The sequence below is a fragment of the Rhodopila sp. genome (assembly GCF_965277165.1).
GTDB lineage: Bacteria > Pseudomonadota > Alphaproteobacteria > Acetobacterales > Acetobacteraceae > Rhodopila.
In genome coordinates this window covers 1,473,400-1,527,914 of record NZ_CBDICE010000006.1, presented here as the reverse complement: position 1 = coordinate 1,527,914, position 54,515 = coordinate 1,473,400, and the positions used below count along the sequence as shown (strand labels likewise).

At 65.7% G+C, this 54,515-nt stretch carries 56 protein-coding genes, 1 tRNA gene and 2 pseudogenes (1 of these 59 running past the window's edge); 19 read left to right on the top strand and 40 right to left on the bottom strand.

All coding sequences use genetic code 11. The features are described from left to right. The 6 genes from gpW to ACQY4Y_RS18985 all read right to left on the bottom strand — a co-directional run. Positions 1 to 239: the 5' portion of a gpW family head-tail joining protein gene (gpW, locus tag ACQY4Y_RS19010; RefSeq protein ID WP_428492152.1), read on the bottom strand. The gene continues 28 nt to the left of window position 1, outside the view; the window shows 239 of its 267 coding nt (coding positions 1-239); it begins with the start codon at positions 237 to 239; its stop codon lies off the left edge, out of view. Positions 240 to 257: 18 nt separating this feature from the next. After that, positions 258 to 2,270, bottom strand: coding sequence for a phage terminase large subunit family protein (locus ACQY4Y_RS19005; RefSeq protein WP_428492151.1), 2,013 nt, complete (start codon positions 2,268 to 2,270; stop codon positions 258 to 260). After that, positions 2,248 to 2,850 carry a hypothetical protein gene (locus ACQY4Y_RS19000; protein ID WP_428492150.1) on the bottom strand — a complete coding sequence of 201 codons (603 nt, stop codon included), beginning with the start codon at positions 2,848 to 2,850 and terminating at the stop codon, positions 2,248 to 2,250. Before ACQY4Y_RS19000 ends, ACQY4Y_RS19005 begins: the two co-directional genes overlap by 23 nt. Positions 2,851 to 2,982: 132 nt before the next feature. After that, a complete protein-coding gene (locus tag ACQY4Y_RS18995; RefSeq protein WP_428492149.1) occupies positions 2,983 to 3,630 on the bottom strand; it encodes a hypothetical protein in 648 nt (215 codons plus the stop codon). A 372-nt stretch (positions 3,631 to 4,002) separates the two neighbouring features. Beyond that, positions 4,003 to 4,668: a hypothetical protein gene (locus ACQY4Y_RS18990; protein WP_428492148.1), complete on the bottom strand. Its 666-nt coding sequence runs from the start codon at positions 4,666 to 4,668 to the stop codon at positions 4,003 to 4,005. Beyond that, complete coding sequence (locus tag ACQY4Y_RS18985) at positions 4,658 to 5,143, bottom strand: hypothetical protein (protein WP_428492147.1); 486 nt, start codon at positions 5,141 to 5,143, stop codon at positions 4,658 to 4,660. The genes ACQY4Y_RS18990 and ACQY4Y_RS18985 overlap by 11 nt, the downstream gene beginning before the upstream one ends. Before the next feature lie 832 nt (positions 5,144 to 5,975). On the opposite strand from ACQY4Y_RS18985, the gene ACQY4Y_RS18980 reads away from it, so the two are divergent. The 3 genes and pseudogenes from ACQY4Y_RS18980 to ACQY4Y_RS18970 all read left to right on the top strand — a co-directional run bounded on the left by ACQY4Y_RS18980 (position 5,976) and on the right by ACQY4Y_RS18970 (position 9,614). Next, complete coding sequence (locus ACQY4Y_RS18980; protein WP_428492146.1) at positions 5,976 to 6,194, top strand: hypothetical protein; 219 nt, start codon at positions 5,976 to 5,978, stop codon at positions 6,192 to 6,194. A 128-nt stretch (positions 6,195 to 6,322) separates the two neighbouring features. Next, positions 6,323 to 9,027: pseudogene (locus tag ACQY4Y_RS18975) on the top strand (AAA family ATPase). Between the two features lie 2 nt (positions 9,028 to 9,029). After that, positions 9,030 to 9,614: a hypothetical protein gene (locus ACQY4Y_RS18970; RefSeq protein WP_428492145.1), complete on the top strand. Its 585-nt coding sequence runs from the start codon at positions 9,030 to 9,032 to the stop codon at positions 9,612 to 9,614. 98 nt (positions 9,615 to 9,712) lie between these two features. Here the strand turns inward: ACQY4Y_RS18970 and ACQY4Y_RS18965 are convergent, their stop codons facing one another. Further along, a complete protein-coding gene (locus ACQY4Y_RS18965; protein ID WP_428492144.1) occupies positions 9,713 to 10,075 on the bottom strand; it encodes a hypothetical protein in 363 nt (120 codons plus the stop codon). A gap of 710 nt (positions 10,076 to 10,785) precedes the next feature. On the opposite strand from ACQY4Y_RS18965, the gene ACQY4Y_RS18960 reads away from it, so the two are divergent. Then, positions 10,786 to 11,055 carry a hypothetical protein gene (locus ACQY4Y_RS18960; RefSeq protein ID WP_428492143.1) on the top strand — a complete coding sequence of 90 codons (270 nt, stop codon included), beginning with the start codon at positions 10,786 to 10,788 and terminating at the stop codon, positions 11,053 to 11,055. 226 nt (positions 11,056 to 11,281) lie between these two features. Beyond that, a complete protein-coding gene (locus ACQY4Y_RS18955) occupies positions 11,282 to 11,644 on the top strand; it encodes a helix-turn-helix domain-containing protein (protein ID WP_428492142.1) in 363 nt (120 codons plus the stop codon). Here the strand turns inward: ACQY4Y_RS18955 and ACQY4Y_RS18950 are convergent. The 3 genes from ACQY4Y_RS18950 to ACQY4Y_RS18940 form a co-directional block, all read right to left on the bottom strand. Then, on the bottom strand, positions 11,636 to 11,794 hold the full coding sequence (locus ACQY4Y_RS18950; RefSeq protein ID WP_428492141.1) for a hypothetical protein: 159 nt from the start codon (positions 11,792 to 11,794) through the stop codon (positions 11,636 to 11,638). The genes ACQY4Y_RS18955 and ACQY4Y_RS18950 overlap by 9 nt on opposite strands. Positions 11,795 to 12,081: 287 nt before the next feature. Next, on the bottom strand, positions 12,082 to 12,489 hold the full coding sequence (locus ACQY4Y_RS18945; RefSeq protein WP_428492140.1) for a hypothetical protein: 408 nt from the start codon (positions 12,487 to 12,489) through the stop codon (positions 12,082 to 12,084). Beyond that, positions 12,486 to 12,671, bottom strand: coding sequence for a hypothetical protein (locus ACQY4Y_RS18940; protein ID WP_428492139.1), 186 nt, complete (start codon positions 12,669 to 12,671; stop codon positions 12,486 to 12,488). The genes ACQY4Y_RS18945 and ACQY4Y_RS18940 overlap by 4 nt, the downstream gene beginning before the upstream one ends. A gap of 864 nt (positions 12,672 to 13,535) precedes the next feature. Between ACQY4Y_RS18940 and ACQY4Y_RS18935 the strand changes: the two genes are divergently transcribed. The 3 genes from ACQY4Y_RS18935 (at position 13,536) to ACQY4Y_RS18925 (ending at position 15,056) form a co-directional block, all read left to right on the top strand. Further along, the gene (locus ACQY4Y_RS18935) at positions 13,536 to 13,685 is read left to right on the top strand and encodes a hypothetical protein (protein ID WP_428492138.1); all 150 of its coding nucleotides are present in this window, start codon (positions 13,536 to 13,538) and stop codon (positions 13,683 to 13,685) included. A gap of 133 nt (positions 13,686 to 13,818) precedes the next feature. Beyond that, positions 13,819 to 14,151: a helix-turn-helix domain-containing protein gene (locus ACQY4Y_RS18930; RefSeq protein WP_428492137.1), complete on the top strand. Its 333-nt coding sequence runs from the start codon at positions 13,819 to 13,821 to the stop codon at positions 14,149 to 14,151. A 74-nt stretch (positions 14,152 to 14,225) separates the two neighbouring features. Then, positions 14,226 to 15,056 (top strand): tyrosine-type recombinase/integrase, encoded by an 831-nt coding sequence (locus ACQY4Y_RS18925; protein ID WP_428492136.1) that lies wholly within the window; start codon positions 14,226 to 14,228, stop codon positions 15,054 to 15,056. Between the two features lie 78 nt (positions 15,057 to 15,134). Here the strand turns inward: ACQY4Y_RS18925 and ACQY4Y_RS18920 are convergent. Together ACQY4Y_RS18920 and ACQY4Y_RS18915 are read right to left on the bottom strand one after the other, a co-directional pair. After that, positions 15,135 to 15,206, bottom strand: a tRNA-Thr gene (locus ACQY4Y_RS18920). A 97-nt stretch (positions 15,207 to 15,303) separates the two neighbouring features. After that, entirely contained in the window at positions 15,304 to 15,450 is a 147-nt protein-coding gene (locus tag ACQY4Y_RS18915) for a hypothetical protein (protein WP_428492135.1), read from the bottom strand. A 93-nt stretch (positions 15,451 to 15,543) separates the two neighbouring features. Here ACQY4Y_RS18915 and ACQY4Y_RS18910 point away from each other — a divergent pair, with 93 nt between their 5' ends. Together ACQY4Y_RS18910 and ACQY4Y_RS18905 are read left to right on the top strand one after the other, a co-directional pair. Then, positions 15,544 to 16,344, top strand: a complete 801-nt coding sequence (locus ACQY4Y_RS18910) for an HpcH/HpaI aldolase family protein (protein WP_428492134.1) — start codon at positions 15,544 to 15,546, stop codon at positions 16,342 to 16,344. Between the two features lie 98 nt (positions 16,345 to 16,442). After that, positions 16,443 to 16,934, top strand: a complete 492-nt coding sequence (locus ACQY4Y_RS18905) for a ferritin-like domain-containing protein (RefSeq protein ID WP_428492133.1) — start codon at positions 16,443 to 16,445, stop codon at positions 16,932 to 16,934. A 46-nt stretch (positions 16,935 to 16,980) separates the two neighbouring features. Here ACQY4Y_RS18905 and ACQY4Y_RS18900 read toward each other — a convergent pair whose 3' ends face one another. From ACQY4Y_RS18900 to ACQY4Y_RS18885, 4 genes are all read right to left on the bottom strand, one after another. Continuing rightward, positions 16,981 to 18,147: an acyl-CoA dehydrogenase family protein gene (locus ACQY4Y_RS18900; RefSeq protein WP_428492132.1), complete on the bottom strand. Its 1,167-nt coding sequence runs from the start codon at positions 18,145 to 18,147 to the stop codon at positions 16,981 to 16,983. Positions 18,148 to 18,193: 46 nt separating this feature from the next. Continuing rightward, positions 18,194 to 19,081: an IclR family transcriptional regulator gene (locus ACQY4Y_RS18895; protein ID WP_428492131.1), complete on the bottom strand. Its 888-nt coding sequence runs from the start codon at positions 19,079 to 19,081 to the stop codon at positions 18,194 to 18,196. Positions 19,082 to 19,214: 133 nt separating this feature from the next. Beyond that, positions 19,215 to 20,351 carry an FAS1-like dehydratase domain-containing protein gene (locus tag ACQY4Y_RS18890; RefSeq protein ID WP_428492130.1) on the bottom strand — a complete coding sequence of 379 codons (1,137 nt, stop codon included), beginning with the start codon at positions 20,349 to 20,351 and terminating at the stop codon, positions 19,215 to 19,217. Then, positions 20,348 to 21,934 (bottom strand): acyl-CoA synthetase, encoded by a 1,587-nt coding sequence (locus ACQY4Y_RS18885; protein WP_428492129.1) that lies wholly within the window; start codon positions 21,932 to 21,934, stop codon positions 20,348 to 20,350. The genes ACQY4Y_RS18890 and ACQY4Y_RS18885 overlap by 4 nt, the downstream gene beginning before the upstream one ends. Before the next feature lie 243 nt (positions 21,935 to 22,177). Between ACQY4Y_RS18885 and ACQY4Y_RS18880 the strand changes: the two genes are divergently transcribed. Continuing rightward, positions 22,178 to 22,372, top strand: a complete 195-nt coding sequence (locus ACQY4Y_RS18880; protein ID WP_428492128.1) for a hypothetical protein — start codon at positions 22,178 to 22,180, stop codon at positions 22,370 to 22,372. A 154-nt stretch (positions 22,373 to 22,526) separates the two neighbouring features. On the opposite strand, the gene ACQY4Y_RS18875 is transcribed toward ACQY4Y_RS18880, so the two are convergent. The 3 genes from ACQY4Y_RS18875 to ACQY4Y_RS18865 are packed head-to-tail and all read right to left on the bottom strand — an operon-like array spanning position 22,527 to position 25,435. Continuing rightward, positions 22,527 to 23,819, bottom strand: coding sequence for a homoserine dehydrogenase (locus ACQY4Y_RS18875; RefSeq protein WP_428492127.1), 1,293 nt, complete (start codon positions 23,817 to 23,819; stop codon positions 22,527 to 22,529). After that, positions 23,816 to 25,048 (bottom strand): LL-diaminopimelate aminotransferase, encoded by a 1,233-nt coding sequence (locus ACQY4Y_RS18870; RefSeq protein WP_428492126.1) that lies wholly within the window; start codon positions 25,046 to 25,048, stop codon positions 23,816 to 23,818. Before ACQY4Y_RS18870 ends, ACQY4Y_RS18875 begins: the two co-directional genes overlap by 4 nt. A gap of 54 nt (positions 25,049 to 25,102) precedes the next feature. Next, positions 25,103 to 25,435 (bottom strand): OmpA family protein, encoded by a 333-nt coding sequence (locus ACQY4Y_RS18865; RefSeq protein WP_428492125.1) that lies wholly within the window; start codon positions 25,433 to 25,435, stop codon positions 25,103 to 25,105. Between the two features lie 67 nt (positions 25,436 to 25,502). Here ACQY4Y_RS18865 and ACQY4Y_RS18860 point away from each other — a divergent pair, with 67 nt between their 5' ends. Together ACQY4Y_RS18860 and ACQY4Y_RS18855 are read left to right on the top strand one after the other, a co-directional pair. Continuing rightward, positions 25,503 to 26,075, top strand: a complete 573-nt coding sequence (locus tag ACQY4Y_RS18860) for a hypothetical protein (protein ID WP_428492124.1) — start codon at positions 25,503 to 25,505, stop codon at positions 26,073 to 26,075. 625 nt (positions 26,076 to 26,700) lie between these two features. Further along, a complete protein-coding gene (locus ACQY4Y_RS18855) occupies positions 26,701 to 28,461 on the top strand; it encodes a PHA/PHB synthase family protein (RefSeq protein ID WP_428493676.1) in 1,761 nt (586 codons plus the stop codon). A gap of 332 nt (positions 28,462 to 28,793) precedes the next feature. Here the strand turns inward: ACQY4Y_RS18855 and mnmE are convergent, their stop codons facing one another. From mnmE to ACQY4Y_RS18835, 4 genes are all read right to left on the bottom strand, one after another. Continuing rightward, entirely contained in the window at positions 28,794 to 30,239 is a 1,446-nt protein-coding gene (gene mnmE / locus ACQY4Y_RS18850; RefSeq protein ID WP_428492123.1) for a tRNA uridine-5-carboxymethylaminomethyl(34) synthesis GTPase MnmE, read from the bottom strand. Between the two features lie 263 nt (positions 30,240 to 30,502). Then, the gene (locus tag ACQY4Y_RS18845; RefSeq protein WP_428492122.1) at positions 30,503 to 30,967 is read right to left on the bottom strand and encodes a DUF2000 family protein; all 465 of its coding nucleotides are present in this window, start codon (positions 30,965 to 30,967) and stop codon (positions 30,503 to 30,505) included. After that, positions 30,957 to 31,631, bottom strand: coding sequence for a 3-oxoacid CoA-transferase subunit B (locus tag ACQY4Y_RS18840; RefSeq protein ID WP_428492121.1), 675 nt, complete (start codon positions 31,629 to 31,631; stop codon positions 30,957 to 30,959). Before ACQY4Y_RS18840 ends, ACQY4Y_RS18845 begins: the two co-directional genes overlap by 11 nt. Then, positions 31,628 to 32,380, bottom strand: coding sequence for a CoA transferase subunit A (locus ACQY4Y_RS18835; protein WP_428492120.1), 753 nt, complete (start codon positions 32,378 to 32,380; stop codon positions 31,628 to 31,630). The genes ACQY4Y_RS18840 and ACQY4Y_RS18835 overlap by 4 nt, the downstream gene beginning before the upstream one ends. Before the next feature lie 393 nt (positions 32,381 to 32,773). Between ACQY4Y_RS18835 and tsaA the strand changes: the two genes are divergently transcribed. Continuing rightward, positions 32,774 to 33,268: a tRNA (N6-threonylcarbamoyladenosine(37)-N6)-methyltransferase TrmO gene (gene tsaA / locus ACQY4Y_RS18830; RefSeq protein WP_428492119.1), complete on the top strand. Its 495-nt coding sequence runs from the start codon at positions 32,774 to 32,776 to the stop codon at positions 33,266 to 33,268. A gap of 7 nt (positions 33,269 to 33,275) precedes the next feature. Here tsaA and ACQY4Y_RS18825 read toward each other — a convergent pair whose 3' ends face one another. The 11 genes from ACQY4Y_RS18825 to ACQY4Y_RS18775 all read right to left on the bottom strand — a co-directional run bounded on the left by ACQY4Y_RS18825 (position 33,276) and on the right by ACQY4Y_RS18775 (position 46,436). After that, complete coding sequence (locus tag ACQY4Y_RS18825; RefSeq protein WP_428492118.1) at positions 33,276 to 34,874, bottom strand: OFA family MFS transporter; 1,599 nt, start codon at positions 34,872 to 34,874, stop codon at positions 33,276 to 33,278. A gap of 343 nt (positions 34,875 to 35,217) precedes the next feature. Continuing rightward, entirely contained in the window at positions 35,218 to 35,430 is a 213-nt protein-coding gene (locus ACQY4Y_RS18820) for a formate dehydrogenase subunit delta (RefSeq protein ID WP_428492117.1), read from the bottom strand. Continuing rightward, positions 35,420 to 36,253: a formate dehydrogenase accessory sulfurtransferase FdhD gene (gene fdhD, locus ACQY4Y_RS18815; protein ID WP_428492116.1), complete on the bottom strand. Its 834-nt coding sequence runs from the start codon at positions 36,251 to 36,253 to the stop codon at positions 35,420 to 35,422. Before fdhD ends, ACQY4Y_RS18820 begins: the two co-directional genes overlap by 11 nt. 32 nt (positions 36,254 to 36,285) lie before the next feature. Beyond that, on the bottom strand, positions 36,286 to 39,231 hold the full coding sequence (gene fdhF, locus ACQY4Y_RS18810) for a formate dehydrogenase subunit alpha (RefSeq protein ID WP_428492115.1): 2,946 nt from the start codon (positions 39,229 to 39,231) through the stop codon (positions 36,286 to 36,288). A gap of 14 nt (positions 39,232 to 39,245) precedes the next feature. Beyond that, positions 39,246 to 40,778, bottom strand: a complete 1,533-nt coding sequence (locus ACQY4Y_RS18805; protein ID WP_428492114.1) for an NADH-ubiquinone oxidoreductase-F iron-sulfur binding region domain-containing protein — start codon at positions 40,776 to 40,778, stop codon at positions 39,246 to 39,248. Further along, entirely contained in the window at positions 40,775 to 41,245 is a 471-nt protein-coding gene (locus tag ACQY4Y_RS18800) for a formate dehydrogenase subunit gamma (protein ID WP_428492113.1), read from the bottom strand. Before ACQY4Y_RS18800 ends, ACQY4Y_RS18805 begins: the two co-directional genes overlap by 4 nt. A gap of 119 nt (positions 41,246 to 41,364) precedes the next feature. Then, positions 41,365 to 41,712 carry a hypothetical protein gene (locus ACQY4Y_RS18795; RefSeq protein ID WP_428492112.1) on the bottom strand — a complete coding sequence of 116 codons (348 nt, stop codon included), beginning with the start codon at positions 41,710 to 41,712 and terminating at the stop codon, positions 41,365 to 41,367. A gap of 67 nt (positions 41,713 to 41,779) precedes the next feature. Then, on the bottom strand, positions 41,780 to 42,790 hold the full coding sequence (locus ACQY4Y_RS18790) for a hypothetical protein (RefSeq protein WP_428492111.1): 1,011 nt from the start codon (positions 42,788 to 42,790) through the stop codon (positions 41,780 to 41,782). Positions 42,791 to 43,426: 636 nt separating this feature from the next. Further along, positions 43,427 to 44,509, bottom strand: coding sequence for a zinc-binding dehydrogenase (locus tag ACQY4Y_RS18785; protein ID WP_428492110.1), 1,083 nt, complete (start codon positions 44,507 to 44,509; stop codon positions 43,427 to 43,429). Between the two features lie 263 nt (positions 44,510 to 44,772). Then, entirely contained in the window at positions 44,773 to 45,570 is a 798-nt protein-coding gene (locus ACQY4Y_RS18780; protein WP_428492109.1) for a S49 family peptidase, read from the bottom strand. Further along, entirely contained in the window at positions 45,567 to 46,436 is an 870-nt protein-coding gene (locus ACQY4Y_RS18775; protein ID WP_428492108.1) for a GNAT family N-acetyltransferase, read from the bottom strand. The genes ACQY4Y_RS18780 and ACQY4Y_RS18775 overlap by 4 nt, the downstream gene beginning before the upstream one ends. A 112-nt stretch (positions 46,437 to 46,548) precedes the next feature. Here ACQY4Y_RS18775 and ACQY4Y_RS18770 point away from each other — a divergent pair, with 112 nt between their 5' ends. Next, on the top strand, positions 46,549 to 47,076 hold the full coding sequence (locus ACQY4Y_RS18770; protein WP_428492107.1) for a CHRD domain-containing protein: 528 nt from the start codon (positions 46,549 to 46,551) through the stop codon (positions 47,074 to 47,076). 63 nt (positions 47,077 to 47,139) lie between these two features. Beyond that, a pseudogene (locus ACQY4Y_RS18765) lies at positions 47,140 to 47,511 on the top strand (transposase); the annotation flags it as partial. On the opposite strand, the gene ACQY4Y_RS18760 reads toward ACQY4Y_RS18765, so the two are convergent. After that, a complete protein-coding gene (locus tag ACQY4Y_RS18760) occupies positions 47,499 to 47,894 on the bottom strand; it encodes a nuclear transport factor 2 family protein (protein ID WP_428492106.1) in 396 nt (131 codons plus the stop codon). The pseudogene ACQY4Y_RS18765 and the gene ACQY4Y_RS18760 overlap by 13 nt on opposite strands. Before the next feature lie 94 nt (positions 47,895 to 47,988). Between ACQY4Y_RS18760 and ACQY4Y_RS18755 the strand changes: the two genes are divergently transcribed. After that, positions 47,989 to 48,456, top strand: coding sequence for a MarR family winged helix-turn-helix transcriptional regulator (locus tag ACQY4Y_RS18755; RefSeq protein ID WP_428492105.1), 468 nt, complete (start codon positions 47,989 to 47,991; stop codon positions 48,454 to 48,456). Positions 48,457 to 48,713: 257 nt separating this feature from the next. On the opposite strand, the gene flgH is transcribed toward ACQY4Y_RS18755, so the two are convergent. Genes flgH through ACQY4Y_RS18735 form a run of 4 tightly spaced genes read right to left on the bottom strand, consistent with a single transcriptional unit; the run spans position 48,714 to position 52,019 of the window. After that, positions 48,714 to 49,445, bottom strand: coding sequence for a flagellar basal body L-ring protein FlgH (flgH, locus tag ACQY4Y_RS18750; protein WP_428492104.1), 732 nt, complete (start codon positions 49,443 to 49,445; stop codon positions 48,714 to 48,716). Between the two features lie 24 nt (positions 49,446 to 49,469). Next, positions 49,470 to 50,435, bottom strand: coding sequence for a flagellar basal body P-ring formation chaperone FlgA (gene flgA, locus ACQY4Y_RS18745; RefSeq protein WP_428492103.1), 966 nt, complete (start codon positions 50,433 to 50,435; stop codon positions 49,470 to 49,472). A 4-nt stretch (positions 50,436 to 50,439) separates the two neighbouring features. Further along, positions 50,440 to 51,225, bottom strand: coding sequence for a flagellar basal-body rod protein FlgG (gene flgG / locus ACQY4Y_RS18740; RefSeq protein WP_428492102.1), 786 nt, complete (start codon positions 51,223 to 51,225; stop codon positions 50,440 to 50,442). Positions 51,226 to 51,272: 47 nt separating this feature from the next. Beyond that, positions 51,273 to 52,019, bottom strand: a complete 747-nt coding sequence (locus tag ACQY4Y_RS18735) for a flagellar hook-basal body complex protein (protein WP_428492101.1) — start codon at positions 52,017 to 52,019, stop codon at positions 51,273 to 51,275. Between the two features lie 322 nt (positions 52,020 to 52,341). Between ACQY4Y_RS18735 and ACQY4Y_RS18730 the strand changes: the two genes are divergently transcribed. Together ACQY4Y_RS18730 and ACQY4Y_RS18725 are read left to right on the top strand one after the other, a co-directional pair. Further along, positions 52,342 to 53,061, top strand: coding sequence for a hypothetical protein (locus ACQY4Y_RS18730; RefSeq protein ID WP_428492100.1), 720 nt, complete (start codon positions 52,342 to 52,344; stop codon positions 53,059 to 53,061). Next, on the top strand, positions 53,058 to 53,225 hold the full coding sequence (locus tag ACQY4Y_RS18725; protein ID WP_428492099.1) for a hypothetical protein: 168 nt from the start codon (positions 53,058 to 53,060) through the stop codon (positions 53,223 to 53,225). The genes ACQY4Y_RS18730 and ACQY4Y_RS18725 overlap by 4 nt, the downstream gene beginning before the upstream one ends. A 69-nt stretch (positions 53,226 to 53,294) precedes the next feature. Here ACQY4Y_RS18725 and ACQY4Y_RS18720 read toward each other — a convergent pair whose 3' ends face one another. After that, positions 53,295 to 54,296, bottom strand: a complete 1,002-nt coding sequence (locus ACQY4Y_RS18720) for an LLM class flavin-dependent oxidoreductase (RefSeq protein ID WP_428492098.1) — start codon at positions 54,294 to 54,296, stop codon at positions 53,295 to 53,297. Positions 54,297 to 54,515: the final 219 nt, after the last annotated feature.

Below are 54,515 nucleotides of genomic sequence, written 5' to 3'. Positions count from 1 at the left end.
CGGGCGCGGCGGATGATACCAAGCTGGGCCTGGAGTTCTTTGATCAGCATCACGATGTTGGAGATCGAGGCGGCGGTATAGGTGACAGATTTCGATCCATCGCCTTGGGCATACGCCACAGTGACTACCTTGGCACCGCTCGACAGATCGAGGTACGCCTGTTGCGCATTCGCAAGGGCGGTCTGCAGCTGCGGGTTGCTCATGCCCGCGAAGATTGATGTCCGCGGGTTGAAGCGCATGCTGATGGAGTCCTTGGTTTAGGCGCCGGCGAGGCGGCCGGAGAAGGTGCGGCGCGCTGGCGTGGAAGCCTGCTGCGCCCTGTGTATGGTTGGCCCGCGCATCTGCACCGGGGTCGGCGTGGACGGTGGTGGCGATGCGGCGGGTGTCGTAGCAGCGTGGTAGCCTGTTTCGGCGGCAACCTTGTCCGCCGCCTTGTTCAGTTGCAGCCCGAAATGCTGAAGGGCACACAAAGCCGCATAGCTATAGACCGCGAGGTCCAATGCTTCGTTCGCTCGACCAGGTGCCAATTCCCAAACCCGGAACCGCTGGCCGTTGATCGTTTTTGTGACCAGGCGCTCAGACACGAGCTGGGCGAAGAAGTTGATGTCGCGCTCGGTTGGGTAGTGGAAATATCCAGGGCACGGCTCGCCGGCTTTCGGCGGGTCAAGCGCCAGGCGTGAGCGGATGATGTCTTTCGCCGCGTTGACGCCGATGATGATTGGCCTGAACGATTGCTTGTTCCTGGCGCTCGGGCGCTTGGTCGGCCACACCGGCGACCGGGCACCGCCGCGTGCGCTTTCGCCTTTGACGGCCCAGATGCGCCGGCCGAGCCTGGCCTTTGAGAACTCGTATACTTTTTCGGTGTGGTGCCCGCCCGAGTCGATGCAGGCCGCCATCACCTCGAAACTACGGCCATCGGCACGGCGCCAGGTACGTTTCAGGAAGGCGTCTACCTCGGCCCATAGGGTTGGCCCGTCCGGATCGCCTTCGATGATTTCGTGCGCGATGCTCCAGCGCTCTTCGTTGTGGCCCCAGCCGACGATCTCGACTTCAACACGGTCGTCTTGGGTGTCGAGCCCGGCGGTCAGGATTGCGACGCCGTGAGGGACTTCGCCGGCCCAGACTTCGGTGCGGGAGACCAGCAAGCGCTCGTTCAGCGCCTTGTCGCCACGCTCTTCGTACGGTTCGCCGAGCACCAGGTTGACGAATGTTTGACGTGCGAGCGGATCGTTTTTGACCCGGAGCCATTCGGCTACCAGCTTCGACCAGGCGGCGTTGACGAATAATGAGTAACCGGCCCAGATGTGGAAGCCGGCATGGCCTTTGAAGGGCCGCGAAGCGATCCACTCGCCGGCGGCGACCATCTCCGGCTTGTCGACTTCCTCGATGATGCAGCCGTTGTGGCGACACAGGTAATACGCGGTCTCGGGCAGGTGCTGGCCGTTCGCGTCCTTCGACCATTTTATGCCGTAGACGGTTTCCTCGCCGCCCCACTCCAGGATCTGCTTTTCGCCGCAGTGTGGGCAGGGCACGTGGTAGCGCCGTTGATCGCTTTCGAGGAAGGACTTCTCGATGCGGGATATTCCCTTGATCGTCGGCGTCGAGCCCAGAACTATCTTGCGGTTCCAGAAGGTCTCGGACCGTTTCGTCCCAAGGGCGATCTGGTCACCTTCCGACCCCGCGCCGCCGGCTGGGTAGCCGTCCACCTCGTCGAAAAGGACAATGCGCGCTGTGATGCGCCGGAAGCCACCAGGGCTGTTCGCGCCCACCATGGACAGGCTTGACCCGTTCAGCATGGTCTTCTTCAGGATCGTCTGATTGCCGTCGCGCGCCTTCGGGTCGCCTGCGATCTCTGCCAGGATTGGCGTGTCGCGCAACATCGGGGCGATTTCGGTTTTGGAATAGTCCTCTGCGTCCTCAACTCGTGGCTGGACCAGGAGCACCGGGCTCGGGTCCGCCTGCAGGAAGTAGCCGACAATGTGGTCGAGGATCTTGGTGAAACCGACTCTGGCCGATTTCTGCACCGATATCTCGGTCACCGTCGGGTCGGTGACGGCATCCATAATGCCCGTCTGATAGCCGAACGCCCTGAACCGACCGGTCTGCGCTGATGTCTCACGCGATAGCACCGCATACCGCTCGGCCCATTGGCTCAAGGTCAGCTTCGGCGGAGGCTGCAGGTTTGCTTTGCGGCACTCGATCAATGCGGCGCGAAGGCTTTCCCGGCCCCGCGCGTAACAGTCATCGTCAGTGGACGGTGACAGGTTCACGAGACAGGCCCTCCAACGCCTCCACGATGATCGACATCAACGCATCCTGCATCTCGGCCACGCTCTTCAACCGGTGCAGACGCGGGGCGCACTCGGCCGGTATCGCGGTAAGTCGGGTGCGGACTTGGGCGAACTGCGCGCCGACCTCTTTAGCTACGTCGGACACCGGTACAACGGCTCCGCTTTTGACGTCGTATTCGAGCTGCCGAAGCAGGGCCAGGTAGTTCTCTTTCGTCCGCTCGGCTTCCACCATCGACATCGTTGGGCCAGATGCCCGCACGATCCGTTCGGCCGCGGCTTCGGGGGTCTCGCCGATTTCAAGCAGGGGATTGGCTACAGGCACGGCCTTCGGTCGCGCCGCCGGGCCAGTGGAAAGTTTGGAGGCTGTGGTGACAGCGGAAACAGCGGGGTTTCCATTGCGCCGGTTCTCTTCGCGCCAGCCTGTTCCAACTAGCTGCGGGTCGAGACTTCCGTCTTGTAACAGGGCCAGGTGGCCGGATTTTATTTTGCGATTGACCAGCGTGTGAGTGCAGCCGTCACGGCGCGCAAACTCTCTGGCGCTGATGCCGGCTAGGATCACGGAAACACCTAACGATATATCTTAGCTAGTTACGCATAGCGAGTTCGCACTGCCCGCAAAACGGATGGTTGCGGGAGGGACCCAAACCTGGGGTTGTATTCATGGATGGTTTCAACCATCGGTAGCGTGGCATCACTTCGCCGTCCGCAACGCCTTGATCAGTGCAGCGCCGAATGCAGCGGTGAAATCGGCAGCTACGACCTTGGCACCCAACACGCCGAAGCCTAATCGCTTCGTCACCGGCAACGCATCACCGAACCGGATCAGCAACTTCAGGTGGTGGACGACCTTCTGCCCTACTCGCGCAGTACGACTGCGTACGGTCTTCGTAACGGGAAGGCGTTGCCAGAAACCAGAGACGCCATTGACCTTGCCGACAAAGACATCGGGACGCGCGGCCAGTTGGTTCAGCTTGTTCTTCGTGAGCTGGCCGTACTGATCCAGCCCAACATTCTTCGGGTTCAGCAATGTAGCGCCCTTGCCGGGCAGCACATGCAAGCCACCGACCTCGAACGGTTCGAGATATTTGGCAACTTCGGGTCGGATGAAGACGGTAGCGGTCTGCGTTGCCTTGGTCGCCTTCTGGACCTGGACGCTGTTCGCGGTGAACGGCCGAGGGTGCGCCAACGTCGATTGGATGTTGAACCGTTCCGCTTTTTGGACAGAGAAGGCGAGCGAGTTGAGCGCCTGCGATGTCGCGAACGGAATTTGCCGCTTCGCTATTTCGTTCAGTTGCGCGGTGGCTTTTTTGATGTCCGCGGTCACATTGATGCTGATCATTCACGGCACCTGCGGAAGAAACGACTCGGGTATTTGGGGGCTCGATCAGCGCCAGGCGCAAGATCCAGAGATAATCAATCCGCTACTATAGCATGTCACACTCTGTCAACGATAATTTTGCAATAATGTTTGCGATGCGGTGTTCGATGCCGAGATCGCGGACGGTGGCGTTGATGCCGCTCGTTGGCGCGAAGGTTCAATATGAGCCCTGGCCGGCGCCTGGTTTAAGTGGCGCAAGTTGCGCCACTAAGTTTTTGTCGGCAGTGGGCACAAGTTGAGCACCCATTTTGAGCCGATTAATGAACCGGCTCGAAGCCACATTCGTATAGGTTCGTGGGCGGACCTATACGCCTTGAGATCGATCGGCAATAGTTATTTTGAAAACGCAGCTGTCCGGATGCGGTTGGCGCGGCCATCTGCGGGCTCGGGCCAATAAAACGACACCAGTTTTGTCATACCGGCCGAGATCCAGGCTGCGGCCTCGATCGGTGTGAGCCCAGCTTCGGGCGCCCAGACCGCGGTCGGTATGCAGTCTAGCACCACGCGTGCCACACCGCTGGCGCAGGCACCAAGTGACGTCAGGGCGCCTTCGAGACGTCGCCTGGTGTCTAGTTGCGCCAGCATGGCAGCGAAGCCGCCCAGCCCATCTCCGCGCCCGCCACCGACGGCACCATAATCGATAGCTGGAGCGTTCAATCCGTTCCCGACGTCGCTGAAGTCCGCCTGCAGCCTGGCGGCCGCCATTTTGTGCTGGGTGGGGGTGTTGTTCGGTAGGCCGCTCGATCGAATCGGCAGCCCGTTGACAATCTGAACCCGGGCTCCGCTGATCATGTTGCCCGCGTGGTCGAGAACCGAATTTCTCATTGCGGCGGGTGCCAGCCATTCGTGCTGATTTTCCATGGCAACCGCGAGCGCTGCAGCGGTCACAGCGGCCCGGGCGCGGGCGCGCTCCCTGCTTAGCGCCTTGCGCAGCCTGGCGGCCTCCCTGCGGCCTGCGCGGGCGCTGGCGGGGGTGTCGTTGGCGGCTTCATCGATCATTGTTTTTCTCCTGCAGTGGTTTTGGCGCTACCGGCAAATAGTCGCCGCCTGCCAAGCCGAAAAGCCGCATGATTGCCGGCAGGCTCGAAACCGGGACAACACGCTGGCCGTTATCGAGCAGGACGCTGTGCGACATGATTTTGTAATATACCGCAGGCCGCCGGTAGGGGCGTAGCCCGGCGGCGAGCATCTTTTTGACCATCGCGCGGGCCAGCACATCAATGGAAACACGTGGATCGCCGCTGAGGATCATTTCGGCCGGCGAGGCCACGGGTGGCACAGGCGGCGGGAATGTCTGGAGGCCGAGGTCGGTGTTCGGCGGTAGGCCCGCCACACGACGGGCGATGCCGAGGTCGTCGGCATCGACAACGTGATGGTAGCCTATCCGACGCTGCGGCAGTACCCGGTGCAGGCGGTTTCGCAAAGTAACGTTGTCAATCGGCGGCAACCCGGCAGTCGCCTGCGCCTCGTGCAAGGCGGCTACCATCCTGCAGAACCAGACCAGGCGTGTGGGGTTGAACGGTTCGACCTGTTTCGGCTTGCGTGGTCGCCGCGGTTTACGTGCCGGGGTCTGCGCTGAGGGTGATGACACTGGACAGCCCGGGAATGCGAACCCGGCGGTTACGGTGTCGGGCCGAGTCGCTCAAACAACGACCTGTGCGCGCCCGGAGCTTTTGGGAATTTGAATTTCAATCCCAAATCCAATTTCCGTAATTGAGGCTGGCTGAAATGGTTGATTGCCTGCTTCGGCAATGTCGGCCCAGACGGTTTCTATGCCGATTTTTGCTGTGGTGGGACACCAATAAAACCCCGCATTTCCAGGGGGACATGGGTAAACGGCCCACCGTTTAACCCCAGGATGTCCCCCTGTCAAGTCTTTATGCCGCTTAAGCCCCGTCCAGACGATGTCCCCCTGATGTCCCCCTCCGAGGTGAGGATTTCTGCGGGTTTCCGGGCACCGATGTCCCCCATGTCCCCCTGATGTCCCCCATTTATGTCCCCCTACGCCCTAGGCTCGTTTGACCCGGATGTCCCCCATGTCCCCCTCATGTCCCCCTCGATGTCCCCCCTGATTTCATTGACAAATTTTATATCCACGAATTAAGCCCGATCTCGCGACATCCTCGGGCTGCTATTTCTGGTAACACCGTGTGAACAAAATATCCGACAAGTAATGTCATCTATAGGTGCCACAACATCACAGTAAATTCAGCACTCATATTCTTTGGGCTCACGAATTAGCGATTGCCTGACCGAACTGATGGGTGGTAAGTAATCTTTAGGATTAACACGAAGGAACCCCGGACGTGGCCAGACCAATCAGAGAAGAACCGATCGTCAGGACGACCGCCACCTGTCTTTACCAGTCACAGGCGACCGCGTTCGACGCGGCACTGGCAGTGTACAAAGAGTCACCCTCTCGCCTGATCCGCCGGCTGATGACGACGGCATTGATCGCCGAGGGTTTTCTGCCGGTGAACACGCCGTTTGAGCCGCCACCGCGGGCGAAGCGCGAAGCTGACTGAGCAACAACGAAACCGGCGCCTCTTGCGGGGCGCCGATTGATCGATGGTTCAGCTGTGCAGTCCGGGATGGCTCCATATAGCTGACCCTCGATCCAAAGACAACAACATATGGATTTGAGGGCCTAAAAATGAATGCGGTTCCTGGCGGTTTCTCTGTTGCGTCACGTGCCGGCTGGCGCCTAGCGCTCCATGGCGAAATCTTCTCTCCCGGCCTTATCTTTGAGGTGAACAGCGAGACCGGCCAGACCTGGGTCCAGGAGCCCGTTTCGGTCCTTAACGAGCCGATCGAACTCACGGTGTTCACGAAGGCCAGGTCGGGCCTCATGAGCAAAGTCTTGGGTCTCGCCGCGGACGGCACACTGGTTTCCGACGGCAGCTACTGCTTGATGAGCGATGGCACCGCAAACCGCTTGGCGGTGTCGGGTGTGGCGGATCTGGCGGAAGCAATCAATCTGGCCGAGCCGTACCACGCCATCGCCCTCGGGCGGATGAAGCCCGGAACGCCTCGCGGTGTTTCCGTGGTCACCGACAGCGAATTGCCCAACAGCCCGGGGGCGATTGCTCGCACGCGAAAGCATTTCGAGTTTGCGCCCGGCCTGCCGGCGTTTTTGCTGATCGATGTTGACACGAAAGGGATGTCATCCGCCGCCAGGGCTAAGGTCGACGCCTGCGGCGGGTTCTGGCCTGCGCTGTGCCAGGTGATCCCGGAGCTGAGTGACTGCGCACGTGTTGTCAGGCCGAGCACCTCGTCCTGGGTCGGACACATGGGAACCGGAAAATGGCTCTCGGAGGAAAGCGGGCTTCATTACTACATCGTCATTCGCGACGGCTCTGATACCGAAAGGTTCCTGAAAGATTTCAGCGCCCGGTGCTGGCTCGCGGGGCTCGGTTGGTGGTGGATCAACAAAGCCGGCAGTTTCCTCGACCGGTCCTTGGTGGACGCAAAAGTCGGCACTCCGGAACACCTGGTCTTCGAGGGTGCGCCGTGGGTGTCTCCGCCGCTGTTTCAATCCCAGGAGAAGCGGAAGGCCACGCACGTCGACGGCGATTTGCTCGACAGTCGCACCGCCTGTCCGCCGCTGACGACAAGCGAGCAGGAGCAAGCCAACCTGCTGATGACGCAGGACAAGGCTCGCGTTGCTCCAGACGCCGCAATCGCCGCGGCTAAATACGAAGCTGATGTCGCCACCCGGATCGCCAACGCAGCCGGTCGGGCAGAACCGTCAGCCGCCGACCGTGATGCCGCCAAACGCTCGCGTGATGGGGTGCTGCTCGGCGCTTTCGTCCTCCAATTTGACAAGCCCGAACTTGCCGGAAAGACGGTCGCCGATGTTCTGGCCGACCCAGCCAGGTACATCGGCGAGACCCTCGCTGACCCGATCGAGGGCCGGGCGTACGGGACTGGCAAGGCCAAAATTCTGAAGGGAAGAAGCGGCCGGCTGTTCGTCAATTCATTCGCGCACGGCGGCATCACCTACGACCTGTTCCTGGACGAGTTTGACCGGGACGATACCGGCTTCACCGCGGAAATACCGCCTGATTGGGTGGATGTCGAAGCGCTGACCCGGCCACCAGGCCCAACAGGCCCAACAGGCAAGGCAGCATTCGACGCTGAGGTTGCTGCGGTCAACGCGGAAGAGGCGGCCAGCAAGCGAAAGGAATGGGCAAAGAAATTCAGCGCGGTCGTCGTCTATGATGAGGACACCGACAGCCTACCGCCGCTTGAATGGCTGGTCGACGGGTTCCTCCCAAAAGTCGGCGTCGCCCAGGTCTACGGTAAATACGGAACCTTCAAAACCTTCATCACCCAAAGTCTATCCCTGCACATCGCTAACGGTGCAAAGCAGTGGGGGGCCGGGACCTTGAGTACGGCGGAGCTGTCGTTAGCATACTTGGCGAGGGCCAGAGCAGCCTCGGGCTGCGCAATCCGACGATGCGCCGCGCCTACGGGTTCACACCGGGGAAAAACCTGGTGTTTATCACCATCCCGGCGAAACTGCAGGACGAGGACAGCATGCTGGGGCTGGGGGACGCGATCAAAGCCTCGCTGCCGCCTGACACGCCTCTGCGGATGGTGATCTTCGACACTCAAAGTCGAAACACCGCCGGCGAACAAGAGGACAAGAGCGAAATTATGAGCGTGGTCATGGAACACGCAACCGCTCTGGCGCGCCATTTCGAGTGCCTTGTAATGCTTATCCACCATCCCGGGTGGGAGGGAAATCACCCGCGCGGTTCTACCTCTGTCCCCGGCGCCCTCGAAACGCTGATCAAGGCGACCAAGGATGAAAACGACCCCCATCTGCTAATCCTGACCAGCGAGAAGCAGAAGGATGGGGAAATGGGGGCCACGATCACCTTCCGGATGGAGGTGACCGACACCGGAACGCCACATCCCAAAACGGGCAAGCCGCAAACCACGTTGGTGCCAAGGTACGAGCCGAACCTTCAGACTCCGGTCGCCAAGGTGAAGCCTGACACCAAGGCCGGGGCTGCCCTGGCCGTTCTGCGCGAGGTCATCGATAAGGGCGGGACGGCGCTGCCGGACGCGATTGGCGAGACCGGCCGCGGGGTGCCTGTCGATACCTGGCGCAAGGAGTTCTACCGCGGGATACCCGACGACCCTGCCAACTCCGACGACACCAACAAGGACACGAAGAAGAAGGCGTTCCGGCGCTCGATGGAGGACCTGCAAGCCCGCAAGGCAGTGATAGTGAAGGACGGTTGGGCGTGGCTGGCATCACCCAAAGGCACGCCGGTTGATGCTCAGGACCAGTTTTTTGCCGACACCGTGCCCCCGCCGAAGGGCGTCAAAGTCACCGAGGGGCTCTGACCATGAACATCATCGCCGACGACACCGAGTACGGACCCGGCTACAACCGGTCTACGGGTGCACCGCGGCCTTTCCCTGCTCCGCCCCGCGGCACGTCCGAGGCTGCGATGGCACCCTATGAACAACAGATCGCTCTATGGCTGTTCGGGAGGGAGCCCGCTGGCATGATGGAGACGCTGCAGACCCGCATAACAGCCCGGAGCATTACCCACAACTGGGCGGTTGTCGTCGGAGAATGGGATTTCCGGTTCTCGGCGAGCAGCGCCGGCCCGCAGACCGGGCAGCGAAGCGGACAGTGCCTGTGCAGGCACGAGATCCAGGAGCACGTTCACATCCAGAACTGCTTGAACGGCTGGATTTCGGTTGTCGGCAACTGCTGCATCAAAAAATTTATGGGCTTCAATGCAGAACCGATAATCGGCGGTTTCAAAAAGATCAGAAAAGACCCCACAAAGAGTATGCCGTCGGTGGTCTGTGACTTCGCTGTAGTGCATGGGTGGTTGGATGACCAGCAAATCGACTTCATCAAAGCCACCACCAAAAAACGCAAGCTACCTCCCGAAGACGCCACAACGCCGCTGCCATAGAGGCCGACCGTCAGCGTGCTGAGGCTGAAAGGAACGCAGAACTCACAGAACTGTTTCGAGGACTGGTCACCAAGGGGTGAGACCGCACCCGATACCCGCTATGGCGCCTTCGCCATCTTCGCCAGGAACCCGACCAACGCCTGCCACACCTCGAACGACACACCGGCAATCGCCAGCAGGACCGCACCGGCACCCCCTATCCGATGGTGCACGCTTGCCAAGCGGTCGACGCGCTGCTCGACCGCGGCTAACTTGGTTTCCAACCTCGACAACGTTTCACCCCGGCCTGCGCCAGCGTTAGCCAGCTCAGCGGTCTTTACGCGGTGCTCGATGCCCTCATCGCGCAGGTCGTCGACCGCGTGCGCCAGGCCGTTCAGCTTGGCATCGATCGAAGAAACGAGCGCCTTCAGCGCGCCGATATCCTCATAAATTCGGTTCTGAACATCCGCCGGCGGCACCACACATTACTCCGATTCGCATCAGGACTTTAGCCGAGCCGCACCAGTCCGGATACGGTTCGTTCCGTACCCCAGACAGGCATTACGAATGCTTCATAATGAACAAATTTGTACGGTAGACCCAAGGAGTTTGGCCGCTTTTACCTAGTAATAACGCACCAGATTGGTGCATCATGACTGCCTCGGTGCTTCAGATTGAAAAGTATGTTGTTGCATCGGGTCGTAGTGGTGCCGTAATCTCGGCGCTATGGAAACCAAGATAACCCCGATGACGTGTAAGGCTGGCCGAGCGATTATCGGATGGAGCCAAGAGGCCCTAAGCCGGGTGGCTGGCGTGAGCGTATCTACGTTATGCGCTTACGAAATATCAATACTCGCGATCAAGCCGGAGATGACGGCGAGGCTGGAAATGGCATTCGCGGCCGCCGGCGTCGTGTTCCTTGAGCGGACGCCGGACGTCGGCCCGGGTCTACGTCTGATCGGCGACATTCAGCCCATACCGCGCCTAGGCCGAACCAGGACGAAGGTTTTTCGGCGCCGCAAAATAGAAGGATCGAAACCATAATGACCGGATTTATACTCGCGACAACGTTGCCTGTTCTCGGGGTGCTCGGCCTCGTCGAGTACCTCGGCGTCAGCAGATCGAATCAGATGTTCGACGTCCTCGCCGTCACCGCCACCAGGATCGCCCGGCCGTTTCGGAGAGCAGCCCGATGATCACCACCATCGTCACCGCCGACGACGCCGCTGCGATCGAGCAGCGCGTCACAGACATGATGACCGGTTTTGTCGCCGGCGCGAAACGGCAGGTCTCGGTCCTGGAATTGGCGGCCGCGCGGTCTAACGCGGCTTCGACACTGGTGCTCGACTACAACAGCCGCGGTGCCGACTTTGCACGGCTCGCGGCCGCAGCTCGGCAGGCTGAGGATGCGGCTATTGCCGCTTATTGGACTGAGTTCCGACGGGCGCCGCTGGTCAGCTGATCGCTGATACTTTAATAGCGGCCACAGCGATTAAATCTTTAGGGCCCGAGCCCTTATGCACCGGAGGTGCCAGATATGGGACAAAAAGGAGCGGTTGGCGGTGACGAGCTGGACGCATTCGGTCGGAAATCCCGGCATATCCTGTCGTGGAAGCGCGGCTTACTTCGTCGGCTGAAGCGGCAATTCGCGAAGCGCCAGCGCAAGGCGGCCCGGCGGATCACCACCGATGGCTGAACGCATCCGAGCCTCGGGTGTGGCGGATATCACCGGTCTGGGTGTGCGGACCGTGCAAGCTTTCGCCGCCTCGGGGGAGCTTCCGGGCGCGATCAAGCTCGGGCACCTATGGACGTTTGATCCTGCCAAAATTCGGCTCTGGATGCGGCAGCAGGAACTCAAAACTTGCCAGGCACGGAACAGCAAAAAACCACCGTCAACGTCGGTAAAGAGAAGGTCGTACGGAGGGGATATTTTAGGCACTCCGGCCGCCGCTATCGACGAAGCCTTCGCACGGCTAATGCAGCCGAAGCGGCGCCAAAAAAAAGGCTCGGCGAAAATTAAAGCCGTGACCGAGGCGACCTGGTTAGGTTGACATAGCAGCGGCACGTGCGACAACGCTTTCAGCGTCGATAATGAGGGCAGGGTCCTCGGTCTCCATTGCGGCGCGCAGATACTCGTCGCGAGCCTCCGCACTGTCGAGGTATTCGGCAACGTCGAAAGCCGATATGTCTGGGTGGTTCATTTGCCCTTTTTACGATGTCGGGCGTCGAAGCGCAAAATTGCCATTGACGCGAATCGACGGCTTCGCCCACTCAAGGTCTGCGGGTGCAAAACATCCGCCAAGCAAGAACAAGATGCGGTTCTGCCGCCAAGAAAGAAACAGCTAGCATTGCCACGTAAACTGCCGCGCGGCCGCGCACAATATCGTTTAGCAATCCATATCCGTGGGCGAGAGCTTCGGCCCCGCCTTATCTCGAATAATGCCGAGCTGATCAACGATGCGCTGCCACTGGTCTCGATGCGGCTGCATCAGGCTGTTGTGCGTTCAGTGGCACCCGTGACGCTGTAATTGCCCTGCTCCAGCCATGAGGGTGATCTGGCATGGGTATCCAGCGCCGCCTCTACGTCCGCAAGATTGCCGAACACGTAGAACTCGGGCGTCGTTGCTGCGAACCACACATGCACCAGCACCAGCCCAGGAACCTGATCGAACCATCTTCTGAAGAACTGGTAGCCCGAGGCGGACCTGGATTTCACTTGGATGGGAACGAAATAGCCGGCGGACTTTTGCCCATGTTCCAGTCGATAGGCAAGTAGGTCCACACCGACGTCCGATGCCGGATACGCGACTTCGACGCCTCGCCGCATCAACTCCGCTGCGACCAGTAGCTCACCTGCCTTCCCAATTAGCGCTGGATTCACGCGAGCTTCCGTCATCGCTTCGATCCTGGTGTCGATGGATTGGCAAGCTTTTTCGTCGCCAGCTTCTGGTTGTCGCGAACGCGATGACCCTTATCGCGCATGCTGGCACGTGAATGCGCCCACTTCGCCGAGCTGAGTGATCCCTTGGCCCGTCGGGCTGGGAGGATTTTCACGACAATGATGTCGTCGTCGCTCATCGTTTTCGCCTTAGCGTCTACCGGGCTCCGCCCGATCAAGGTCGTCCCTGATCGGGTAGCATAAACCGGGCGCATCCAGGCGAAATAATTATTTGGGCTTAGCCAGCCATTGGAAAATGGCGGCGAAGAGCTCCGATTCGAAGAAGAACAGCGCGCTGAAGAACCCCAACCCAAATAATACGGTGGCTACAGCGATAGCCAAACGTGACCAGAATGGCATAATAGCGGAAACTGTCTCGGCCTGTAGCACAAATTCGAAGAGCAAAGCGTTCAGGAGTGCCGATAGGATTAAGAGGAACAACGAAACAGTCGCGGCGAACAACCAGAGACTCTTGGTCTGATGGTAAGCGGCTCCCAAACCAGCGGTAACGAGATTCCATTCAACGTACCGGAAGCAGCGGTCAGAAAACGTCCAAGCGCGGTCGAACCGTGCCCGGGTGCTCGCTCCCCTAACCTCGATTGACTTAAGCCAACTCAGTATATTTCCGGTGAAACCGCCCATATGACACAGGAGTATGTTGCATCCCGGCGACGGTAAAGAGGGGTGTTCAGCACCCGAGGCGCGCCCGGCGAGGCGCGGTCCACCACCGCTGACGGCAGCAGATCACCGGTGCCATGAACCGTTTAACGCCGTAGCCGACCAGCAGACCGATGTAATCTCTAACGGCCCATCAGAGTAATTATCGATGCGATGGCGTGTAATACATCAGTAACTGGAAATTGTCTGACAGGATTCACGTTGCGATGCTACGTCCTGGTTATGGCTCGACAGGCCGGCAAAAGCGGCTACTGGTAGTCAATTGCATCTGTATTCAGGAGCCAGCAATGCCGCCCATCCACCTTCCGCTCGCGGAATTTAGCGCGATGATCATGATCGCCTACTACATCCTCTCGTTGTTCAGCGGCTTGCTGAGCTATGTCATGAGCTTGCCTGATCCTCCCGCGGCCGTTGGCATCGATCACCGACGCTTCAAGCGGGCACCCGGGCCACCGCCGTTCGGCTCGATTAGCTGAACCCCGGCCAGTTCGAGGAAATGGCGCCAGCCATGGCGCTCTTTCCCTTTTTGCGATGCGTGGTTCTCAGACATTGACCAGCCATCCGATCCGGCCTGATTAGGTAGAGCGCCAGTTCTACGGACGCACGCCGATGCCGCTCAACACACCCCTGCCGACCGCCTTCGTCCAGACTGCGTTCAGCGTCCGGCAGGTCGCCGCTCGCTGGGGTGTGTCCGGCCGGCACGTCTATGATCTGGTAGCCTCGGAAGCGATCGGACATCTGCGGATCGGAGGCTTGATCCGCATCCGCATCGCCGACATAGAAGAATACGAGGAACGCCAATGCCACGCGCCAAGCTCGACGTCCCAAGATACCGGCTCGCCCAACGTGGGCGTCGATTCTATGTCTGCTGGTGGCAAGATGGGGCGTGGCAACGCCTTTCGACTGGGCAGGAAGACCGCCGCGCGGCAGAACGGGCCCTAGCCCAGTTTGTCGCCGGCAGGGGGACGCCGGAGCCGCCCCCTGCCCCCACAATCATCAAGGTCCTGGACGGGTATTTGGCTGATCGGAAGCCGGTCGTCCGGTCCTATGGGGCGCTGGAGTACGCCAGCAACGCACTGCGGCGCCACCTCGGCAATCTGGAACCTGAACACCTAACCCGAGAACGCGTGCGCTTCTACACGGCGCAGCGTCGCGCCGAAGGCCATACGGTCGGGCCGGCGGGCGCGCAGCGCAAGAAGCCGACTCAGGACGGCACGATCATTCGGGAGTTGCTGACTCTCCGGGCTGCACTCAAGTGGGCCCAACGTGAAAAGTGGATCGACCACATCCCGCACATCGAAGCCCCACGCCAGCCGCCGCCTCGCGACAGGTGGTTGACCCGGGACGAAGCCGATAGGCTGCTGGTGGGTGCCAATGCCCTACATATCCGGGTGTTTCTGTCCCTGGCTCTCTACACCGCGGCGCGGGCCGGCGCGATCCTCGATCTCACATGGGACGGGATTGATCTGGCTACGGGGCTTATCGACTTTGGCAACGTCGCTGGAGGCAAGCGCCGCGTTGTGATTCCAATCGCCGACAAGCTACGGCCGATCCTTCACGAAGCCCGTGACGCCGCGACGAGCCGGTATGTTGTCGAGCACGGGAGCATGAAGGTCGCCAGCGTGAAAAGCGGCACGCGTGCAGCTGCACGCCGCGCCGAGTTGCCAGGCGTGACGCCTCACATCCTGCGTCATACCGGAGCCACCTGGATGGCGATGGCCGGCGTGCCGATGGATGAGATCGCCCGGCTGCTGGGGCACGGGGATAGCAGGATCACCCAGCGCGTCTTCGCCAAGTTCAGTCCCGAGTATCTGCGGAACGCCGTAGCCGCTTTGAACGGTGCCTAACCGGAAGGACGGGGACACTGTCCCCGTTTATAGCAAACTCGTTTCCCGGAATGGCTAAAATAATCAATGAAATCATGATGCTGCTGGAGGGGATCGAACTCTCGACCTCTCCCTTACCAAGGGAGTGCTCTACCACTGAGCTACAGCAGCGCCGGGGTGTCAGACGGGCGGGTTTCCTAGCCGGTTGACCCAGGCGGTGCAAGCCTTCTTCAGGCCTGCATCCCCAGCGGCCCACGCTACGCCGCTTTCATCCCACAGCATCAACAACTCGCCCTTGCATCCGCTGGCGGGTCAGCGCGTCGAGCAGGATGTCGCACTCCATCGCCATGCCCTGAGCGATCGCCACGCGCTGTTTTATGCCGCCCAACAGGGTATGAGGATAGCCGTCCAGCATCTTGCCTCTCGCCCTTGCCTCCGCCGCCACCCGACTGGCTTGCGGGCCGGCCGTCTTGTCCCCACCCTGCCCGGGTTCCACGCGGAGACCCCCATGTCCGAACTCGATGACATCCTGCGCAACTACATGAAGGAAAAACTCGCCGCCGGTGCGGTCGTGGCATCGATGACAGTGCGCCTCGCACGCTCGATCGAGATCGCCGCCATCGCCAAGACCGCCGGCTTCGACACGCTCTATGTCGATCTGGAGCACAACACTCTCTCGATCGACACCTGCTGTCAGATCTGCATCAGCGCCCAGCAGATCGGCATAACGCCGCTGGTCCGAGTGCCGGCGAATACCCCGGACTATATCGGCCGAGTGCTGGACGGCGGCGCCATGGGCGTCATCACCCCCCATGTTCGCTCCGCCGAAGAAGCCCGCGCGATGGTCGATCTGGTCCGCTTCCCGCCGCTGGGGAACAGATCCGCCGGAGGCGCGCTATCGCACTACCAGTATCGCAGCTTTCCAGGCGCGGCGATCAACACCGCGATGAACCGCGCCACATCCCTGGTGGTGATGCTGGAAACCGTCGCCGCGCTGGACAACGTCGAGGCCATCATCGCCACCGAGGGTGTCGATATGCTGTTGATCGGCAGTAACGACCTCTGCGCCGAGATGGGGATCACCGGCGAGTTCGACCATCCCAGGCTGAAGGACGCCTTCGCCCGAGCGATCGCCGCGGCCGCCAACGTCGGCAAACACGTCGGCGTGGGCGGCCTGGCCGCGCGCGACGACCTCATGACGCAATTCGTCCGAATGGGCGCACGTTATGTCTCAACCGGAACGGATATGTCGTTCCTGATCTCCGCCTGCCAGCAGCGCGCCCACTTCGTCCAACAGATGCAGCCATAGTGTCCCGCCCGCTCGGGGGCGGCAGAAACCCTGAACCGGTCCCGGCGTTGCGGCGACGAGCGCAGCCCACCAGACCGCGCCACACCGGAGTGAACAGCATGGCTTCAACCGAAACCCTCAAGGAAATCTACATCGACGAAGTGCGCGACCTGTGGTCGGCCAACGACCAGATGCAACGCGTGATGAAAACCCTCGGTCAACAGGCCTCCGACAAGAAGCTGAAGGATCTACTGGAGAAATCGGTCGCCGGCATCGGCAAGCACACCGAAACACTGAAGTCGGTCCTCGAAGCCCAAGGCGGCCGGGTCCGCAAGGAGCATTGCAAAGGCATGGAAGGCTTGGTGGAGGAAGCCAAGACGCACGCGCTGGAACACGACCTGAGCGGCGCCCTGCGCGATCTGGTCATCATCTCGCAATACCAGCGGATGTCGCATTATGGACTGGCGGGTTTCGGCACCGCCGCGGCCTACGCCAGCGCCCTGGGGCTGAAGGATGACGCGACCAAGCTGAAGTCGATCGTCAAGGACATCTACAACGCCGACGACTACTCGACCGAGCTGGCGCAGCGCGCCGAAAAGGCCGCGGCGTAACCGCCTGCCCCGGGGGGGCGCCGCCCAGCCGGCGGCGACCCCGGTGCTAAAACGACCCCAGCGCCATGATCCCGTCGGCGGCGTCGAATTCCCCGACGATCTTCTTGCCGATCAGATCCCGCAACGTCTCCGACGCGCCGCCGCCGATCGAACCATAGCGGGCGCCGCGATACAGCCGCGATACCGGATACTCGTCGGTGAAGCCGAAACCGCCATGCACCTGCACGGCCTCGCTGGTGACCCGCAGCGACATCTCGTTGCAGAAAATCTTTGCCGACGCCGCCATGAACGGATCGGGGAACGGGTCAGCGGTCAGGCAGGCGCGATACAGCAGGCCGCGCGCCGCCTCGATGTCCTTGAACATGTCGGCCAGCTTCCAGCGAATCCCCTGGAAGTCGGCGATCGGCTTGTCGAACACCGTGCGGTCGCGCACGTAACTCACCGCCTCGTCGAACGCGCCTTCAGCCAGCCCCAGCGAGATCGAGGGGTTCAGGCAGCGCTGAGTATTGAACGCCGACAACAGCCGGCGGAACCCGTCCTCGCGGATGACCAGGTTCTCCAGCGGCAACTCGCAATCGTTGAACTGGATCTCATGCAGGTTTTCCCCGCCCATGGTGTGATAGGTGCCGGTCACCTCAAAACCCGGCGTGTTCGGCTCAAGCAGCGCACAGCCGATACCTTCACGCCCCGGCTTGCCGTCCACCCGAGTAAACACCACGAACATCCCCGCCTCACGCGCTCGGCTGATCAGCGTCTTGGTGCCCTTCAGGATCACCCGGTCACCGACGATACGGGCATTGGTCCGGAAATTCGCCACATCCGTCCCGGCATGCGGCTCGGTCATGCATACCGCCAGCACGCACTCACCGCTGACCACCAGCGGCAAGATACGGTCCCGTATCGAGGCCGGCGCATAGCGCGCAATCACCCGTGTCTGCACCCCGGCTTCGCCCAGCACCGCCATCGCAGTGACGTAATCGACCTTGGCGATCTCCTCCAGGATCAGCGCGGTGTCCAGGATCTGCAGGCCCAGGCCGCCATATTCCTCCGGCACCGACATTCCCAGCACGCCAAGTTCGGCCAGCAGCTTCATGTTCCGCCAAGGGAACGTACCGTCCATCCAGCGCATCGCGTTGGGCTTGAATTCGCGCTGCACCAGCGACCGCACCGAGGCGATCATCTCACGCTGCTGGGCATTGAGCTTGAAGTCCATGGATCGTTTCCCTCGCCGGATCGGCCCAGTCTAACCGCCGCCGGCCTCAGCGCAAAACCGCCCCGGCGCGCCGCTTCCGATCGGCATCGACCTCTGCCCCTGCGCCGAATGCCTGCGAAATCCGAGCAGCCCGGCCGCGCAGGTCCTCGCCCAACTTTGCCACGCCAATCCGCCGCATCTGCTCGCCGACGCCGACAACGACCAGGGCGTTGATCGATCCATTCTGCATCCGGACCGGTGCCGCGATGATGCTGACGCCGCGAATATAACGCCCCTCGTCCACCGCGTAGCCGGCAACTTGAGCCGCCCGCACCTCCGAGCGCCATTGCGCCAGCGATGGCGGCATATCCCACCGCAGTTTGGCGAATCGCGGCTTGATCTCCGACCACTTGTGGCTGCCGAATGCGGCGATGCACCGCCCCGTCGCGCTGATCAGCGCGGGAAATCGGCTGCCGATGTCCACATGCACCCGCAACGGTGAATCGGTCCGCGACAGCGCGACAACCACCATATGCTCCAGGCCGCTCGCCTCCACCGCGATGGCCGTGGCACCATACATCCTGGACAGCTGATCGAGATCGGGCTGCGCCGCGGCGGGAAACGTGTGATGACGCAACGCGCTTCTTGCCAGCACGGCCAGCCCTGCGCCGACGCGATACTTCTTCGTCAAAGGCTCGACGGCAAGCAGCCGTTCCGCCACCAGCACACGCAGGATGTGCAGGCACGTACTCGGCACCAGATCGAGCGAGCGGGCAATTTCATGCACCCCCAAGGCCGTATCGCCGCGTCCCAGCAGGCGCAGGATCGCAATCCCGCGCGACAGCGCCGGGACCTGCCTGACTCTGCTCGCCCGCGCAGCCGCGCCACCCGTAGCCGCGCCACCCGTAGCCGCGCCACCCGTAGCCACGCCACCCGTAGCCACGATTGTCGCCATGCTGCCCTCATCGGACGTCACGCAGAGCCTTACACGCGTTGTGCCAGGACAATACAGCACGTCGATTGACAATAGTGCCAGTGTCCTGGACCAAACCGGCTGCCGGCTCAGCCGCTCCTGACCCGCCCCGCCGCTATCGGGACGGCAACTCCACCACCCCGCTCCCAAGCACCGAAAGCTCGCCATCCTGGTTGTGCCCCGATTGCTCGATCTCGACCAGATGGCGCCCGTCCTGGTCGAATTTCCGCACCACCCTGCCGTCGATGAAAAGCAGATCACCCTCCGGATTGTGCCGGCGGATCTTGCAGCTCGCGCGCCGCAGGAAGCCATCGTCGCCCATCCAGTTGGTCAGATGATGAGTAAGCCAGGAACAACGTTCCGGACCATAATCGTACGCCCCCGGCGCGCCGACCATCAAGGCAAACTCCGGCTCCCAGTGTACCCGCTCAGGGCAGTCGGGAATGCCGAACCGGTTCTTGATGCCAAGGCCCGGATGATTCTGCGCCTGCCGCCACGCCAGCTTGTTCGCTCTGATATACAGCCCACCCCACCCTTGGGCGAAAGCGATGAAGCCGGTGACGGTCATCGGTCCCTTGGCCATCGTCGGCAAGGCCTCGCCGACGTTCACATCTTCAAAGTAACGAGGAACCGCGCCACGAACCACCTCCGCTTCATACAGCTTCGACACCCGACCCAGTTCATCGTCGGTATACACCCGGGGCGCACGGGCGCGGACCTCGGAGTACTTGGTGCCCCGTTCGCGTGCCTGATCGCGGTCGGTGCGAAAGCACCAGCTATCAGCCTCCGCCACCAGCTCGCCGCCAGAATTGAAGAAATTCACATGATAGATCTGCTGGATCGCCCGCCCGGCGAATTCCGTTTCGTGCTCGATCAGGTCTTTCAGCCACGCCTCGGTGCCGATCGCCTGGTTGCGCAGCACCGGCTGGTGCCAGGTCCAGTCCGCGCCGGCCCACATCGCATGCACGCCTGGAATGCCGCCGACATAGCCCGAGATGATCCGGCTGGTGGCGAACAGAAAACTCGGCAGCGCGACAATATCGCCGAACCGGGTCCTTGCCGCGTAGGCCGGCTCGCACCACAACGGGTTGTCGTCGCCGATGCCATGCGCGTAGTGCCGTATGTTGTCCCGAGTCGCCTCATGGCACCATGGCTCGGCGGTGTTCTCAATGGGCATGTTCTTCCGTGATCGTAACGCATCCACCGCCTTGTCGGTGATCTTCGGGAAACGCCGAGTGGGGTCCGCGCTCATGCTTGCTCCGTGTGGCTGCCGGCTGCTTCCGCGTCCCGCAGCGCCTTTCGGTTGATCTTGCCGGCCGGCGTCCGCGGCAGGTCATCGACGAAGGCAATGACCCTGGGGAACTCGTGCTGGCTCAGACGGCCACGCACGAAGTTCTGGATGTCGGCGATCGCCGCCGCATCGGTGGGCCGCCCGGGACCCGGCACCACGAACGCCTTGACCACCAGGCCACGCAACGGATCCGGCACGCCGATCACCGCCGCCGCGTGAACGCCCGGATGCTTCAGCAGGCTGTTCTCGATCTCGACCGCGCTCATCGTCCAGCCAGCCGATATGATCACGTCGTCGGCTCGGCCGGCATGGTAGAAATACCCGTCCGCATCCATCCGGCCGCGATCCTTGGTCGGAAACCACGCATCGTGGCGCCGCACCTTGATCTCACCCAATTCGTCGAACCCGCAGCGCGTGCCGTCCGCTCGCTGCACCTCGACATCCACTCCGGGAACCGGACGCCCCAGTGAACCCGGCCTGACCTCGAAATCCTCGGCGCCCGGGTAGTTGGCGAGAATCACGCCCACCTCCGTCGTGCCATACATGCTGCACAGCTTGCGGCCGAACGCGTGTTCTGTGAACGCGACGGCATCCTGATCGATCGGCTCACCGGTGAACGACAGCTTGCGCAACGAAAACCGATACGCACCAACACGGTCGCAGTTCTTGATCATGCGGTAATGCGTCGCCGCCGCCGACAGATTGGTCGACCGATAATCCTGCAGCGCCTGCAACAGCCGCTCGGCGCTGAACTTGCCGCCATAGGCACCGGTTTCGATCCCCAACGCCAGCGGCGCCAGCGTGCCGTGCCACAGCCCGTGGCCCCAGGCCGGTGAGGACGGACAAAAGAACCGATCCCCAGGCCGCAGGCCGGTGCCATATAGCGCCGCGTTCATCACCACCACCAGCGCGCGCTGGGTGTGCTTGATCGCCGCCGGCAGCTCACGCGTGGTGCCCGACGTATACTGAAAGATCGCGAGGTCGGTCGACGCGGTCGTTGCCTCGTAACGGTCCGGAAACGTGGCCAACGCCTCGATGAACGCCGCACCCACGGCGACGACGCGCAAATCTTTCGCAACCGTCAGTTGGCCGGCCTTTTCCGTGTCCGCCAGCAGCAGCCGAGGCCGGCAATCATCGGTCCGCAGCCGCACGCCATCGGCCCCGAGAAGGGTGAATAACGGCACCGCTATCGCACCCCGTTTGATCGTGCCGAACAACGCCGCATAGAACGCCAGACATGGCTCCAGCATGATCGCCACGCGATCGCCCGCCATCACGCCCTCGGCCTCCAGCCAATGCGCAAACCGTGACGACGCCGCCGCCAGAGTGGCAAAGCTGATGGCTTCGTCACCCCCATCGGCGTGCGCCACGCGCAACGCCACCCTGCCCTCGCCGGCATCCCCGCCTTCGCTGGCGTAACGGTCCACGCATTCCCACCCGATATTCAGCCGCTCCCGGCTGCCGTCGAACATCTCCCAAAACCGGGCGGTGGAGAACAGACGTTGCGCGTCCGCGTAGGTCGTATGATCGGTCAGCTTCGCCATGGCGGACAAAACTACAGACCCAACCACTAATGTTGTCAAAGTAACCTGGCGGTTGCGCCGAGACAACGCCATGGGACGACCGAGCAAATCTCACACTGCGCCATCGATCGTGCTATCCAGCCGCCTGGAAGCCACGTTGCGCCAAACGCCGGTCAAAGACCGTGCAGGATTTCCCAACTCTCGTGGACGGCGACCCGCGAGCAATGGCCCCGGCAAGCCGTCATTCAGTCAAAGCTAAGCAACGTGATCGACGTTCCCCTGACCGCGCAAGCCGGCCCCCGCAGCGTGATCACCGCGCCCGGTATCGTTCCCAGGGTGCCTCTGAAAGCAATTCTTGGATGCCCGACCTGTATCAGTTACGCGCACGAGGAAGCCGCCTTCACCGCCCCGGTATCGCTGTCGCCCAACAACCAGACCGAAACCTGGGCCAATGACTGAGCGTACACCACGATCCCCTCGGTGCGGGAAATCCTGATCGCACACAACACTGTCGTTTGCGCCGGCTTGTTGTGCCCGGAACAGGCCCAGACGATCCGGAACGGCCAGCGCGAGCTTCGCAGCATCCCCGCCGACACACCCGCCGCATCGCCCCCTACCCCAACTCGATCCGGATCAAGGTCGGCTCCTGCATCACCGTCGGCAGCGCCGCAATCCGGTCCAGCGCGTCACGCATCGCGCTTTCCTTCGTCTCGTGCGTCACCAGCACCACCGGCACCGCCTCACCCGGGCTGCGCCCGCGCTGCAGCATCGATTCCAGCGACACCCCCATATCGCGCAGGATCGCCGTGACGTCGGCGATCACACCGGGCCGGTCCACCACCATCAGCCGCAAATAATACGCCCCGACATGGCTGCTCATCGGCAGCGACGGCGCATCCGACAGCGCCGACCCCGACGCCCCCCAAACCGGCGTCAGCCGGCAGCGCGCGATATCGATCAGATCGGCCACCACCGCCGACGCGGTCGGTCCGGCCCCCGCCCCGCGTCCCTCCAGCATCACCCGGCCGACGAAATCGCCCTCCGCCACCACCGCGTTGAACACCCCGTCCACCCGCGCGATCGGCGCCATTCCCGGCACCATGCACGGGTGCACCCGGGTCTCGATCCCGGCCTCGGTCCGCCGCGCGATCCCCAGCAGCTTGATGCGATAGCCAAGCTCCGAGGCAAATGCGATATCGAGCGCCGAAATCCGCCTTATGCCCTCGATATGCACCGCCTCGAACGCCACCGGCCGGCCGAACGCCAGCGCCGCCAGGATCGCCAGCTTGTGCGCCGCGTCGATGCCGTCGATGTCGAAACTCGGATCAGCCTCGGCGTAACCCAGCTTCTGCGCATCCGCCAGCACCTCGGCGAATTCCCGCCCACGCTCACGCATCTGCGTCAGGATATAGTTGCAGGTGCCGTTCAGGATGCCGGCCACGGCGCTGATCCGGTTGCCCGACAGGCCCTCGCGCAACGCCTTGATCACCGGAATCCCCCCGGCCACCGCTGCCTCGAACCCCAGCGCCACCCCGGCCTGCTCGGCCAGCCGGCCCAGCGCCGCGCCGTGTACCGCCAGCAGCGCCTTGTTCGCCGTCACCAACGGCTTGCCCGCCCGCAACGCCGCCTCCGCCACCGTCAGCGCAACCCCGTCCGACCCGCCGATCAGCTCCACCACGACCTCGACGCCAGGATCCGCCGCCAGCGCCACCGGATCCTCATACCAATGCAGCCCGGACAAACCGAACCCGCGATCCTTCGTCCGGTCCCTGGCCGAGACCGCCGTCACCACGATCGGCCGCCCGGCCCTGGCGGCGACGATGTCGGCATTGTCGCGCAGCATCGTCAGCACGCCGCCGCCAACCGTCCCCAGCCCGGCCAGCGCAACCGATAGCGGATGGCTCATCGAACCTCCGCCTCCGACAATAGCGGGTCGGCCACGTTCGACCCGGCCTGCAGAAAGCCGCGGATGTTGCGAATCGCCTGCCGCAACCGATGCGTGTTCTCCACCAGCGCGATCCGCACATAGCCCTCGCCGTGCTCGCCGAAGCCCAAGCCCGGCGCCACCGCCACCTTGGCCCGCTCCAGCAGCAACTTGGAAAACTCGACGCTGCCCAGCGAGGCATATTTGGGCGGCACCGGCGCCCAGGCGAACATCGACCCCTCGGGGGTCGGCATCTCCCACCCGGCCGAGGCCAGCCCCTTGATCAGCACGTCCCGCCGCTCCCGATACAGCCCCCGCATCTGCTCGACGCAGGCCTGCGGACCGGTCAGCGCGGTCGCCGCCGCCACCTGGATCGGGGTGAACGCGCCATAATCCAGATACGATTTCATCCGCGTCAGCGCATTGATCAGCCGCGGATTGCCGGCCGCGAACCCCATCCGCCAGCCCGGCATCGAATAGGTTTTCGACAGGCTGGTGAACTCCACCGCGATGTCCTTCGCTCCCGCCACCTGCAGGATCGACGGCGGCGGCTGGTCGCCGAAATAGACCTCGGCATAGGCCAGGTCCGACATCACCCAGATCTCGTGCCGCCGGGCGAACCCGACGATCTCCCTGTAGAATTCAAGACTCGCCAGATAGGCCGTCGGATTCGAAGGAAAGTTGACGATCAACGCCGTCGGCTTCGGCACCGAGTGCCGTACCGCGCGATCCAGCGCCCGCAGCATCTCCTCATCCGGCGTCGCCGGAATGCTGCGCACCGCGGCGCCGGCGATGATGAAGCCGAACTGATGGATCGGATAGGACGGGTTCGGCACCAGGATGGTGTCGCCCGGACTGGTGATCGCCGAGGCCAGGTTGGCCAACCCCTCCTTCGACCCCAGTGTCGCCACCACCTCGGTCTCCGGGTCCAGCCCGACATCGAACCGGCGCTGGTAATACGCCGCCAACGCCCGCCGCAACCCTGGGATCCCCTTGCTGACCGAGTAACGGTGCGACCGCGGATCCTGCACCGTCTCAATCAGCTTGGCGACGATGTGCGGCGGCGTCGGGCTGTCGGGGTTGCCCATGCCGAGGTCGATGATGTCCTCCCCGGCGCCGCGCGCCTTCGCCTTGGCGGTGTTGACCTCGGCGAACACGTAGGGCGGCAGGCGGCGGATGCGATGAAACTCGCCGGACGAATCGCTGCTCATGACAGGCCTTTCGGAGTGCGGCGGAAACCGCCGAATAAATCGCGCGCGAAGCCGTTACTGTATCACCCGCAGCGAAGCGCCGCGACCGGACGCTTCGGCGCTGACCCGGATCGCGTTGCCCGGAACGCCCGCCGACTTCAGCGCATCGACGATCGACTGCGCCCGCGACAGCCCCAGATCGAGCGCCGCCGATTGGGCATCGGGATCGCTCGACACCGAATCGCCATAGCCGACTACTGAAATCGTGCCGTTGCCGCGCTTGCTGGCGAACGCCTTGACCTCGTCGCTGGCCGGCGGCGACAGGTTCGACGCCCGCTCCAGGAACACGATCCGAGCCGACGGACCACCCACGGGCGCCGGCATCGGCGCCGGTGCCGCCGCCGCCACGGGCGGTTCTCCGGCGGCCGCTGGGCGCGGCGGCGGACCGGCCGGCAATGCCGGCGACACCCCCGCGATGGTCGTCCCGGGCGCCTCGCTCGACCCCGTCCCGCTCGCTGCGCTCGACCCCGTCCCGCTCGCAGCGCTCGACCCCGTCCCGCTCGCTGCGCTCGACCCCGTCCCGCTCGCTGCGCTCGACCCCGGCGCAACCGATGCGTTCGCAGCCGCCCCCCCAGCAGTCGGCGCGCCGGATGCATCAGCCGCCGCTGCCCCCGCCGATGCCCCCGCCGATGCCCCCACGGGCGCGTCAAGCGGCGCACTCTGCACCGGCTTGCGTGGCGCCGGTAACGGCGCCGGGGAGGGTGCCGTGACCGCCGGAATCGAGGCACTCGCCAACGGCGTCCCCGCCGACCCGGACCCAGCGGACGACCCCGCCGAGGCGGCAACCCCTGCCGGCGGCGGCGGCGGAGCGGTACCCACTCCGAACAGGTTCGGCGACGCGGTGGGTGAGGACGGATCGGCCAGCGGCGACGCCTCCGCCGCGTGCTGCGCATTGGTGCGATCGGCGATCAGCGAATTGGTCAACTGGTCCAACGCCTTCTGGTCCACCGGCGCCGGCTTCGCCGGTACCGTCGCCAGGTTGGGATAGGCCTGGTCCGCCCCCGGCGGCGCCGGCCGCTGCTGAGCGATCTTGCCGCCCTCGGCACGATGCCACCAGTTGACCGGGTTCATCGACGATGACGACGAACAGCCGCTCAGCGTCCAGCCCGCCAAAACCAACATGGCAGCGCCCCGCAATCCGGCTTGCCTCGGTTTTTTCACCCCACTAGTGTCCTGCCCCAGAAGTTCGCCGCACCTCGCGGCGGACGCATGGGATCGGCAGGCCACTGAAAACAAATGGCTGGTGCCCCGAGGTCGAGGTTCGCCTGATATGGCGAACCTCGACCTCGGGGCATTAGCTTGCGCGCCTGTCTCGCTGACCACCATATGCCGGTTCCGCTCCCCGCTGCCGGCGGCCTGTGTAGCCGCTGGTGTGGCCGACGCAAAGGATGTCTCCAATGGCGCCGAACGACAAGAACGCGGGAACGTCCCCCGCCAGCTCCCACTCCGCCGCCTCCCCCAACGGCGCCTCCCCCAACGGCGCCTCCTCCAACGGCGCCTCCCCTAAAGGCACTTCCGCTTCCGTCGCTGCAACCACACCCGCCGCTGCTCCGACCCCGACCGCCGCGTCGGCCGCCTCCGTCCCGGCGACGCCGGAGCTGGCCGGCTTCAGGATGCCCGACCCGTCCGTGGTCGGCCGCTCGATGGCCGACGTCGCCGAACGCTCGCAGCGACTGGTGGGCGAATGGCTGAAGCGCCAGGCGCAACAGGATCACACCGCGGATCCGCTCAACATCGGCCGCGCCTTCCTCGAAATGACCGCCCGTCTGATGGCCAACCCGGGCCGCCTGATGCAGGCGCAACTGGGTTTCTGGCAGGATTACGTCACGCTGTGGCAGAACACCACGCGCCGCATCATGGGCATGGACTCCGCGCCGGTGATCGACCCAGGCGCCAGCGACAAACGCTTCCGCGACGACGCCTGGAAGGAAAACGAGGTCTTCGACTTCATCAAGCAGTCCTACCTGCTGTCCGCCCGCTTCGTGCAGGACGTCGTCACCCAGGTCGATGGCCTGAACCCCAAGACCGCGCAGAAGGTCGATTTCTACGCCCGCCAGTTCATCGACGCCATGAGCCCGTCGAACTTCCTGCTGACCAATCCCGAGGTGCTGCGCCGAACCGCCGAAACCGGCGGCGAAAACCTGCTCAAAGGCCTCAATAACCTGCTCGGCGACCTGGAGCGCGGCAAGGGCAAGCTCAGCATCAAGATGACCGATACCGACGCCTTCAAGGTCGGCGACAATATCGGCGTCTCGCCGGGCAAGGTGATCTACCAAAACGAGCTGATGCAGTTGATCCAGTATACCCCGTCCACCGACAAGGTGCTGCGCCGCCCGCTGCTGATCGCGCCGCCCTGGATCAACAAGTTCTACATCCTGGATCTGCGGCCGCGGAACAGCTTCGTGCGCTGGGCGGTGGCGCAGGGCCATTCCGTGTTCATGATCTCCTGGGTCAACCCCGACGAGAGGCTCGCCGAGAAGGGTTTCGAGGACTACATGAAGCAAGGCTACCTCGCCGCGCTGGATGCCATCGAGGCCGCCACCGGCGAACGCGAGGTCAACGCCATCGGCTATTGCCTGGGCGGCACCCTGCTCGCCTCCACCCTGGCCTACATGGCCGACAAGGGCGACGACCGCATCAAGACCGCCACCTTCTTCGTTACCATGATGGACTTCCAGGAGGCCGGCGAACTCGGCGTGTTCATCGACGAGGAACAGCTTCAGGCGCTGGAGGACAAGATGAACAAGCGCGGCTATCTCGAAGGCAGCGAGATGGCGAAGACGTTCAACATGCTGCGCGCCAACGACCTGATCTGGTCGTTTGTGGTCAATAACTATCTGATGGGCAACGATCCGTTCCCCTTCGACCTGCTGTACTGGAACGCTGATTCCACCCGCATGCCGGCGCGCATGCACAGCTTCTACCTGCGCCGGATGTATCAGGAAAACCTGCTGGCCAGGCCGAACGGCATCGAACTCGACGGCGTGCCGATCGACCTCGGCAGGATCACGCAGCCGGCCTATTTCCTATCGACCCGGGAAGATCACATCGCACCGTGGCGATCGACCTATCGCGGCACCCAGTTGCTGGGCGGCAGCAAGCGTTTCGTGCTGGCCGCCTCGGGCCACATCGCCGGCGTGGTCAACCCGCCCGAGGGCGGCAAATACGGCCACTGGATCAGCCAGGACCTGCCGCCGGAACCGGAGGCCTGGCTGCACGGCGCCACCGAGATGGCAGGGTCCTGGTGGCCCGACTGGCAGCGCTGGATCCTCGCCTCCAGCAAGACCCAGGTTGCCGCCCGCCAGCCCGGCGACGGCAAGCTGAAACCGATCGAGGATGCCCCCGGAAGCTACGTGCTGGTCAAGGCGAATTGACCTTGAGCGGCGGGACGCGACGCCTTGCAGGGTGGCGCGATCGCCGGTCGTCCGTCGATGCTGGCCGGGTGTCCAATTGACGTTGACGGCGGACTGGCCGCCGTGCGTGCACGGGCGAAGTGATTAAAAAGTCCGGTCTATGATCGACCGGAAATGGGGAGATTATCTTGAGTGGACGGTGCCTATCCCGGTGCTGCACTCTGCCGAATAATACGTGCGGACATCATGGGCTATTCGCTCACGCGCTTGTGGCGGCGATGCACGGGCATCGGGTGCCGATACGCTTTCTGCGGATGTGGAACGCGTCTCCATAAAGCCTGAATTTCCTACCATTACTTGCCGATACAGAATCGCGAAAACACCGTATCAAGAATATCTTCCACGCCGACATGGCCGGTGATCCGGCCCAGCGCGCGCATCGCCAGGCGCAGGTCCTCGCCGCGCAGTTCGGCCAGGTCGGCGCGTTCGGCGGCATCCAGATGGTCCGCCGCGCGCAACAGGGCGGCGCGATGGCGCGCCTGGGTCAGCGGCGGCGGGCCGCTCGATTCGGTCATGTGCCGAACCGCCTCGGCCAGGCGGGCGCGCAATTCCGCCATCCCCAGACCGGTCATCGCGCTGATCCGCAGCGCGTTCGGCGGACCCTCCAACCCGAGATCGGCCTTGTTGGCGATCAGCAGATGGCCGGGCCCGGCGGGCAGCAGATAGCCGGGCCCGGCGGGCAGCAGATAGCCGGGCCCGACGGGCAACAGATAGCCGGGCCCGGCGGGCAGCAGATAGCCGGGCCCGGCGGGCAACAGATAGCCGGGCCCGGCGAGCAACAGGCCACCGGGCTCGCCGAAGGGCGGCGCGGCCGGCGCCCCCGAACCCGCCTCGACCACCACCATCACCAGATCGGCGTCCCTGGCCCGCGCCAGCGCCCGGCGCACGCCCTCGGCCTCGATACTGTCGCCGGCTTCGCGCAGCCCGGCGGTATCCACCAGCGTCACCGGCACGCCGCCCAGCACCACCCTGGTTTCCAGCGCATCGCGAGTGGTGCCGGGGATGTCGGACACGATCGCCACCTCGCGTTCCGCCAGCGCGTTGATCAGCGTCGATTTGCCGACATTGGGGGCGCCGGTGATGGCGAAGAACAGGCCCTCGCGCAGCTTCTCGCCGCGCCCGGCGTCGTTCAGATGATCCTGGATCTCGCCGCGCACAGCGCGCAGCGTGGTCAGCAACTGCTGCTCCACCTCGGCCGGCAGGTCCTCATCGGGAAAGTCGATCAGCGCCTCCTGGTAGGCCAGCAGCCCGCGCAACCGGTCTGCCCAGTCCTGATACAACGCCCCCAGCGCGCCCTCGAGTTGGCGCAGCGCCTGGCGGCGTTGTGCCTCGGTCTCGGCCGCCACCAGGTCGTGCACCGCCTCGGCCTCCAGCAGGTCCATGCGGCCGTTGAGGAAGGCGCGGCGGGTGAATTCCCCCGCTTCGGCGGGGCGCAACCCGGCTTCGGTCAGCGCCGCCGCGACGCCATCGATCACCGAGCGGCCGCCGTGCAGGTGGAGTTCGGCGGAATCCTCAGCCGTGTAGCTGGCGGGTCCAGGCAGCCAGAGCACCAGCGCATGGTCCAGCAGCGCACCCGACCGATCCCGCAGCCGGCGCAATGACGCATGTCGCGGCGCCGGCAGCACGCCGCCGCACAGCGCCGCCACCGCGGGTCCGCTGGCCGCCCCGCTGACCCGCAGCACCGCGATCGCGGCTCGGCTGGAACCCGAGGCCAGGGCGAAGATCGTGTCGGCCGACATTACCACGATCTAGAGCATGATCGCGGCTTCGGCGGAACGTTCAAGGCGCGTGGATTATGCGACAAAACAAAGACCCAGACCATCATCAGCATGCAGAGTCACGCCGAAGATGGTCTAGCACGTCCCGGCCGTCGAGCGGAGAGGCAACCGCTCAGTGTCCGGCTCAGCGTGATCCGCGCAGGTGGAATCACCGAAGCGGTGAATCACGCGATCCAACAAAGTGTTAGCGCGAGGTCCGCCAGCCAAGGCGCACGAAAACCGCTCTAAGCGTGCAGCGAACACCCCTTGGTCGCCTTGTCGACGTCCTTTTTCGGCCCGCGCAAAGCCAAGCCGACCAGATCGGGCGCATCGACCGGTTCGGCTCGGAACGCCGCCCGGTTGGCCTCGTCGTGTCCGGTGGCGAACATCGCCCGCACATAGACCGCCGTCGTCAGGCCACGCTCGCCGGCCTGGCGATAGGCACGCTGCAGGTTCTGCGGAGCGGCGGCAAAAACCAGCATCGGCTGACCCAGCAGCCTGGCAAACGCGCGACCGGCCGCGTCCTCATACGGTAGCCCCATCGCCTCCGGCGCGGCGGCGGCGATGCCGGTCGCCAGAAATGCGGTGACGTTCAGCTTCTGCCACACCGCCAGGTTATCCAAGATCAGGAAAGCTACCTTGGTATCGAACACCATCGCGCTGTCCCGCGCCGCCGACCGGCGTTGCCCTGGGTCGTCCTTATCCCCCAACAGCGACCGTCCCCAGCCGGTCCGCCACGCTCAGCGTCCCACCCGTCACCGCGCGGATTTCGTCCACCGTCAGCCCCGGTGCGATCTCACGCAGGCGGAAACCCGAACCGGTCGGCTCGAACAGCCCGTAATTCGTCGCGACCAGCGTCACCACGCCGCGCGCCGTCACCGGCAGATCGCACGCCGTCACCAGCCGCGGCTTGCCGTCGCGGGTGACGTGCTCCAGGATGATGAACACCCGCTTGGCGCACGCCGCCAGGTCCATCGCTCCGCCAATGCCGCCGCCCTTCTGGCCCTTCAGCTTCCAGTTGGCGAAATCCCCGCCCATCGACACCTGGTACGCCCCCATCACGGTCGCATCGATGTGGCCGCCGCGGATAACCCCAAAACTGTCGGCATGGTGCACCACCGCCGCGCCCGGCTTCAACGTCACGTTCTGGCCCCCGGCGTTGACCAGGTTGAGGTCCTCCGTCCCCTCCGGCGCCACCCCGCCATAGCCGATCACCCCGTTCTCGGAATGGTAGGTGATGTCGCGGTCGCCGATATCGGTGTTGGAGCACATCGTCGGGATGCCGACGCCCAGGTTGACGATCCAGCCATCCTGGAACTCGCGCGCCACGCGATCGGCCATCTGCTGCCGGCTGAGGCCCTTGCTGCCGCTCATCGCCTGGTCTCCTGTCCCCTGGCCTGCCGCTTGCTGGGCCAGATGCCGTTGGGTTCGGCGGGCACCTGCACCAGGCGATGGACGTAGATACCGGGTGTATGCACATCGTCCGGATCGATGCCGCCGAGCGGCAGCACCGGTTCGTCGATCTCGGCGATGGTGCAGCGCGCGGCGGTGGCCATCACCGGGCCGAAATTGCGCTGCGAGCGGTGGAAGCGCAGGTTGCCGGCCGCGTCCGCGGTGCGAGCTCGGATCAAGGCGTAGTCCAGCGACAGAGCGTATTCCAGCAGGTATTCACGACCCTCTATGACGCGGGTTTCGCGCCCCTGGGCCAGCTCGGTGCCGACCGCCGCGGGCGTATAGAACGCCGGGATTCCAGCCCCCGCGGCGCGCAGCCGTTCCGCCAGCGTGCCCTGGGGCACCAGCTCGGCCTCCACCTCGCCGGACTCGTAATACTTCGTGAACGGCAGCACATCGGTCGGGCGCGTCGCCGCGGTGAAGGCGCAGATCACCTTGGCGACCTGGCCGTTCTCCACCAGCATGCCGATGTCGGGCATCCTGGGTTGCTGCGCGCCGCCGGTGGTATTGGCCACCAGGGTCAGCCGCTTGGCGCCTTGCGCCATCAGCGCCTTGATCAGGTTGAACGGCGTGCCCGGCATGGCGAAACCGCCGAAGGCGATGGTGCTGCCGTCGGCGATGTCGGCCACGGCTTCGGCGAAGCTGGCGCGCAGCTTGGTCTTCTGGGTCATCGCGTTCCCGCTTCTGGTGCGACCCCGATCAAGGTTCAGTGGCCGGGCGGTGTCAAGCCGAGCGGCGTGGCGCCGGACGCATCATCGGCCAGCGCCCAACGGTCAGTCGCGGGTAGATCAGCCCGCGCGGATCGAACCGCAACCATCCCAGTCGGCGCGAGCGGTCACGAGCGCCGCAACTCGACCGCGCCAGGACAACTTCGACACGGAGCCACAGAGCCGGTGTCGTCCATCCAAGTCAAAACGCTGCTTACTATTTGCAATTGACGGCCGAACCAACGCCCTCCCGGATCATATCCTGTGCAACGCCAACCCCCGACACCAGCAACCCCCAAGCTTGCCGCGTCCGCGCCACCGGCCGATGATCCGGGACCTACCTGAAGGCAATCTTCCGTGCCCGACACATCCGAAATGCGGCTGCACCCGATCGGCACGCTGCACACGCCGTGGACCTCGATTGCCGACTGCCCGCGCAACGGCCGTCAGCCCAATCCGGCGCCGGACTGCGCCGCGAAACTGTTCCCCGAATTCCTCGACGGCCTGGGCAGTCTCGACGGCTTCTCGTATTTGATCCTGCTTTATTGGCTCGGCCCGCAACCCCAGCCGAGGCTTAGCCTCACCCCCCCGTTCGATTCCCGGTCGCGCGGCGTGTTCGCCACCCGCGCGCCGTTCCGTCCCAATCCGATCGGATTGTCGGTCGTTGCGTTCGACGGGCTCGCGGCCCCCGACACGCTGAAGGTGCGCTACCTGGACTGCGTCGACGGCACCGCACTGTTAGACATCAAGCCCTATCTTCCGACCACCGACAGCGAACCCGGCGCCGCGATGGGCTGGCTCGCGGCGCACGCCACGCGGACCCGCGCCAGCGGCCCGTCATCGTCGGCCTGACCCAGGGCTAGACCAGCGCGGCGACCTTGGTGCAGGCGATGGAGAGCCCGACCAGGAACGGCACGCCGACCGCAAGCCAGGCCAGCACGCCGACCAGGCCGAAGCCGCCACGCGCCACCGACTGGGTGCCGGCGAGCCCGCGGTCCTTGCCGCCCTGAGTCTCGAGATGACTGGCGTGATACTTGGCATCCACCGGCTTGACGAAGTAATTGCACACCAGCCCGCAGAACAGCAGGAAGGCCATGACATAGAGCGTGATGTCATAGACCAGGTTATGCGCCACGCCATGATCGAGCTGAAACTGCCGCAGCCCGGCGATCAAGGCCGGCCCGATAACGCCGGCGACCGACCACGCGGTGATCAGCCGGCCATGGATCGCACCCACCATCTGGGTTCCGAAGATGTCGGCCAGATAGGCCGGCACGGTTGAGAAGCCGCCGCCGTACATCGAAAGGATGACACAGATCGACAGCACGAACAGGCTGGGCAGGCCGAGGTGCCCCCAGGTCGGCAGCAGGCCATAGACCACGATGCCGATGACGAAGATCGCGTAGTACATCGTCTTGCGCCCGATCTTGTCCGACAGCGACGCCCAGAAGATGCGGCCCAGCGCGTTGAACAGGCTGATCAGCCCGACCAGCCCGGCCGCTGCGGCGACGATCGCGGCCTTCTGTCCGGCGGTCAGCGCCGTGGCGGTGTCGACCCCGACCAGCTTGGCACCGAATACGTCCTGCAGCATCGGGCTGGCCATCGAGATCACCCCGATCCCGGCGGTGACGTTCAGGCAGAGCACGCCCCAGATCAGCCAGAACTGCGGCGTCCTCCAGGCGGTATCGACCAGCACGTTGGCCGGGGTGATCATCGCATTCGTCGCCTCTGTGGCCGGCGGCGTCCACCCGGCCGGCTGCCAGCGCTCCGGCGCGACACGGAAGCCCAGCGCGCCGCCGGCCATGAAGATGAAGTAGATCACTCCCAAGGCGATCAGCGCCGGCGCCACCCCGGGGATGCCGTTTGCGCTGAACCGCGCCATCAGCCAGACCGCCAGCGGGGCGCCAATCATCGCCCCGCCGCCATAGCCCATGATGGCGAGGCCGGTAGCCAGGCCGCGGCGATCGGGAAACCAGTTGATCAGGGTGGAGACCGGCGTGATGTAGCCCAGGCCCTGGCCGATGCCGCAGATCACCGCCGCCAGATAGACCAACCAGAGTTGGTGCAGCGACACCGAGATGCCCAGCAGCACAAGGCCGCCGCCCCAGCACAGCGCGGCAATCAGTCCGGCCTTGCGTGGTCCGGCTCGCTCCAGCCAGCCGCCCCAGAGCGCGGCGGACAGGCCGAGCACGGCGATGAAGATCTCGAACACCGAGGTGACCGCCGGCACGGTCCAGTTGCAGGTCTTGCTGACCAGTTCGGCGCCGAAGCCTTGCCCGGCGCAGAGCGCGGGATCGGCGTGGGCGATGAGGTGGGTCATCGGCAGCCAGAACACCGAGAAGCCGTAGGCCATGCCGATGCTGAGATGGATCGCAAGCGCGGCCGGAGGCACCAGCCAGCGATTGAACCTGGCGCCGGCAACGATATGGTCCCTGCTCAAGAACGAGTTGCCCGTCATTCTGTCTCTCCCTGGTCGTTTGCTTGGTGTGCGCGGATTTGTTCAGCGCTTGGGGTCGATGTTATGGACCCCGTCGCAGGCTGCCAAAGCAAATCCGGCTGATCGCCGGCCGTCGCGAAACACGAAACGGACGTTGGTTGCTTCGGGTCATCGGGATGCTGCCGCTGAGGGATCAGTTGCGCCGCTGCGGGATTGGCGACGCCGTTGCCGGGATTGGCCGCGGTTCGGGCGGCATGCTTCATCGTGCGATCGGACGCCCGGTCAGCGATCAGAACGCAGGGTCAGGCAATCGGAACGCCCGGTCAGCGATCAGAATACCCGGTCGGGCAACCGGAACGCCCGGTCAGGCGCGGTCCAGGCGCTCGACCGCCTGGCGCACCAGCGGGTCCAGTTCGACCTTCCCGTCGGCCAACTGGGCGACGATTGCGCGGCGCATGCGTGGGTCCCAGAACTTCCGCAGATGGTCCTCGATCGCCGCCACCGCGGTCTCCGGTTTCTGTGATTGGAAGAAACGACCGATCTGGTTGGCCATGTAGCCCAATCTGTCATGCGACATGGCGGGTGGTCCGTGCGGTGATGCGGTTGAGGTGGGTGAAGACCTCGAAGCCGTCGTCGCGGGCGACACCGACCAAGGTCAGGCCGGCCTGGTTGGCGACCTCGATCGCCAGCGAGGTCGGGGCCGAGACCGCGACGATCACCGCCGCACCCAGGGTCGCCGCCTTCTGCACCATCTCGACCGAGACCCGGCTGGACAGCAGCACCAGGCCATCGGCCGCCGGCACCCCGCCTTCCACCCCACCGCCGCGCGCCAATGCGCCGGCCAGCTTGTCCAGCGCGTTGTGCCGGCCGACATCCTCGCGCAGCGCGACCAGGCCGTGTTCGGGGGTCCAGAATGCGGCGGCGTGAACCGCGTGGGTGGCGGCGTTCAGCACCTGCGCTTCGGGCATCGCGCGCATCGCGTCCTGGATCATCGCGGCGCTGAAGGCGCGGCCCTCGGGCACCGCGGGGGCCGGACGGATCGCCGCCGCCAGGCTGTCCAGTCCGCACAGCCCGCAGCCGCTGGGGCCGGCCAGGCGGCGCTGGCGCCGGGTCAACACCGCGAGCCGGTCGGGGGCGAGGTCCATGCGGCATTCGATGCCGTCGGCGACCTCGACGATGTCGAGCGCCAGGATGTCGGAAGCGGTCTCGATCACCCCCTCGGAGCGGCTGAAGCCGATGGCGAAGTCCTCGAGGTCGGCGGGTGTGGCCAGCATCACCGCGTGGGTGGACCGGTTGTAGGTCAGCGCGACCGGGGTTTCCCGCGGCACCGAACGGAGGCCGTCAGCGCAGGCATCGCCGCGCCAGGCGACCCGCGCGGCGCGGACGATGGGGTCAGTCATCGGCGGCGGCCAGGGGTCTCATGGCGACGGCCTCAATCACCCGCCGGCACCGCCTCGATCCGGCGGTTTTCCGCCGACAGCGCCTGGTACTCGACCTGCCAGTCGGACGGCCCGTTGGACGGCGAGACCTGCACCGCGGTCACCTTGTATTCCGGACAGTTGGTCGCCCAGTCGGAGAATTCGGTGGTGACCACGTTGGCCTGGGTCACCGGGTGGTGGAAGGTGGTGTAGACCACGCCCGGTGCCACCCGTTCGGTCACCGTGGCGCGCAAGGTGGTTTCTCCGGCTCGGCTGCGCAGGCGGACCCAGTCGCCGTGCTTGACGCCGCGTTCCTCGGCATCGTGGGGGTGGATCTCCAGCAGGTCCTCGGCGTGCCAGACCACGTTGGCCGTTCGCCGGGTCTGCGCGCCGACGTTGTATTGCGACAGGATCCGCCCGGTGGTCAGCAGCAGCGGGAAGCGCGGCCCGACCTTTTCGTCGGTGGCGACGTACTCGGTGATCACGAAGTTGCCCTTGCCGCGGACGAAACGATCGACGTGCATGATGGGCGTGCCGTCGGGCATGGCGTCATTGCACGGCCACTGCACCGACCCTTGCTCCAGCCTGTCGTAGGTCACCCCGGCGAAGGTCGGGGTGGTGCGGGCGATCTCGGCCATGATCTCGGACGGATGGTTGTAGTGCATCGGATAGCCCATGGCGTTGGCGATCGCCTGGGTCACCTCCCAGTCGCCGAGGCCGGCGCGCGGTTCCATCACCTTGCGCACGCGGTTGATGCGGCGTTCGGCGTTGATGAAGGTGCCGTCCTTCTCCAGGAAGGTGGCGCCGGGCAGGAACACATGGGCGTAATTGGCCGTTTCATTGAGGAAAAGATCGTGCACGACGACGCATTCCATCGCCGACAGTCCGGCGGTGACGTGCTTGGTGTCGGGATCGGACTGAGCGATGTCTTCGCCCTGCACGTAGAGCCCGAGGAACGATCCATCGACCGCGGCATCCAGCATGTTGGGGATGCGCAGGCCGGGTTCGGGGTTGATCGGCACGCCCCATTCGGCTTCGAAGATCGAGCGCACGCCTGGGTCGCTGACATGGCGGTAGCCGGGCAACTCGTGCGGGAAGCTGCCCATGTCGCAACTGCCCTGGACGTTGTTCTGGCCGCGCAGCGGGTTCACCCCGACCCCCTGCCGGCCGATGTTGCCGGTGACCATCGCCAGGTTGGCGAGCGCCATTACCGCGGTGCTGCCCTGGCTGTGTTCGGTGACCCCCAGCCCATAGTAGATCGAGCCGTTGCCGCCGGTGGCGAACAGCCGGGCGGCGCCGCGCACCTGTGCGGCGGGGACGCCAGTGGTCGCTTCCAGCGCCTCGGGGCTGTGGCGCGGTTCGGAGACGAACGCCGCCCAGTCGGCGAACGCATCGGTGTCGCAGCGTTCGGCGATGAAGTCTTGCGCCGCCAGCCGCTCGGTGACAATCACATGGGCCAGCGCGGTCAGCATCGCGACGTTGGTCCCGGGCCGCAACGCCAGATGGAAGGACGCCGCGACGTGCGGCGTGCGCACCAGGTCGATGCGGCGCGGATCGATCACGATCAGCCTGGCGCCCTGGCGCAGCCGCTTTTTCATGCGTGAGGCGAATACCGGATGGCCGTCGGTCGGGTTGGCGCCGATCACGATGATCACGTCGGACTGTTCGACACTGTCGAAATCCTGGGTGCCGGCCGAGGTGCCGAAGGTCTTGCCCAGCCCATAGCCGGTCGGCGAGTGGCACACCCGGGCGCAGGTGTCGGTGTTGTTGTTGCCGAAGGCGGCGCGGGCCAGCTTCTGCACCAGGTAGGTTTCTTCATCGGTGCAGCGTGACGAGGTGATCACGCCGATCGAGTCCTTGCCGGCCTTGGCCTGGATGCGCTTGAACTCCGAAGCGACGCGCGCGATGGCTGTGTCCCAGCTGACCTCGCGCCACGGGTCGGAGATCTTGTCGCGGATCATCGGCGCCAGGATGCGGTCCTTATGTTGCGCATAGCCCCAGGCGAAGCGGCCCTTGACGCAGGAGTGGCCGTGGTTCGCCTTGCCGTCCTTCCACGGCACCATGCGCACCACCTGATCGCCGCGCATCTCCGCCTTGAAGCTGCAGCCGACGCCGCAATAGGCGCAGGTGGTCACCACCGCGTGCTCCGGCTGGCCCATTTCGACCACCGATTTCTCGATCAGGGTCGCGGTCGGGCAGGCCTGCACGCAGGCGCCGCAGGACACGCATTCGCTGGTCAGGAACGGCTCGTCCATGCTGGCGGCGACCTTGGAGTCGAAGCCGCGGCCCTGGATGGTGAGCGCGAAGGTGCCTTGCACTTCCTCGCAGGCGCGCACGCAGCGGGAGCAGACGATGCAGCGGGCGGGATCGAAGTTGAAATACGGGTTGGAGGCATCGATCGGGGCGGCGAGGTGGTTTTCACCGTCGTAACCGTAGCGCACGTCGCGCAGCCCGACCTCGCCGGCGGCGTCCTGCAGTTCGCAGTTGCCGTTGGCCCCACAGGTCAGGCAGTCCAGCGGATGGTCGGAGATGTAGAGTTCCATCACCCCGCGACGCAGCCGGCGCAGATTGTCGCTGACGGTGTGCACGGCCATCCCCGGCGCGACCGGGGTGGTGCAGGACGCCGGGGTGCCGTTGCGGCCGTCAATCTGCACCAAACACAGCCGGCAACTGCCGAAGCTTTGCAGGCTGTCGGTGGCGCACAGTCGGGGCACCTTGATGCCGGCGTGCATCGAGGCGCGCATGATCGAGGTGCCCTCGGGCACGGTGACCTCGCGGCCGTCGATGGTCAGGGTGACATTTGCCTGGGCGGGGTTGGCCTGGCCGGGTTCGGCCTGGGCGGGGTTGGCCTGGGCGGGGTCGGCCTGGTTGGTGACGGCTGGGGTGGTGACGGCTGGGATGGTAACGGCTGGGGTGGTAACGGCTGGGGTGCCGTAGTCGATCTCTTGCAGCATCGACATGAGCGAAGGCTCCTTCATTCAGCGGCCAGGCGATCGCCCTGGCGAAAATCGTCCGGGAAGAAGTTCATCGCGCTGAGCACCGGGTACGGGATGAACCCGCCGAGGGCGCAGAGCGAGCCGAACTTCATGGTGTGGCAAAGGTCGCGCAGCAGTTCCAGGTTGGCATCGACGTTGTGGCCGGCGAGGATCTTGTCCACGGTTTCCATGCCGCGCACCGACCCGATGCGGCAGGGCGTGCATTTGCCGCAGGATTCGATGCCGCAGAATTCCATGGCGAAGCGAGCCTGGCGGGCCATGTCGACGGTGTCGTCGAACACCACGACGCCGCCGTGGCCGATTAGCCCATCCTTGGCGGTAAACGCCTCGTAGTCGAACGGGATGTCGAACAGGGCGGGCGGGAAGTAGGCGCCCAGCGGACCGCCGACCTGGACAGCGCGGATCGGGCGGCCGGACAGGGTGCCGCCGCCGATGTCGTTGACCAGTTCGCCCAGGGTGAGGCCGAAGCCGGCCTCGAACAGTCCGGCGTGGCGGAGGTTGCCGGCGAGTTGGATCGGCATGGTGCCGCGCGAGCGTCCCATGCCGATGGCCTGGTAGGCGGCGGCGCCGTCGCGCAGGATGGCGGGCACGGTGGCCAGGGTGACCAGGTTGTTGATCACGGTGGGGCAGCCGAACAGGCCGACATGGGCGGGCAGCGGCGGTTTTGCGCGGACCTGGCCGCGGCGGCCTTCGAGGCTTTCGAGCAGCGAGGTTTCCTCGCCGCAGACGTAGGCGCCGGCGCCTTGGCGCTGTTCGATGTCGAAGGTTTGCTCCGGTGCGCCCTGGGCGCGGGGTCCCAGCAGGCCGGCGGCGCGGGCGATCGCGAGCGCCTGGTCGAAGGTGGCGATCGCCTGCGGGTATTCGGAGCGGGTGTAGACGTAGCCCTTGGTGGCGCCGACGGCGAGGCCGGCGATCGCCATGCCCTCGATCAGGCTGAACGGGTCGCCTTCCAGCAGCATGCGGTCGGCGTAGGTGCCGGAGTCGCCTTCGTCGGCGTTGCAGACGATGAATTTGCGGCCGGGCGGGGTGTCGGCCACGGTTTTCCACTTGATGCCGGTGGGGAAGCCGGCGCCGCCGCGGCCGCGCAGGCCGGAGGCTGTCACCGCTTCCACGGTTGCCGCGGGGCCGATGGCGCGGGCGGCGTCGAGGCCGGCGAAGCCGCCATGGGCGCGGTAGTCGTCGAGCGAGAGTGGGTCGACGATGCCGCAGCGGGCGAAGGTCAGCCGGGTCTGGCGGGCCAGGAAGGGGATCTGTTCGGGGACGCCGAGGCGGAGGTTGGGCGCCGAGGCGGTGAGCAGGCCGTCGGCCAGCAGCGCGGGGATGTCGGCGGGGCTGACCGGGCCGTAGGCGATGCGGCCGGCTTTGGTGGCGACCTCGATCATCGGTTCGAGCCAGAACAGGCCACGCGAGCCGGTGCGCACTATTTCGGCGTGAGGGGCGAGCGCCGCTGCCACGTCATCGGCGCCGACGGCGAGGGCGGCGGCGTCGCGGGGGACGTAGATCCGGGTCAAGCCAGGGTGTCCAGCATGTGATCGACGCGGGCGGCATCGAGCCGTCCGAGCGGGCGGCCGTCGAGCAGGGCGGAGGGGCCGCTGGCGCAGAGTCCAAGGCAGAAGGCCGGTTCCAGTGTCACCGCGCCGTCGGCTGTGGTGCCGTGCCAGTCCACGGCGAGGGCCTCGCGCACCTGTGCGCCGACGGCGTCGCCGCCGACCGCCTGGCAGGCCTCGGCGCGGCAGAGTTGCAGGCGGTGCCGGCCCGGGGGTGTGCGACGGAAATCGTGATAGAAACTGACAATGCCATGGACCTCGGCGCGGGTGAGGTTCAGTCCGGCGGCGACCAAGGGTTCGGCGGCGGGGGGGACGCAGCCGAAAACCGCCTGGATTTCGTGCAGGATCGGCAGGCAGGCGCCATCCGTGGCGGCCTTGGCGGAGATGATTGCGCGCGCTCGATCTTCATTCCATGGCTCGTAGCGGGCCATCCGATCCTCCCGAGCAGACTGGATATGTATTTGAGAAGGAGTTGGAGGCGTTTAAACCGGCGGATGCAAGAAAGCCCATCCATGCCGCGATAGAGCCGCTCTATCGATCGAGGCTCGCTTTAACGGTAGGCGGCGGCGGCGTGGCCGTTTTCCATCATCATCAGCGCGCTGCGCAGCCGCATGATGCCGCCGCGGGTCTGGCCGTGGGCGCACATGCGGTGACCTTCGGTGGTGAGGTCGGTGACTTCGCGAGGGACCGGGATGGTGGCGAGGCGGACCATCTCGCTGACCCGGTCGAGCAGGTGCAGGCAGTATTCCGGAGTGTCGGTGGTGACGATCATCGGGCTGGACTGCACGATCTGGTCCTGCGCGATGAGCTGTCCCGGCTCGCCCGGAAGCAGGACACCGGCCGCCATCATCAGTGCCACGGTAGTGAACGATCGAGCAGGCAACATCAGACCAACCATGCCAGAGTGTGCCTCTATTGGCGGTGGGCTCCACGTGACAAAGCGGTAGGACGATGGGGGGTGGCGGTCAGGTTATGGTGGCGGTGCCGAGGTCGCCTGACCTGAGGCGAGGCGGGACGTTGCCGGAGAACAGGTCGGCGGCGGCTTTGGTCAGCACGTCGGCGCGGGCGCGGGCGGCGTCGCGTTCGTCTGGCGGCAGGTCGGCCATGCTGGCGGAGTATTCGTTGGCGACGACGGTCATCGCGGCACCCCAGAGCTGCTGGAATTCTTCTGCGCTGGGTTCGGCGTCGGCGTCGGCGGGGGTTGGGGTTGCCGGGACTGCCGGGTTCGGGGTGGTTTGGCGGGGGGTTTTGGCGACCGGGGTTGCGGGATCGGCCGAGGTTGCCAGGGTCGGGATTGCCAGGGTTGGCGCGGCGGGGGTTGGCGCGGCGGGGGTTGGCGCCTGAGCGGCGATCGCGGCGGGAGGCGGCGCGTTGGGGGTTGGCGCCGGATCGGCGATCGCGGCGGGGCTTGGCGCGGCGGGGGTTGGCGCGGCGGGGGCCGGGGCGGCGGGACGGGCGGCGGGACGGGCGGCGGCGTGGCGGGCCAGCAGCGCCTCACCCTGCTGGCGCACGGCGGCGAGGCGGGCGATCACCTCGGCGTCCTTGCGGTCGGCCTCGGGGTCGGGGGCGAGGTCGCGGGTCGGGGCGGGGGCGAGCACCGGGTCGGGGGCTGGGCTGGCGCGGGTGTTTTGCAGCGCTCGGCGGGCGCGGTCGCAGGCGCGGTCCGAGGCATTGGCGCTGGCGCGCAGCCGCAGGGTCATCGCGAGCGAGATATCGTCCGCCATCGACAGGCAGGCGGCGCTGACCGAGGCCAGGCCGTGGGCGACGATCTGGGCGACCGCGATCAGGTCGACGGGGCTGCGGGCGCGGTAGGCGTCGACGGTCTGCAGCGCCGCGATGCGGGCGAAGTCGAGGTTGCCGCGGCAGACCGCGAGGAACATCGGCGCCAGCAGGGTGACGATCAGCTGCAGCAGGATGTCGCCGGGCTGGAAGTCGAGGCTCGACGTCGGGCGTGGTTCGGTTGCGGTGGCGGACATGATGGCCGGGGGTTGTTGGCTGGGGTGTGTTGTAGCGAGGGTGGCGCGGGGTTGTCAAGTAATATTTCCTATATTGTGCTTATAGTCCGCGATTTGGAGCGTATCCTGGGCTCGTTTTCCCGGATTTTGGTCCCGGATTTTGGTCTGGGGAGCGACGGGATCGGTGGGCGGGAATCGGGTCGGATCGGTGCGCGTGGCGGACTCGGCCGGGGCGACGGGTCGATTGCGGCGCATTGCGGCCGGGTGCGTCGGCGGGGGTACCGGCCCTCGTCGGCGGTGCCGGTTTGCTCAGCACGGGTCGTGGGTGGCCGGGCCATGCCTGGCCATGACACGCGGGAAAGCCGGGGAGACGACGGGACTCGCCGGGGACACGCGCGGCAGGCGAGCGAGGAAACGGTAGCGGCGGAGCTGGCGCGGACTTGGCGGGGTTGGCGATCCGGTGGGGCTGGCGGGGACGCGGCTGGGGCTGGCGCGGCGGGGCTGGCGGGGAAACGGCGGGCTGGCGCGGCGGCCCTGGCGGGGAAACGGCGGGCTGGACGCGGCGGGGCTGGCGGGGAAACGGCGGGCTGGCGGGGACGCGGCGGGCCTGGCGGGGACGCGGCGAGGCTGGCGTTCGGTGAGGCCAGGAAGGGGGGATCAGGCCCAGGGGTCGACGATGACCTTGGCGTGCTGTTCCGGGTTGGCCAGTTCCGCGAAGGCGGCGTTGACGCCTTCGAGGCCGACCGAGCCGGTTATCAGGGGGGTGACGTCGATCTTGCCTTCGGCAATGTGGTGCAGGCTGTCGGCGAACTCCTGGGCGGTATAGGCGAGCACGAACTGAAGGTTGAGTTGCTTGACGATGCCGAAGAACGGCTCGAACCGGTCGGTCTGCATGCAGACGCCGACGACGACGATGCGGGCGCCGGCGGGGGCACCCTCGATCACCTGCTGGATGACGCCGGGCACGCCGACGCATTCAAAGATCACCGCAGGTCGCTGCCTTGGCCCGATGGCGAACAGCTGGGCGTAGCGGCTGGGGTCGTGGCCGGGCGGGGTGGCGGCCTGTTGCCAGCTTTCATAGGGCGAGGTGTCGGCCGGATCGACCACGATGTCGGCGCCCATTTTCAGCGCCAGTTGGCGTCGGGCGGGGGAGAAGTCGGCGGCGATGATCGGGTGCAGGTCGCGGATCGCCAGTCCGGCGATCACCGCCAGGCCGACCGGGCCGCAGCCGACGACGAGGGGCACGTCCTCGGGCGCCAGGCGGGCTTGCTGGACCGCGTGCCAGCCGACCGCCATGGGTTCGGTCAGCGCCGCGGCGGCGGCGGGCAGGCCGTTCGGCACCGCCAGCAGCATGCGGTCGGCCAGCGGCATGTATTGGGCGAAGCCGCCGGCGATGTCGTTGGAGTAGCCGATGCCGTGGACGGTCTGGCCGGCCAAGGTCATCGGCATCGAGCAGACCAGGGTGCCAGGGGCCAGGCGGGTGGGGGTACGCGGGCCGTAGTCGACGACCTCGCAGCAGAACTCGTGGCCGAACACCACGTCGCGGTCGGCGTCCATCGCCCAGCGGTTGCCGGCGCGGCGCGCCAGGTCGACGAACTGGTGGGTGTGGCTGGCGGCGTGCAGGTCGGAGCCGCAGATGCCGCAGGCGCGGGTGCGCACCAGCACCTGGCCTTCGACCGGTGTGGGGTCGGGAAGGGTATCGACGACGATGGAGCCTTGGCGAAAGACCGCGGCGTGCATGGTGGGTTCCTCCTTCTTGTGGTCGGCGGGCTTGTGGTGCGGCGGGCTTGTGGTCCGGCGGGCTTGTGGTGCGGCGGGCTTGTGGTCCGGCGGGCTTGTGGTCCGGCGGGCTTGTGGTCCGGCGGGCTTGTGGTCCGGCGGGCCGGTGATCTGGCGGCTTGTGGTCCGGCGGGCCGGTGATCTGGCGGCTTGTGATTTTGGCGGCTTGTGATTTTGGCGGCTTGTGATTTTGGCGGGGCGTGTTCGGTTGTGGGGATTCCGGGTCATCGCAGGGTGATCTGGCAGAGCCTGGCTTCCAGGGCGTCCAGTACGGTGTCGGCGGCCAGTCGCGGCAGGCGCAGCGCCAGGCGGGAGCGCTTCGGTGCGATGCGGCGCGGCCGGGCGCGGTCGCCGCCGAGGTCGCGCACCAGTTCGTCCACGGTGGCCAGACCATCGATCAGGCCGGCGGCGAGGGCCTGCTCGCCCAGCATGTAGCCGCCGTCGAACAGGGCGTCGTCGGGTGCCTTCAGGCGCGGCCCGCGGCGGGTCTTGACCCACTGCTTGAAGCGGACGTGCAGCTTGTCCATCAGGTCCTTGGCGAAGGCGACATCGTCGGGGTTCTCGGGGCTGAACGGATCGAGCCGAGCCTTGTGGGTGCCGGCGGTGTAGAGCCGGCGCTGGATGCCGAGGCGGCCCAGCAGGTCGGGGAAGCCGAAGCCGCCGCCGACCACGCCGATCGAGCCGACCACGCTCATGGGGTTGGCGTGGATCTCGTCGGCGGCGCAAGCCAGCCAGTAGCCGCCGGAGGCGCCGACCTCGCGGATCACGGCGTGGACGCGCACGCCGGCGCGGTCGGCGTGGGTGCGGATCATGCCGGCGATCAGGTCCGACTGCACCGGCGAGCCGCCGGGGCTTTCGATGTCGAGGATGACCGGGCGGCGGCCGGTGGAGGCGAAGGCTTTCTCGATCAGCGGGCGCGCCGAATCGGCGTTCAGGGTGCCGGCTCGGGTGGCGATGATGCCGTGCAGCACGATCACGTTGAGGCGGGGGCGACGCCAGGGCAGCAGGCTGGTGCCACTCATGCGGCGTGGGCCCGCAGTTCGGCCAGGCCGTGCAGGGCGGTCCCGTCGGGGGCGAAATTGGATGGGTCGAGCCAGGCCAGCAGGGCGTCGCGGCGGGGCGCCCATTCGTCGCCGACGATGCTGTACCAGTCGGTGTCGCGCTGGCGGCCCTTGCTGATCATGTGCATGCGATGGCGGCCTTCGTAGCTGAAACCCAGGCGGGTGGCGGCGCGGCGGGAGGCGGCGTTGAGCGCATTGCACTTCCACACCAGGCGGCGATAGCCGAGGTCGTCGGCGGCCAGTTTGAGCAGCAGGTAGATTGCCTCGGTGGCGGCGCGCGTGCGCTGCATGCGCGGGGCGAACCAGATGCCGCCGAGCTCGATCGCGGCGTTGCGGGGCTGGATGTCCATCAGTGCCAGCCAGCCGGAGACGACGCCGGTGATCACCGGGCGGACCGCCCAGACCATCGGGTCGTGGGTGGCGGCGGCGTCCATCACGTGACGGCCCATCGCCTCGGCCGAAGCGAACGGACCGGCGCCGAGATAGGCCCAGCTGTCGTCGGCGCCCTGTGCGGCGTGCCACAGTTCGCTGACGTGGCGGCGGTGCAGCGGCTCCAGCGTGGCATATTGGCCACGGATCGGGATCCGGACCGGCAGCGGCCGTGGGGTGGTATCGACGGGCGGGCCAATCGGCAGTGGGTCGTTGTCGGCGGGTTTGGCATGGGCGCGCCGGGGTTCGGCGGGCCGGGGATGTGTGGTTGGGGACTCGGCGGCCCGGGGATCGGCGGGCGGGGGATCGGCGGCCCGGTGATTGGCGGGCGGGGGATCGGCGGGCGGGGGATCTTCGGTGTGGGACGCGATCCTTTGGAGCGCGATCTTGTCGGGCATGGCGGCATCCTTGGTTTCGTGGAATACGGTGGCCCCAGTGGCGGCCGACGACAAGCCGCTGCCGAGCCTTGGCCGGTTGTCAGGGTTGCCACCTTTGGTTGGGGAATCATGAATGTTTCGCAGAGTACTTCTTATCACCGCGCTGTCCGCGGTGCTGGCTTCGGCCGCCTCGGCGGCGACGGTGACCTATACGGCTCGGTTGTCCGGCCGGGCCGAGGTGCCGAAGACCGACTCGAAGGGCAAGGGCAGGCTGAAAGCCGAATTCGATACGACGTCGAAGGTGCTGGATTACACGCTGACCTTCGAGGGGCTGAGCGGTCCGGCCACGGCGGCGCATATCCACGGGCCGGCGACGCGGGCGCAGAGCGCGGGGGTGGTGGTGCCGCTGGGTGAGAAGAACCCGACCAGCCCGATCACCGGTTCGGCGACGTTGACCGACGAGCAGGTGAAGTATCTGCACTCATCGAAGCTGTATGTGAACGTGCATACCGCGGCCAACCCCGGCGGCGAGATCAGGGGCCAGATCATCGCGATGCATGCCCGGCGCAAGGCGCACCCGGCGGCGAAGCAGAGCGGGACGGAAGCACCGGCGGCGACGGCTCCGGCCGAGTCCACGCCGCCTGCCGCGGCGCCGAAGTGAGGGGCTGACGTCTTGTCCGGAGGCTGAAGTTCGCCATAGCGGGCGAACCTCAGTCTCGCGCCACTGACGGTTGGTTTGGCTCTCCCCAACGTCCTTTTGCTGACGCCGAGCAACGTCAGCGACCTGCGTGCCGCCACGGACCTGCTAGCCGACGCCCGTGGCGGCATTCGGCTTGATCGCCGACAAGGGCCATGACGCCGACTGTTTGGGCGTCGATTTGCCGGCCCCGGGGTATCACGCCAGTCCTGCCCGGCATCCGTGCCGGCAAGCCGACGATCAGCCACGGCAAGCGGCGCTACAAGGAACGCTGGGGCATCGAGGCGATCTTCCGCCGGGTCAAGGACTTGCGCCGTATCGCGACCCGTTTCGACGAGCCCGCCCCGCGACTATGCATCAGCCCCAGCGCTTGCCGCATTCTGGTGTCAGGCGAACTGATCAGGTTCCTGGGCGACATCCTTTATGTCAAAGCTGGTCACCTTGCTGTTTCGCAGACGGAAAACGTGTCCGACGGTCTTGTCCTTCAGCCCGTGGGTCTGGCCATGGAGCGGCTTGCCTTCGAGATCGCGGACGGACTGTCGAACTTTCGCGACAATCGCGCCGTCCGCTTGCTTGTGAAATCCCACAGGTTCGACGTGCGGACTGACCATGGCCCACTGGCGCGTCCAATACTGACGCACGGCCTCGCGACCGTGAACGTAACCGCCATCCATGCCATTCGCCCAGGTGACATCATCGGCGAGGCTGGCTAGCACGCCATCGATGTCGCGCGCGTTGAAGCGGTCATAGAGGCGTTGGAGGACTTCGACATCACCGTCCATCGGGTTCTCTCCTCGGTCTGGATGTGCCGGATTCGGGGGATTTATATATGCACGTATGTATCAGCGTGCCGATCGTTGCAAGGGGTAAGTTGCGATGGACTTGGATGTGCTTTCGACGCCCGGGCACCTGATCAGCCTGGCGGCGCGAGGCTTCGCCCGGCTGAGTGAGGCGCGCCTCAAGCCGCTGGGCTTTGGCGTCGGTCACCTGCCGGTGCTGGTCGCCCTTCAGGATGGCCGGGCAAGCACGCAGCGTGATCTCGCCCGGTTTGCCAGGATCGAACAACCGCCGATGGCACAGATGCTCCTCCGAATGGAGCGGGACGGGCTGATCCGACGCTCGCCCGACCCGGCCGATGGGCGCAGCAGCCGCATCACCCTGACGGAGGTTGCGGCGGCGCGCCTGCCAAACGCGGTCGCAACTTTGCTCCGGGGAAACCGCGAGGTGTTGAGTGGCTTCACGCACGAGGAGACCGAACAGCTTGTTGCCCTGCTCATGCGCCTGATCGCAAATCTCGATGGGGTCGCGAGCGTCGAGGCGTCGCCGCGCTGTCCGTCAGCCTGAGCAGGAAGAGCCGTTCGCTCGCTGCGGGCTGTTTGTTTTCAGTGGCCTGCTGATCCCATCCGTCCGCCGAGAAGTGCGGCGAAGTTCTGGGGCAGGAGGCTAGCTCTTTGTATTGTCGCATGATTCACGCGGCTTGAACGGTCCGCCCGAGCCGCGATCCGCCCCGGCCGTTGCGCAGGGGCTGGGTTTGGGACGCGCGATCCGGTTTGGCGCGATCATGCTTCAGGTGGCGTGATCACGCTGAAGCACCGCCGGCTTCAGAATGGCATCAGGATATCCATCATCTGCTGGCCCCAGCGGGCGCGCTGCAGGTCGGTCAGTTGCCCCTTGCCGCCGTAGGCGATGCGGGCTTCCGCCATGCGGTCGTGCTGCACCGTGTTGTCGGAGGCGATGTCCTGCGGACGGATGACACCGGTGACCCTGAGCTCGCGCAGTTCGCTGTTGACCAGGAATTCCTGCGACGCGGCGACCACTAGGTTGCCGTTGGGCAGGACCTGGGTGATGATTCCGGCCAGCCGCAGGGTGACCGCCTCGGTGCGCTGGATCTGGCCGGTGCCGACATTGCTGTTGCCGCTGCTGGCCGACAGCAGTTTGGATGGATCGACCGCCTTCGGCACGATCGCCTCGAGCCCGAACAGGTTTGGCAGGCCGGCGGATTCGGAGCTGGCGCGGGTCGCTGAGGTCACGTTCTTCAGGTTGGCGGCGTCGTTCATGTTGACCAGGACGGTGACGATGTCGCCGACCGCGGCGGCGCGCTGGTCCTTGAAGAAGGCCCTCGAGCCGGAGCGCCAGAGCGCGTTGGCCTCATTCGGTGACGGCCGGGCGGTCGGCATCGGCATGGTCAGCGGGCGCCATTTGGGGTCCTTGGTCGGATCCTGGGTCGGGGTCATCGTCGGGTCGCGTCCGACATCGGACAGCCGGCTGAGCGTGCCGCAGGCGCTGAGCGATGCCGCCATCAAGCCCAGCAGAAGGATGCCGCGCGCGGTCATTGGGTCAGGGTCATTGGGTCAGGGTCATTGGGCGTCCACGCGCTGTTCGTAGCGCGGCGGCTGGCGGGGCAGCGCCGGCGGGGCATCGGGTGTCACCCGCACCTGGCCGGGGCCGATCACCTGGGCGAACAGGTAGGCGTGCGAGGTCATGTTCTGCACCCGGATGCGCTCGCCTTCGGCGCCGGCGTCGAGGGCGATGGCCTGGCCGGTGACCGACAGCCCGGTGGAGGCGAGCTGGATCAGGACAGTGGCGCCGCGCTGCACCAGCGGCGGGCGGACCAGGTCGGCCAGGCGCAGCGGCTGCCCGGCGGCGAGCGGGCGGCGCAGTTGCATGCCGACGACCTGGTCGGCGGATCGCGCGACGTCATTGGCGAGCGAGGCGTGGATGCGGGCGAGGTGGATGTCTTCGGGGCGCAGGATGGTTTCGGGCAGCAACCGGGTCAGTGCCACCGGTGCATCGACCACGGCGTCGGCGCGGCCGCTGATCCTGCTGTCGATCGGGTCCATGCCGTCGGCGGTGATGGTCAGGGCGGCGGTGAAGCGGCCCGAGTTGGGGTCATATTCCAATTGCGAGACGGTGGCGCTGGTTTTCGCCCCCACCGGAACGATCGGGGCGATGAAGCCGGGCAGGTCGATGTCGAGGTCGTCGGCGGCGCCGCCGGCGGTGATGGCCACGCGCACCGCGTCGAGCGCCGCTTCCCTGGGCAGCGGGCGGCCGGGCCATTCGAGCACGGCACGGTCGGCGCGCGAGACCGAGCGCCAGGCGACGTCGAACTGGCGGGCGATGGCGTTGAGCTGGGCGGCCTCGACGATGATGCGCCCGCCGGGTGTGGGGCCTGGTCCGAGCACTCGGTTGGCGTTGACGCCGGCGTCGTCGAACAGGTCGCGGAGGTAGACGTTGGGGCCGTGCAACGTGGTCATGTTGCGCAGCGAGGCGGCCTGGGCCTGGGCGCAGAGCAGCAGGCCGAGGGCCACAACCAGGGCGCGCACGGGATCAGCGCAGGTTGGTGAGGGTGGACATCATCTCGTCGCTGGAGGTGATGACCTTGCTGTTCATTTCGTAGGCGCGCTGGGCGGTGATGAGGTTGGTGATCTCGGTGACCACGTTGACGTTCGAGGTTTCGATGAAGCCTTGCTCGACCGAACCGAAGCCGGCGGTGCCGGGATTGCCGGTGACCGGGGCGCCGGAGGCGGCGGTCTGCATCAGCAGGTTGGCGCCTTGCGCATCCAGTCCCGCTTCGTTGGGAAAGGTCGCGAGCTGCAGTTGGCCGATGGTCTGCGGCGCGGTCTGGCCTTGCAACGTGACTTGGACCTGGCCCGAGGTGTTGATGGTCGTCCCGGTGGCGGCGGCCGGGATCTGCAGGCCGGGCTGCACGGTGTAGCCGTCGGCGGTGACGATGGTGCCGTCGGCAGCGAGCGAGAAGGTGCCGTCGCGGGTGTAGGCGGTCTCACCGTCGGGCATGGTGACCTGGAAATAGCCGTTGCCCTGGATCGCCATGTCCAGCGTGTTGGAGGTCTGTTGCAGGTTGCCCTGTTCGTTGATGCGGTAGATCGCCGCGGTCTTGACGCCGAGGCCGACCTGGGCGCCGGAGGGGACCACGGTGCCGCTGTCGGAGCTGTTGGCGCCGACCCGACGCAGGTTCTGGTAGATCAGATCCTGGAACTCGGCCCGCCGGCGCTTGAAGCCGGTGGTGGTCATGTTGGCCATGTTGTTGGAGATGACTTCGACGTTGGTCTGCTGGGCCTGCATGCCGGTGCCGGCGATATCAAGCGAGCGCATTGGGTGGTCTCCTGTGGCGTTTTGTCACGAGCGGGGCGGGTATCGGGTTATGAACCGGACCCGGAGGGCAGCAGCTTGTCGATGGTGCTCTGCTGGCGGTCGCCCTCGGCCTGCAGCAGTTGAGTCACGAACTGGAACTGGCGCACGTCGTCCATCATCCGCGTCACCTCCATCACCGGCTGGACGTTGGAGTCCTCGATCGCGCCTTGCACGATGGAGGGGGCGGCGACCGGGGCGGTGGGGGAGTCGGAGACGAAATTGGTGCCGCCCTCGGCGCGCATCTTCATCTGGTCGGCGGGCTGGACGATGCCGATCTTGCCGAGCTGGCCGTTCTCGGTGGTGATCGAGCCGTCGCCGGCGATGCTGATCTGGGTGTCGGTCGGGGCGAACTGGATCGGCTTGCCGCTGGTGTCGAGCACGGCGTTGCCGCTGCTGTCGGCCAGGGTGCCGTTGGGCAGCAGGCCGAAGCGGCCGTCGCGGGTCAGCCGCGGGCCGGCCTTGGTGTTGACGGTGAAGTAGCCGTTACCGGTGAGCGCCAGATCGAGCGGGTTGGCGGTATGGGTCAGGGTGCCGGGCTGCGATTCGCGATAGGTCGCGCGGTCCTGCGCGTAGGTGATGCCCTTGCTGCCGGGGGTGCGGGCGGTTCCGGTCTGCGGGTCGATCCAGTCGCTGAACACCACCCGTTCGGAGCGGTACCCCGGCGTATTGGCGTTGGCGATGTTGTTGGCGGTGATATCCATCAAGCGCTGCTGGGCAACCAGGCGCGAGGCGGCGAGGGAGGTGGTGATGTCCATAAGGCGTTGTCCGAACGGTCCGGGCTGGAGAGGAGCAAGCGCCGTGCCAGGGGCGGGAGGGGCAGATCCTGGCTGTGGAGGCTGGATGCGGTGGCCACAGCAGGCGCCGGTAGGGCAGCAAAATCTGCCGATTGGGCAATGATTGCCGCGGTGTCTGGGGGCCGGTTCGGGTGACGGGGCGTGGTGGGTCGCGGCAAATGGCTGGGGCGATCGGTGGCGCAAAACAGTTGCGACCACTCGGAGCCGGACGATATGACCTCTGCCCGCGAATGGCGGACGCCGATCGGGCGCATCGGCCGTTGCATCCAGGAGATCGCACCGCATGGACTGGCCGGCCTTGCTGCCTGTGTTCCTGACTGCCGGGGTGGAGTGGGTGGAAGCGTTCACCATCGTGCTCGCGGTCAGCCTGACGATCGGCTGGGGCGCCTCCTTGGCGGCGGCGGCGGCGGGGCTTGCCACGCTGGCGGCGCTGACGGCGGTGACCGGGGGGGCGTTCAGCCTGGGGCTGAACCTGCAGGCCATCCAGTTCGTCATCGGCGTGTTCCTGCTGCTGTTCGGGGTGCGCTGGCTGTCCAAGGCGATCGCTCGCCAGGCCGGGCTGAAACCGCTGCACGATGAGGACGCCGAATTCCGCGACACCCAGGCCGCGGTCAGCAAGGGCGACTGGTTCGCCGCCTGGCTGATCGCCTATAAGGGCACCTTGCTGGAGGGGCTGGAGGTCTGGCTGCTGGTGGTTGCGTTCAGCCTGCACAGCCGGGCCTGGATGGCGAACGCGGGCGCCGCGCTGGCCGCGTTGGTGGTGGTGTTCCTGGCCGGGATGTCGATTCGGGCGCCGCTGCAGCGGGTGCCGGAGAACGCCATCAAGTTCGTGGTCGGGGCGATGATCGTTTCATTCGGCATGTTCTGGACGCTGCAGGCGCTGGCCGGCGACGTCTGGCCGCTGGGCGATTGGTCGCTGCTGTTGCTGGAGGCGTTCTTCCTGGCCGGCGGGCAGGCGCTGGTGCCGCTGATCCGCGCCCGGCCGCGTCGGGCGGCGGCATGAAGGCGTTTGCCAAGACCCTGTTCGGCGACAGCCGCAACCTTGCCGGGGTTGGCCTGATCGTAGCGGTGGCGGCGGTGCTGACCGGGCTTGGCCGGGCCGATTGGGCGGTGTTCGCGATGCCGGTTGCAGCGCTGGGCGTGGCCGGCTGGCTGGCGGATCATTGAGCGGCTGATTGGCTTGGACTTGGCGTCCGCAACGGTCGGTGGGGGGCTTCGGCCGGGAGCGGGTGAAACCTACTGCATCTGGTTCGCCAGCAGGGCGTAGGACCGCCGTCGAGCTGCCGGATCGTGCAGGGTGGTGAGGATGGCGATCTCCTCGACGTCGTGCTGCTGGGCCAGCGCGCGCAATCTGGTGCCGACGTGATCGGCGGTGCCGTAGAAGGCTCGTGCGCGCAGGCGTTCGACGCGGGCGGTTTCGGCGTCCGAGTAGACGTGGGTGGCGGCCTGTTCTGGGGACGCCAGCGCGGTGAACAGGCCGCGGTCGCGGTTGAGCCGCCAGATTTCACGCGAGCGGAACAGGGTGTCGGCTTCCTGCTGGGTCTCGGCGGCCATCGCCCAGACGCATAATGCGGCGTGTGGGGAGGCATGGCGTGGGCTGGGCCGGTATCCCTGGCGGTAGAGTGCCAGCGCCTGTTCGGCGCCGTGGCCGTCGGTGATGAAATGGGCGAAGCAGAACGGCAGGCCGAAATAGGCCGCGACCTGGGCGCCGTAGTCGGAACTGCCGAGCACCCAGACCTCGGGCGTGGTCGGGCCCTGAGGTTGGGCGCGGACGTCGCGGAACGGATGGCCCTCGATCAGCTTCTGGCCGGCGAGCCAGGCCAGCAGATCGCGCATGTCGGCGGGGAACTGGTCGGCGGCGGTGTCCGCCCTGGGGTTCAGCGCGTAGGCGGTGAGGCCATCGGAGCCCGGCGCTCGGCCGACGCCGAGGTCGATGCGTCCGGGCGCGATCGCATCGAGGACGCGGAACTGTTCGGCGACTTTAAAGGGGGCGTAATGCGGCAGCATTACACCGGCGGAGCCGACGCGAATGCGCTGGGTGGTGGCGGCGATGGCGGCGATCAGGATCTCCGGCGCGGTGCCGGCCTGGCTGTCGGAGTTGTGGTGTTCGGCGCACCAGTAGCGGTGGTAGCCCAGAGCCTCGCAATGCTGGGCCAGGGCGATGCTTTCGCGGATCGAGGCGTCAGGCGAGCGGTCGGCGACGATGGTCGATTGATCGAGGACTGAGAGCCGTAGCATGGGCGAGGGTCCGCTTCTGTCTCGATTCGAGGGTTTGTCATGCGGTGGATCAGCCGCCGTGCGACCTGCCCGATCGGCAAGGACACCAGCAACGCGTTTTTGTCCAGCGGGGTTTATGGTTCCGGTGTCCGCTACGGCGGTTGATCCACACATTGTTGGACTTCGGGACAGACACGCTAGCTAGTGTCCCGAGTCTGAAGTTCGCCATGGCAGGCGAAC

Excerpts from the sequence above, each read along its gene's own strand:
- ACQY4Y_RS18915 (WP_428492135.1), bottom strand. The coding sequence starts at position 15,450 with ATGCTGGACGGCTATCCTCATACCCTGTTGGGCGGCATAAAACAGCGC.
- ACQY4Y_RS18780 (WP_428492109.1), bottom strand. The coding sequence starts at position 45,570 with ATGAGTGGCACCAGCCTGCTGCCCTGGCGTCGCCCCCGCCTCAACGTG.
- ACQY4Y_RS18855 (WP_428493676.1), top strand. The coding sequence starts at position 26,701 with ATGCCCGACCCGTCCGTGGTCGGCCGCTCGATGGCCGACGTCGCCGAA.
- ACQY4Y_RS18995 (WP_428492149.1), bottom strand. The coding sequence starts at position 3,630 with ATGATCAGCATCAATGTGACCGCGGACATCAAAAAAGCCACCGCGCAA.
- ACQY4Y_RS18790 (WP_428492111.1), bottom strand. The coding sequence starts at position 42,790 with ATGTCCGCCACCGCAACCGAACCACGCCCGACGTCGAGCCTCGACTTC.
- ACQY4Y_RS18935 (WP_428492138.1), top strand. The coding sequence starts at position 13,536 with ATGATCATGATCGCCTACTACATCCTCTCGTTGTTCAGCGGCTTGCTG.
- ACQY4Y_RS18785 (WP_428492110.1), bottom strand. The coding sequence starts at position 44,509 with ATGCACGCCGCGGTCTTTCGCCAAGGCTCCATCGTCGTCGATACCCTT.
- ACQY4Y_RS18860 (WP_428492124.1), top strand. The coding sequence starts at position 25,503 with ATGGTCGTCCCGGGCGCCTCGCTCGACCCCGTCCCGCTCGCTGCGCTC.
- ACQY4Y_RS18760 (WP_428492106.1), bottom strand. The coding sequence starts at position 47,894 with ATGGACGGTGATGTCGAAGTCCTCCAACGCCTCTATGACCGCTTCAAC.
- ACQY4Y_RS18825 (WP_428492118.1), bottom strand. The coding sequence starts at position 34,874 with ATGACGGGCAACTCGTTCTTGAGCAGGGACCATATCGTTGCCGGCGCC.
- ACQY4Y_RS18775 (WP_428492108.1), bottom strand. The coding sequence starts at position 46,436 with ATGCCCGACAAGATCGCGCTCCAAAGGATCGCGTCCCACACCGAAGAT.
- ACQY4Y_RS18755 (WP_428492105.1), top strand. The coding sequence starts at position 47,989 with ATGGACTTGGATGTGCTTTCGACGCCCGGGCACCTGATCAGCCTGGCG.
- ACQY4Y_RS18945 (WP_428492140.1), bottom strand. The coding sequence starts at position 12,489 with ATGACGGAAGCTCGCGTGAATCCAGCGCTAATTGGGAAGGCAGGTGAG.
- flgG (WP_428492102.1), bottom strand. The coding sequence starts at position 51,225 with ATGCGCTCGCTTGATATCGCCGGCACCGGCATGCAGGCCCAGCAGACC.
- ACQY4Y_RS18990 (WP_428492148.1), bottom strand. The coding sequence starts at position 4,668 with ATGATCGATGAAGCCGCCAACGACACCCCCGCCAGCGCCCGCGCAGGC.
- ACQY4Y_RS18885 (WP_428492129.1), bottom strand. The coding sequence starts at position 21,934 with ATGGCGAAGCTGACCGATCATACGACCTACGCGGACGCGCAACGTCTG.
- ACQY4Y_RS18950 (WP_428492141.1), bottom strand. The coding sequence starts at position 11,794 with ATGAACCACCCAGACATATCGGCTTTCGACGTTGCCGAATACCTCGAC.
- ACQY4Y_RS18955 (WP_428492142.1), top strand. The coding sequence starts at position 11,282 with ATGGCTGAACGCATCCGAGCCTCGGGTGTGGCGGATATCACCGGTCTG.
- ACQY4Y_RS18730 (WP_428492100.1), top strand. The coding sequence starts at position 52,342 with ATGGACTGGCCGGCCTTGCTGCCTGTGTTCCTGACTGCCGGGGTGGAG.
- ACQY4Y_RS18890 (WP_428492130.1), bottom strand. The coding sequence starts at position 20,351 with ATGAGCGCGGACCCCACTCGGCGTTTCCCGAAGATCACCGACAAGGCG.
- ACQY4Y_RS18735 (WP_428492101.1), bottom strand. The coding sequence starts at position 52,019 with ATGGACATCACCACCTCCCTCGCCGCCTCGCGCCTGGTTGCCCAGCAG.
- flgH (WP_428492104.1), bottom strand. The coding sequence starts at position 49,445 with ATGACCGCGCGCGGCATCCTTCTGCTGGGCTTGATGGCGGCATCGCTC.
- ACQY4Y_RS18870 (WP_428492126.1), bottom strand. The coding sequence starts at position 25,048 with ATGAGCAGCGATTCGTCCGGCGAGTTTCATCGCATCCGCCGCCTGCCG.
- ACQY4Y_RS18795 (WP_428492112.1), bottom strand. The coding sequence starts at position 41,712 with ATGGTTGGTCTGATGTTGCCTGCTCGATCGTTCACTACCGTGGCACTG.
- ACQY4Y_RS18800 (WP_428492113.1), bottom strand. The coding sequence starts at position 41,245 with ATGGCCCGCTACGAGCCATGGAATGAAGATCGAGCGCGCGCAATCATC.
- ACQY4Y_RS18910 (WP_428492134.1), top strand. The coding sequence starts at position 15,544 with ATGTCCGAACTCGATGACATCCTGCGCAACTACATGAAGGAAAAACTC.
- ACQY4Y_RS18960 (WP_428492143.1), top strand. The coding sequence starts at position 10,786 with ATGATCACCACCATCGTCACCGCCGACGACGCCGCTGCGATCGAGCAG.
- ACQY4Y_RS18930 (WP_428492137.1), top strand. The coding sequence starts at position 13,819 with ATGCCGCTCAACACACCCCTGCCGACCGCCTTCGTCCAGACTGCGTTC.
- ACQY4Y_RS18905 (WP_428492133.1), top strand. The coding sequence starts at position 16,443 with ATGGCTTCAACCGAAACCCTCAAGGAAATCTACATCGACGAAGTGCGC.
- ACQY4Y_RS18840 (WP_428492121.1), bottom strand. The coding sequence starts at position 31,631 with ATGAGCGGCAGCAAGGGCCTCAGCCGGCAGCAGATGGCCGATCGCGTG.
- ACQY4Y_RS18895 (WP_428492131.1), bottom strand. The coding sequence starts at position 19,081 with ATGGCGACAATCGTGGCTACGGGTGGCGTGGCTACGGGTGGCGCGGCT.
- fdhF (WP_428492115.1), bottom strand. The coding sequence starts at position 39,231 with ATGTCGATGCTGCAAGAGATCGACTACGGCACCCCAGCCGTTACCACC.
- mnmE (WP_428492123.1), bottom strand. The coding sequence starts at position 30,239 with ATGTCGGCCGACACGATCTTCGCCCTGGCCTCGGGTTCCAGCCGAGCC.
- ACQY4Y_RS18835 (WP_428492120.1), bottom strand. The coding sequence starts at position 32,380 with ATGACCCAGAAGACCAAGCTGCGCGCCAGCTTCGCCGAAGCCGTGGCC.
- fdhD (WP_428492116.1), bottom strand. The coding sequence starts at position 36,253 with ATGACTGACCCCATCGTCCGCGCCGCGCGGGTCGCCTGGCGCGGCGAT.
- ACQY4Y_RS18720 (WP_428492098.1), bottom strand. The coding sequence starts at position 54,296 with ATGCTACGGCTCTCAGTCCTCGATCAATCGACCATCGTCGCCGACCGC.
- ACQY4Y_RS18820 (WP_428492117.1), bottom strand. The coding sequence starts at position 35,430 with ATGTCGCATGACAGATTGGGCTACATGGCCAACCAGATCGGTCGTTTC.
- ACQY4Y_RS18940 (WP_428492139.1), bottom strand. The coding sequence starts at position 12,671 with ATGAGCGACGACGACATCATTGTCGTGAAAATCCTCCCAGCCCGACGG.
- ACQY4Y_RS18770 (WP_428492107.1), top strand. The coding sequence starts at position 46,549 with ATGTTTCGCAGAGTACTTCTTATCACCGCGCTGTCCGCGGTGCTGGCT.
- ACQY4Y_RS18725 (WP_428492099.1), top strand. The coding sequence starts at position 53,058 with ATGAAGGCGTTTGCCAAGACCCTGTTCGGCGACAGCCGCAACCTTGCC.
- ACQY4Y_RS18875 (WP_428492127.1), bottom strand. The coding sequence starts at position 23,819 with ATGAGCCATCCGCTATCGGTTGCGCTGGCCGGGCTGGGGACGGTTGGC.
- ACQY4Y_RS18970 (WP_428492145.1), top strand. The coding sequence starts at position 9,030 with ATGAACATCATCGCCGACGACACCGAGTACGGACCCGGCTACAACCGG.
- ACQY4Y_RS18900 (WP_428492132.1), bottom strand. The coding sequence starts at position 18,147 with ATGGACTTCAAGCTCAATGCCCAGCAGCGTGAGATGATCGCCTCGGTG.